This is a genomic window from Micromonospora sp. NPDC049102 (genome assembly GCF_043197485.1).
In the GTDB taxonomy this organism is placed as follows: Bacteria; Actinomycetota; Actinomycetes; order Mycobacteriales; family Micromonosporaceae; genus Micromonospora.
Genome location: NZ_JBICTE010000024.1, coordinates 56307 through 103555 on the forward strand (window position 1 = coordinate 56307; position 47249 = coordinate 103555).

49 protein-coding genes, 1 tRNA gene, 2 pseudogenes and 1 riboswitch (1 of these 53 only partly in view) are annotated in these 47249 nt (G+C 71.9%); of the genes and pseudogenes, 28 read left to right on the forward strand and 24 right to left on the reverse strand.

What is annotated here, in order from left to right; translation table 11 throughout:
* Together ACGFH9_RS21790 and ACGFH9_RS21795 are read right to left on the reverse strand one after the other, a co-directional pair.
* A pseudogene (locus ACGFH9_RS21790) lies at positions 1-925 on the reverse strand (ATP-dependent helicase); its annotated part reaches 21 nt to the left of the window's first position; the annotation flags it as partial.
* Between the two features lie 154 nt (positions 926-1079).
* Positions 1080-1601 carry a DinB family protein gene (locus ACGFH9_RS21795; RefSeq protein ID WP_393222124.1) on the reverse strand — a complete coding sequence of 174 codons (522 nt, stop codon included), beginning with the start codon at positions 1599-1601 and terminating at the stop codon, positions 1080-1082.
* A gap of 83 nt (positions 1602-1684) precedes the next feature.
* On the opposite strand from ACGFH9_RS21795, the gene ACGFH9_RS21800 reads away from it, so the two are divergent.
* A complete protein-coding gene (locus tag ACGFH9_RS21800; protein ID WP_393222127.1) occupies positions 1685-1891 on the forward strand; it encodes a hypothetical protein in 207 nt (68 codons plus the stop codon).
* A gap of 7 nt (positions 1892-1898) precedes the next feature.
* Here ACGFH9_RS21800 and ACGFH9_RS21805 read toward each other — a convergent pair whose 3' ends face one another.
* Together ACGFH9_RS21805 and ACGFH9_RS21810 are read right to left on the reverse strand one after the other, a co-directional pair.
* Positions 1899-3041, reverse strand: a complete 1143-nt coding sequence (locus tag ACGFH9_RS21805) for a polysaccharide pyruvyl transferase family protein (RefSeq protein WP_393222129.1) — start codon at positions 3039-3041, stop codon at positions 1899-1901.
* 63 nt (positions 3042-3104) lie between these two features.
* Positions 3105-3593 carry a GNAT family N-acetyltransferase gene (locus tag ACGFH9_RS21810; RefSeq protein WP_393222131.1) on the reverse strand — a complete coding sequence of 163 codons (489 nt, stop codon included), beginning with the start codon at positions 3591-3593 and terminating at the stop codon, positions 3105-3107.
* A 162-nt stretch (positions 3594-3755) separates the two neighbouring features.
* On the opposite strand from ACGFH9_RS21810, the gene ACGFH9_RS21815 reads away from it, so the two are divergent.
* A complete protein-coding gene (locus ACGFH9_RS21815) occupies positions 3756-4688 on the forward strand; it encodes a phosphotransferase family protein (protein WP_393222134.1) in 933 nt (310 codons plus the stop codon).
* Between the two features lie 11 nt (positions 4689-4699).
* Here the strand turns inward: ACGFH9_RS21815 and ACGFH9_RS21820 are convergent, their stop codons facing one another.
* The gene (locus ACGFH9_RS21820; protein ID WP_393222136.1) at positions 4700-5329 is read right to left on the reverse strand and encodes an HAD-IA family hydrolase; all 630 of its coding nucleotides are present in this window, start codon (positions 5327-5329) and stop codon (positions 4700-4702) included.
* Between the two features lie 654 nt (positions 5330-5983).
* Here ACGFH9_RS21820 and ACGFH9_RS21825 point away from each other — a divergent pair.
* The 3 genes and pseudogenes from ACGFH9_RS21825 to ACGFH9_RS21835 all read left to right on the forward strand — a co-directional run.
* A pseudogene (locus ACGFH9_RS21825) lies at positions 5984-6031 on the forward strand (hypothetical protein); the annotation flags it as partial.
* A gap of 9 nt (positions 6032-6040) precedes the next feature.
* Positions 6041-6391, forward strand: a complete 351-nt coding sequence (locus tag ACGFH9_RS21830; RefSeq protein ID WP_393222231.1) for a hypothetical protein — start codon at positions 6041-6043, stop codon at positions 6389-6391.
* 187 nt (positions 6392-6578) lie between these two features.
* On the forward strand, positions 6579-8024 hold the full coding sequence (locus ACGFH9_RS21835) for an RICIN domain-containing protein (protein WP_393222138.1): 1446 nt from the start codon (positions 6579-6581) through the stop codon (positions 8022-8024).
* A 55-nt stretch (positions 8025-8079) separates the two neighbouring features.
* On the opposite strand, the gene ACGFH9_RS21840 is transcribed toward ACGFH9_RS21835, so the two are convergent.
* A complete protein-coding gene (locus ACGFH9_RS21840; protein ID WP_358002673.1) occupies positions 8080-8253 on the reverse strand; it encodes a hypothetical protein in 174 nt (57 codons plus the stop codon).
* A 657-nt stretch (positions 8254-8910) separates the two neighbouring features.
* On the opposite strand from ACGFH9_RS21840, the gene ACGFH9_RS21845 reads away from it, so the two are divergent.
* Both ACGFH9_RS21845 and ACGFH9_RS21850 read left to right on the forward strand, forming a co-directional pair.
* Entirely contained in the window at positions 8911-9126 is a 216-nt protein-coding gene (locus ACGFH9_RS21845; RefSeq protein WP_393222141.1) for a winged helix-turn-helix domain-containing protein, read from the forward strand.
* Between the two features lie 160 nt (positions 9127-9286).
* Positions 9287-9691, forward strand: a complete 405-nt coding sequence (locus ACGFH9_RS21850) for a hypothetical protein (RefSeq protein ID WP_393222144.1) — start codon at positions 9287-9289, stop codon at positions 9689-9691.
* Between the two features lie 443 nt (positions 9692-10134).
* On the opposite strand, the gene ACGFH9_RS21855 is transcribed toward ACGFH9_RS21850, so the two are convergent.
* The 7 genes from ACGFH9_RS21855 to ACGFH9_RS21885 all read right to left on the reverse strand — a co-directional run bounded on the left by ACGFH9_RS21855 (position 10135) and on the right by ACGFH9_RS21885 (position 15659).
* Positions 10135-10206: transfer RNA gene (locus ACGFH9_RS21855), tRNA-Val, on the reverse strand.
* Positions 10207-10286: 80 nt separating this feature from the next.
* Positions 10287-10751: a peroxiredoxin gene (locus tag ACGFH9_RS21860; RefSeq protein ID WP_393222147.1), complete on the reverse strand. Its 465-nt coding sequence runs from the start codon at positions 10749-10751 to the stop codon at positions 10287-10289.
* A 91-nt stretch (positions 10752-10842) separates the two neighbouring features.
* The gene (locus tag ACGFH9_RS21865) at positions 10843-11280 is read right to left on the reverse strand and encodes a DUF3052 domain-containing protein (RefSeq protein WP_030330240.1); all 438 of its coding nucleotides are present in this window, start codon (positions 11278-11280) and stop codon (positions 10843-10845) included.
* A 112-nt stretch (positions 11281-11392) separates the two neighbouring features.
* Positions 11393-13825, reverse strand: coding sequence for a thiamine pyrophosphate-dependent enzyme (locus tag ACGFH9_RS21870; protein WP_393222150.1), 2433 nt, complete (start codon positions 13823-13825; stop codon positions 11393-11395).
* A 51-nt stretch (positions 13826-13876) separates the two neighbouring features.
* Positions 13877-14290: a MarR family winged helix-turn-helix transcriptional regulator gene (locus tag ACGFH9_RS21875; protein WP_393222226.1), complete on the reverse strand. Its 414-nt coding sequence runs from the start codon at positions 14288-14290 to the stop codon at positions 13877-13879.
* 527 nt (positions 14291-14817) lie between these two features.
* Positions 14818-15222, reverse strand: coding sequence for a YjbQ family protein (locus ACGFH9_RS21880; protein WP_355241288.1), 405 nt, complete (start codon positions 15220-15222; stop codon positions 14818-14820).
* Positions 15223-15248: 26 nt separating this feature from the next.
* Positions 15249-15659, reverse strand: a complete 411-nt coding sequence (locus tag ACGFH9_RS21885) for a hypothetical protein (RefSeq protein ID WP_393222152.1) — start codon at positions 15657-15659, stop codon at positions 15249-15251.
* Positions 15660-15833: 174 nt separating this feature from the next.
* Between ACGFH9_RS21885 and aceE the strand changes: the two genes are divergently transcribed.
* Positions 15834-18572, forward strand: coding sequence for a pyruvate dehydrogenase (acetyl-transferring), homodimeric type (aceE, locus tag ACGFH9_RS21890; protein ID WP_393222155.1), 2739 nt, complete (start codon positions 15834-15836; stop codon positions 18570-18572).
* A gap of 143 nt (positions 18573-18715) precedes the next feature.
* On the opposite strand, the gene ACGFH9_RS21895 is transcribed toward aceE, so the two are convergent.
* Complete coding sequence (locus tag ACGFH9_RS21895; protein ID WP_355241279.1) at positions 18716-19162, reverse strand: SRPBCC family protein; 447 nt, start codon at positions 19160-19162, stop codon at positions 18716-18718.
* A 188-nt stretch (positions 19163-19350) separates the two neighbouring features.
* On the opposite strand from ACGFH9_RS21895, the gene ACGFH9_RS21900 reads away from it, so the two are divergent.
* From ACGFH9_RS21900 to gltX, 3 genes are all read left to right on the forward strand, one after another.
* Entirely contained in the window at positions 19351-20700 is a 1350-nt protein-coding gene (locus ACGFH9_RS21900; RefSeq protein WP_393222159.1) for a GH1 family beta-glucosidase, read from the forward strand.
* Positions 20697-21962, forward strand: a complete 1266-nt coding sequence (locus tag ACGFH9_RS21905) for an MFS transporter (RefSeq protein ID WP_393222162.1) — start codon at positions 20697-20699, stop codon at positions 21960-21962. The genes ACGFH9_RS21900 and ACGFH9_RS21905 overlap by 4 nt, the downstream gene beginning before the upstream one ends.
* Before the next feature lie 440 nt (positions 21963-22402).
* The gene (gltX, locus tag ACGFH9_RS21910) at positions 22403-23812 is read left to right on the forward strand and encodes a glutamate--tRNA ligase (protein ID WP_393222164.1); all 1410 of its coding nucleotides are present in this window, start codon (positions 22403-22405) and stop codon (positions 23810-23812) included.
* Between the two features lie 164 nt (positions 23813-23976).
* On the opposite strand, the gene ACGFH9_RS21915 is transcribed toward gltX, so the two are convergent.
* Complete coding sequence (locus tag ACGFH9_RS21915; RefSeq protein ID WP_393222167.1) at positions 23977-24594, reverse strand: copper resistance protein CopC; 618 nt, start codon at positions 24592-24594, stop codon at positions 23977-23979.
* A 238-nt stretch (positions 24595-24832) separates the two neighbouring features.
* Here ACGFH9_RS21915 and ACGFH9_RS21920 point away from each other — a divergent pair, with 238 nt between their 5' ends.
* A complete protein-coding gene (locus tag ACGFH9_RS21920) occupies positions 24833-25483 on the forward strand; it encodes a hypothetical protein (protein ID WP_393222170.1) in 651 nt (216 codons plus the stop codon).
* 8 nt (positions 25484-25491) lie between these two features.
* Here the strand turns inward: ACGFH9_RS21920 and ACGFH9_RS21925 are convergent, their stop codons facing one another.
* Positions 25492-25815, reverse strand: a complete 324-nt coding sequence (locus ACGFH9_RS21925; protein ID WP_355241262.1) for a hypothetical protein — start codon at positions 25813-25815, stop codon at positions 25492-25494.
* A 104-nt stretch (positions 25816-25919) separates the two neighbouring features.
* On the reverse strand, positions 25920-26459 hold the full coding sequence (locus tag ACGFH9_RS21930; protein WP_393222173.1) for a hypothetical protein: 540 nt from the start codon (positions 26457-26459) through the stop codon (positions 25920-25922).
* Positions 26460-26743: 284 nt separating this feature from the next.
* On the opposite strand from ACGFH9_RS21930, the gene ACGFH9_RS21935 reads away from it, so the two are divergent.
* The 5 genes from ACGFH9_RS21935 (at position 26744) to fabF (ending at position 31610) form a co-directional block, all read left to right on the forward strand.
* Complete coding sequence (locus ACGFH9_RS21935) at positions 26744-28078, forward strand: helix-turn-helix domain-containing protein (protein WP_355619716.1); 1335 nt, start codon at positions 26744-26746, stop codon at positions 28076-28078.
* Between the two features lie 78 nt (positions 28079-28156).
* Complete coding sequence (locus tag ACGFH9_RS21940; RefSeq protein ID WP_355241251.1) at positions 28157-29113, forward strand: ACP S-malonyltransferase; 957 nt, start codon at positions 28157-28159, stop codon at positions 29111-29113.
* On the forward strand, positions 29110-30054 hold the full coding sequence (locus ACGFH9_RS21945) for a beta-ketoacyl-ACP synthase III (RefSeq protein ID WP_355241248.1): 945 nt from the start codon (positions 29110-29112) through the stop codon (positions 30052-30054). Before ACGFH9_RS21940 ends, ACGFH9_RS21945 begins: the two co-directional genes overlap by 4 nt.
* An 87-nt stretch (positions 30055-30141) precedes the next feature.
* Positions 30142-30381, forward strand: coding sequence for an acyl carrier protein (locus ACGFH9_RS21950; protein ID WP_007463517.1), 240 nt, complete (start codon positions 30142-30144; stop codon positions 30379-30381).
* A 2-nt stretch (positions 30382-30383) separates the two neighbouring features.
* Positions 30384-31610 carry a beta-ketoacyl-ACP synthase II gene (fabF, locus tag ACGFH9_RS21955; RefSeq protein WP_393222177.1) on the forward strand — a complete coding sequence of 409 codons (1227 nt, stop codon included), beginning with the start codon at positions 30384-30386 and terminating at the stop codon, positions 31608-31610.
* Between the two features lie 75 nt (positions 31611-31685).
* On the opposite strand, the gene ACGFH9_RS21960 is transcribed toward fabF, so the two are convergent.
* Positions 31686-31823, reverse strand: coding sequence for a hypothetical protein (locus tag ACGFH9_RS21960; RefSeq protein ID WP_393222233.1), 138 nt, complete (start codon positions 31821-31823; stop codon positions 31686-31688).
* Between the two features lie 43 nt (positions 31824-31866).
* On the opposite strand from ACGFH9_RS21960, the gene ACGFH9_RS21965 reads away from it, so the two are divergent.
* Both ACGFH9_RS21965 and ACGFH9_RS21970 read left to right on the forward strand, forming a co-directional pair.
* Positions 31867-32163 carry a MarR family winged helix-turn-helix transcriptional regulator gene (locus ACGFH9_RS21965; protein WP_393222229.1) on the forward strand — a complete coding sequence of 99 codons (297 nt, stop codon included), beginning with the start codon at positions 31867-31869 and terminating at the stop codon, positions 32161-32163.
* A gap of 268 nt (positions 32164-32431) precedes the next feature.
* Positions 32432-32725 carry a DUF1330 domain-containing protein gene (locus ACGFH9_RS21970; protein WP_355241234.1) on the forward strand — a complete coding sequence of 98 codons (294 nt, stop codon included), beginning with the start codon at positions 32432-32434 and terminating at the stop codon, positions 32723-32725.
* A 23-nt stretch (positions 32726-32748) separates the two neighbouring features.
* On the opposite strand, the gene ACGFH9_RS21975 is transcribed toward ACGFH9_RS21970, so the two are convergent.
* Together ACGFH9_RS21975 and ACGFH9_RS21980 are read right to left on the reverse strand one after the other, a co-directional pair.
* Positions 32749-34479, reverse strand: coding sequence for a glycoside hydrolase family 3 protein (locus tag ACGFH9_RS21975; protein WP_393222181.1), 1731 nt, complete (start codon positions 34477-34479; stop codon positions 32749-32751).
* Positions 34480-34574: 95 nt separating this feature from the next.
* Positions 34575-35066 carry a DUF3145 domain-containing protein gene (locus ACGFH9_RS21980; RefSeq protein ID WP_007463525.1) on the reverse strand — a complete coding sequence of 164 codons (492 nt, stop codon included), beginning with the start codon at positions 35064-35066 and terminating at the stop codon, positions 34575-34577.
* Positions 35067-35373: 307 nt separating this feature from the next.
* On the opposite strand from ACGFH9_RS21980, the gene ACGFH9_RS21985 reads away from it, so the two are divergent.
* Positions 35374-35703 carry a hypothetical protein gene (locus ACGFH9_RS21985; protein WP_266244844.1) on the forward strand — a complete coding sequence of 110 codons (330 nt, stop codon included), beginning with the start codon at positions 35374-35376 and terminating at the stop codon, positions 35701-35703.
* A gap of 97 nt (positions 35704-35800) precedes the next feature.
* On the opposite strand, the gene ACGFH9_RS21990 is transcribed toward ACGFH9_RS21985, so the two are convergent.
* A complete protein-coding gene (locus ACGFH9_RS21990; protein ID WP_393222185.1) occupies positions 35801-36421 on the reverse strand; it encodes a carbonic anhydrase in 621 nt (206 codons plus the stop codon).
* 147 nt (positions 36422-36568) lie between these two features.
* On the opposite strand from ACGFH9_RS21990, the gene ACGFH9_RS21995 reads away from it, so the two are divergent.
* From ACGFH9_RS21995 to ACGFH9_RS22005, 3 genes are all read left to right on the forward strand, one after another.
* Positions 36569-37546 carry an alpha/beta fold hydrolase gene (locus tag ACGFH9_RS21995; RefSeq protein WP_393222188.1) on the forward strand — a complete coding sequence of 326 codons (978 nt, stop codon included), beginning with the start codon at positions 36569-36571 and terminating at the stop codon, positions 37544-37546.
* 107 nt (positions 37547-37653) lie between these two features.
* Positions 37654-39771 carry a HelD family protein gene (locus ACGFH9_RS22000; RefSeq protein ID WP_393222191.1) on the forward strand — a complete coding sequence of 706 codons (2118 nt, stop codon included), beginning with the start codon at positions 37654-37656 and terminating at the stop codon, positions 39769-39771.
* 107 nt (positions 39772-39878) lie between these two features.
* Positions 39879-40796 (forward strand): cation diffusion facilitator family transporter, encoded by a 918-nt coding sequence (locus tag ACGFH9_RS22005; protein ID WP_393222194.1) that lies wholly within the window; start codon positions 39879-39881, stop codon positions 40794-40796.
* A 107-nt stretch (positions 40797-40903) separates the two neighbouring features.
* Here the strand turns inward: ACGFH9_RS22005 and ACGFH9_RS22010 are convergent, their stop codons facing one another.
* The gene (locus ACGFH9_RS22010) at positions 40904-42742 is read right to left on the reverse strand and encodes a GDSL-type esterase/lipase family protein (protein WP_393222196.1); all 1839 of its coding nucleotides are present in this window, start codon (positions 42740-42742) and stop codon (positions 40904-40906) included.
* A gap of 243 nt (positions 42743-42985) precedes the next feature.
* A riboswitch (cyclic di-AMP (ydaO/yuaA leader) is annotated at positions 42986-43116 on the forward strand.
* A gap of 5 nt (positions 43117-43121) precedes the next feature.
* On the opposite strand from ACGFH9_RS22010, the gene ACGFH9_RS22015 reads away from it, so the two are divergent.
* Positions 43122-44189, forward strand: a complete 1068-nt coding sequence (locus tag ACGFH9_RS22015) for a coiled-coil domain-containing protein (protein WP_393222199.1) — start codon at positions 43122-43124, stop codon at positions 44187-44189.
* Between the two features lie 90 nt (positions 44190-44279).
* Positions 44280-44834: a hypothetical protein gene (locus tag ACGFH9_RS22020; protein WP_393222202.1), complete on the forward strand. Its 555-nt coding sequence runs from the start codon at positions 44280-44282 to the stop codon at positions 44832-44834.
* A gap of 46 nt (positions 44835-44880) precedes the next feature.
* Here ACGFH9_RS22020 and ACGFH9_RS22025 read toward each other — a convergent pair whose 3' ends face one another.
* Positions 44881-45333 carry an SRPBCC family protein gene (locus ACGFH9_RS22025; protein ID WP_355619649.1) on the reverse strand — a complete coding sequence of 151 codons (453 nt, stop codon included), beginning with the start codon at positions 45331-45333 and terminating at the stop codon, positions 44881-44883.
* A gap of 126 nt (positions 45334-45459) precedes the next feature.
* On the opposite strand from ACGFH9_RS22025, the gene ACGFH9_RS22030 reads away from it, so the two are divergent.
* Positions 45460-45636: a hypothetical protein gene (locus ACGFH9_RS22030; protein ID WP_393222205.1), complete on the forward strand. Its 177-nt coding sequence runs from the start codon at positions 45460-45462 to the stop codon at positions 45634-45636.
* Positions 45637-45651: 15 nt separating this feature from the next.
* On the opposite strand, the gene ACGFH9_RS22035 is transcribed toward ACGFH9_RS22030, so the two are convergent.
* Positions 45652-46014 carry an STAS domain-containing protein gene (locus ACGFH9_RS22035; protein ID WP_355241202.1) on the reverse strand — a complete coding sequence of 121 codons (363 nt, stop codon included), beginning with the start codon at positions 46012-46014 and terminating at the stop codon, positions 45652-45654.
* Positions 46015-46401: 387 nt separating this feature from the next.
* On the opposite strand from ACGFH9_RS22035, the gene ACGFH9_RS22040 reads away from it, so the two are divergent.
* Together ACGFH9_RS22040 and ACGFH9_RS22045 are read left to right on the forward strand one after the other, a co-directional pair.
* On the forward strand, positions 46402-46545 hold the full coding sequence (locus ACGFH9_RS22040) for a hypothetical protein (RefSeq protein WP_355241199.1): 144 nt from the start codon (positions 46402-46404) through the stop codon (positions 46543-46545).
* Between the two features lie 136 nt (positions 46546-46681).
* Positions 46682-47089 carry a hypothetical protein gene (locus tag ACGFH9_RS22045; protein WP_393222208.1) on the forward strand — a complete coding sequence of 136 codons (408 nt, stop codon included), beginning with the start codon at positions 46682-46684 and terminating at the stop codon, positions 47087-47089.
* The last annotated feature ends 160 nt before the right edge of the window (positions 47090-47249 follow it).

Here is a 47249-nt window from a genome sequence, read left to right on the forward strand (position 1 = left end):
GCCGGAAACTGGCCCGCACGGCCCCACCGGCCGCGTCACGCTGCCACTCGTCCAGCTCGATACGCAGGAGGTCCAGCGCCGCCCGGTCGAGGGTGAAGTCGCGGCGGGGCCCGGCCAGCGCGGCCAGCCAGGCCGGCGCGGGTCCACCCGGACGCAGTCCCCGGGCCAGGGTGGTGCTCGCGAGGGCGGCCCGCGCGGCGGCGTCGGTGAGCGCGTCGAGCGCGTCCGCCACGAGCGCGGCGACGGTCAGCTCACCGTCGGCGGCATCGTCAACCGCTCGGGCTGCCGGGGGCAGGGCCAACGCCAGCGAGCGCGCCCAGGCGGCGTCGGTGCCGGTGAGCAGCGGCCGCCACACCGCTCGCGCCACCATCTGGGCCCGCTCATCGACCCGGCGGGCCATGCCGGCACCGGCACGGCCGACAGCGGCCGGGACGGCACCGGCCAGGGCGGTCGTGTCGGTCGTAGCGTGGACGCCCGGCAGGACGCGGCCCCGGGCCACCAGGTCGGCGGCGAAGTCGGCCAGTTCGGCGAGGTGCCGCAGGGTCGCCCCGGGCACCACCGGGAGTTCGTCCAGGGAGCGGAGCAGGGGCAGGGCGTCGTCTGGGGCGTACACCAGGGTGGGCACCTGCCACGCGGCGAGGGTGAGCCGGCCGCGGGCCGGCGGTGCGACGGTGGTCCGGATCAGCTCGGGCGAGTCGGTCGGCGCGCCCGCCCGGGTGGGCAGGGTGAGCAGCGCGGTGGCCGGGCTGGCCGGCTCGGCGGCGTCGGCGAGGGCCGCGACCAGGTCGGCGTGCCCGGCGGCGAAGGGGTGCGGCCGCTTCCGGGGTGGCCGGCCGGAGCGCGCGACGGGTACCGGCGCGGTGCTGTCCTCGGCCCACACGGCGAGCCTGGAGCCGGGCAGCCACAGCCCGTGGATGACCAGCACGTACTCCCCCTCGTCGCCGCCCCGGCCCAGGATAGGCGGCCCCGCGCGACAAGCCCGCGCCGATCTTGCGGTTTCTGTCGTCGACCTGCGTGGTAATGCCCGTTGCGTCGGGACAGAATGTGCAAGATCGACGAGTCGAGGGTTACCGCCAGGCTCAGAGCGCGCCGGTCGACCCGTCGGTCAGCTCCCGCAGGATGTCGGCGTGGCCGGCGTGCCGGGCGGTCTCCTCGATCAGGTGGACCAGGATCCAGCGCACCGACACCTCACCGAGCTGCGGGTGTGGCACCACGTGGTCGAGGTCGAAACGCGCGGCGACCGCGCGCGATCTGTCGCAGGCCCGCTGGTACGCCTCGACGAGCCCGTCGACCGTGTCCTGATCGTCGAGGGTGAAGCTCGCGACCGCGTCCTCCTCCGAGTGGAGGTAGACGTCGCCGGGCTCGGGCGCCAGCAGCACCGGAAACCAGTTCCGCTCGACACGCGTCAGGTGCTTGACCAGCCCGGCGAGTGTCGTCGCGGAGGGCACCAGCCGGCGGGCCGCCTCGGCGTCGGACAGGCCGCGCAGCTTGCGCAGCACGACACCACGGTGGAAGTCGAGGAACGACTCCAGGATGGCGCGCTCGTCCCCGACGCGGGCGAGCACGGGTCCGAGCGTCGGATCGATGGTCTGCTCAGTCATGTCGCCGACCCTAGCCGCGGCGGAACCCTCGCGCTGCCCCCGATCCCGCTGCGAGCCGGCCGCACGGCGGGCAGGATGGGCGCATGGCTTCCTCCGTGCAGATTCCTCTCGTCGGCGGCACGGCGGACGGGCAGACCGTCACCGTCGAACTGGACACCAACGGCCGCCCGCCGCTCACCCACCACCATCTCGGACCCGGTGGACTGGCCGAGGCGCAGATCTACGAGTTGGAGTCCGCCCGCGAGGAGGCCCGCGAGTGGCGCTACCGGTGGACCGGCCCGGCGGTGTGACCGCGGGTCAGGCGCGGGTGAGGGTCCGGTTGCGCAGCCGGTCCAACACGCCGCGGGTGACCTCGGAGGTGCCGCGGGCCTGCTCACAGACCTCCGCGACCCGGCGGGCCGTGGCCTCGGCGCGCTCCGCACGTTCGTCCCAGAGGCGGTCGACCTCGGCCAGCAGCGGCCCCTCCACCTCCCGTTCCACACCGCGCAGCGCCGGTACGCCGAGCCGTTGGGCCAGGTCGAAGACCTTTCCGGCGTACGGCAGCGGCAGGAACGGCGTACCCACCATCGCCGCGAAGATCAGGAAGTGCAGGCGCATGCCGACGGCGAGGTCGAAGTGGCGCATCAAGCCGAGCACCTGCTCCGGCGAGTAGGTGCCGTGCAGGATTCGCCCCCGCTCGGCGGCGACCATGTGCGACAGCACCCCGTGCGAGTGCCGGATGTCGTCGCGTTCCATCGGCACGAACAGGACGTACGCGTCGATGCGGTGCACCAGGAAGTCACCGATCTGGGCGAGCAGCCGGTGGTAGCCGTCGACGTCGAGGCGTTCCGCGGCCCGTCCCGGCTCCCGGACGCTGATCCCGACCAGCCTCTTGCCGGCCGGCACCCCCTCCTCGGTGAGCAGGTGCGCCGGGAAGTCGGCCGGCTCCAGGAGGAACGCCGGGTCGGCGGTGACCGTGATCGGGTTGAGCAGTCCGGCTTCCTCCAGGACCATCCGGGACTCCTGGTCCCGGACGGTCACCTGGGTCGCGCCGGCGAGGGTCTCGCGGACCATGCCCGTGTCGACCGCGTCGCTGAGCGGCCCGACCCCCACCGCGTACGTGATGAGGGGCAGGCCGCGTTCCTGGGCGACCCGGACGACCCGCAGGTAGCGGCGGGCCTCCCGGTCGTAGAGGATGCCGCCGCCGCCCAGGATGAGCAGGTCGAGCTGAGCCAGCACCAACGCCGAGTCGGTGCGGCTGACGCCCTCCCACGGCACCGCCTCCACGTCCGGGTGGGCGGCCCGGGTGTGTTCCGGGTGGCGGGAGAAAACGATGATCCGCGCGTTCGGTTCCTGCGTGCGTAGATCGGTGAGCAGGCCGGTGAGGATCGCCTCGTCGCCGAGGTTCCGGCCGCCGTACGAGCCGAGCACACCGATGGTCAGTCCGGCGCCATGCGTCATCCGTCGCTCCTCCCCAGGTGCGGTCCGCGCGGGTTTCCCGCTGGGCAGGTGAACAGTCCCGGTTCAGCTCGGTGGGTCGATCCGCTTCGCCATCTGCTGCGACGTGACCTCGAAGCCCAGGCTCCGGTAGAGCCCGATCGCGACGGTGTTCGTGCCGAAGACGTTCAACCCCAGCTCGGGTACGCCCAGACTGGCCAGTTCCGCCTCGATGAGCTGGATCATCCGGCGCGCGTACCCACGCCCTCGGTGCGCCGGATCCACCTCGATGTTGTGAATCCACGCCTGCGTCGAGCCGAGCACGCCCGTCGCGCCGGGCAGGGTCACCCAGATCCATCCGACCTCGGTGTCGTCGACCCGCGCCACCCGCAGCAGGACCCCCTCGCTGGCCGCACCGGCGGGCAGTCCTTCCCGCAGTTGCTGCGCCGACCGCTCCCGGGCCGCCTCCGGGGTCATGCCCCGATGCGCGACCAGGTCCTCGGCGTACCCCACCTCCAGCGGTTCCCACAGCCGGGCCAGTTCCTGCTCGGTCATCGGCGTCAATGTCAACTCCACCGGGGGCCTCCCCTTCGATTCCTGATCCGGCACGTAGTGCAGCAGAACCACGCGGGACGTCGCCAGCGGAATACCCGCCACGGGGCCTCGACCCGCCCGATCGGCTGGGAGGTCCCGGGAAATGGGTTGTTCGTCGGGCCGGGCCGGGCGCACCGTGGCCGGATGCAGGGGACAGCGACGCGGATCGGCTGGGGTGATCTACCGGCGGCGGTCAGATCCGCCGTGGAGGGCATCATCGGTGATCGGGTGGTCGAGGCGGTGTCCCAGTCGGGCGGCTACTCGCCGGGCACCGCCGACCGGGTCCGCACCGCGACCGGCCGGCGGGCGTTCGTGAAGGCGGTCAGCCCGGCACAGAACCCCGACAGCCCGGTCATGCACCGCGCCGAGGCCCGCACCGCCGGCGCGCTTCCGGCGACCGCGCCGACGCCCCGCCTGCTGGGCTGCCACGACGACGGCGAGTGGGTGGCGCTGGTCTTCTCCGACGTGGACGGGCGACACCCGACGGTCCCGTGGCGGGCCGACGAGCTGAGCCGTGTGCTGACGACGCTGGAGACGATGGCCGCCGCGCTCACCCCGAGCCCCGTCGCACACGTCCCTTCCGCCGCCGAACTGCTGGCCGGAGACTTCGCGGGTTGGCACCGGATCGCCGCCGACCCGCCGCCACGACTCGACCCGTGGGCTCGGGCGCACCTCGACGAACTGCGGGCCGCCGCCGACGAGGGCGTCGCCGCGCTGGGCGGGGACACGCTCTGCCACGTGGACGTACGGGCCGACAACCTGCTGCTCGACGCGTCCGGCGCGGTGACCGTCGTCGACTGGCCGTGGGCGTGCCGGGGGCCGGCCTGGCTGGACACCGCGTTGCTGCTGGTCAACGTACGGCTGCACGGCGGGCACGACACCGAGGCGATGCTGCGCCGGCTGCCGCTCACCGCCGACGTCGACCCGGCCGCGCTCACCGGGGTGTACGCCGGGCTGGCCGCTTTCTTCGCCGACAGCGCCCGCCGTCCGCCGCCGCCCGGCATCCCCGCCATACGGGCGTTCCAGCAGGCCCAGGCCGATGCCCTGCTTCCCTGGCTGGCTGCCCGCCTCGGCTGACGCCGGGCCGGTCAGGGTGCGGTGGGTGCCGACTCCAGGTGGCGCGCCAACTGCCCCAGGTCGTCGAGGCGCAGGTCGCCGTCGAGCCCCTTGAGGGCAGCGGTCATCGCGCCGGCCGCGCGTCCGGCCTGCAACCCGACCTCGGCGTCCTCGACGACCAGGCAGCGCACCGGTGGCACGGCGAGCAGCGCGGCGGCGCGTAGGTAGCCCTCAGGGGCCGGCTTGCCCGCGCGCACGTCCTCGACGGTGACCAGGACGGGCGCGGTGATGCCGGCGGCACCGAGCCGGGCCTCGGCCAGCCGGACGTCGGCACTGGTCACCACCGCCCAGGGCAACCCCAACCGGGCCAACGTCGACAGCAGCTCGAGCGCGCCCGGGGTGGCCGTCACGTCGGACAGGTCGTCGTACTGCAACGCCAACTGCCGTGCCGCCGCCACGGCGACCGCGGCGTCGTCGAGCGCGGGAAGGAGCCGCCTGATCGTCTGGTCGGCGGGTCTGCCGTGCGCGATCGCGAGTGCCGCCGCCGGCTCGACGGCGTACTCGGACGCCCAGCGCTCCCAGGCCCGCTCGACGGCGGCGTCGGAGTCGACAAGGGTGCCGTCCATGTCGAGGAGCACCGCGCCGATGCTGGACAGATCCACGTGACCACCCCCTGTTCCCGCCCGAGCATAGGGGGCGTCCCGTCAGCCCTCGCGGTCGACGGCGGGACGCGCGGCGTCGACGTGAGCTGGTGGGCGAGCTGCCGGCGGGTGCTGCGGGCGGCGATCAGCCCGGTCAGGGCGGCGGCGGCCTACGTGGACAGTGAGGTGATCAGCGCGATGGCGACCGTGCCCTGCACGCGCCCATTGTGTCGGTGGGTGGCCTCTGGACGACATCCGGCGGCCGCCGTCGGCGAGCAACTCCGCGACGGTGGCCCGGGAGCGGGCCAGGCTGCGCATCCTTTCGGAGTCAGCGTCGGGTGCGGTTGCGGCGTACGGCCCAGACTCCACCGGCGACAGCCACCGCCAGCGGCAGCAGACAACAGATACTCAGGACCGCAAGGTGCCACGGTTTGATCGCGCCCATAGCCGCGAAGGCTATCCGGTGCGGTCAACTGCCGATTGCGCACCGAGGGCAGCAGTCCCGGCCGCCGACGAGCGGGAGGCCGTCGATCAGGTACGCGGTGGTTCCGCGCCGAAGCAGTGGCGGCAACGGGTCGACTACGAGACGGTACGGGCCTGCGCCGAGACGATGGTGCCCCGCACGGTCGCGATCGACGACGCCATACGTGACCACGGGACCGGCTCGTCGAGACGTTGGCAGCCGCAGGGCATCGCCCCGACGAACCGACAACGTGGATCTGGGAGGGCGTCGTGCCGTACCTGACGGCTGCCGAGGTGTCCACGACGGTCGCCGCGCTCGCCGTCTGCTCGGCGCCGACGAGCCGCCTCGTGGTCAACTTCCAGCTTCCCGGGACGTCGCTGACGCTGGGTCGGCTCGTCGCACGGTTGCTGATGGCGTCCACCGGGCGGCGCAGCTTCTGGGCGACCGAGCCGTGGCGCTCGACCTGGACACCGGCCGCCGTGACCGCGTTGCTCACCCGACACGGCTTCACCGTCACCGGCGACCACGACCTGCTCGACACGGCGCGAGCACTCGGCCTGCCGATCCGGCGGGCCACGTCACTCGCGCACAGCCGGGTGCTGGTCGCCGAACGCGCCTGACACCGCGACCCAGCTCCGTCCGCCCGCCCCCACTGGTCTGCCACGACGGCACCAGCCGGCGGGTGACGCGGTCGATAACAATCGATGTACATTGATGCATGATTTGGTCCGGACGATCGCGCCGGAGTCCAGGGTGTCGCTCCGCTGCCGGCGGCGGTCGCCGCCCGTCCACGGAAGGACGAACGTCGTGAGACGCAACAGACTGCTTTCATCCCTGGTGGCAGCGCTCACCCTGGTCGGAACGGCGATCGTGGCGGTCACCACCATGGCCGCCGCCCCGGCCCTGGCCGCGCCGGTCACGATCCAGAACGGTACGCAGTTCACCGACACCACCGGCAACCTGCTGCACGCGCACGGTGGTGGGGTGCTCAAGGTCGGCGACTACTACTACTGGTTCGGTGAGAACCGCAACGCCAACAACACGTTCCGGGCGGTCTCCGTCTACCGCTCCACCAACCTGCGCGACTGGGAGTTCCGCAACAACGTGCTGACCCAGTCGTCGGCGGCGGAACTGCAGTCGGCCAACATCGAGCGGCCGAAGGTCATCTACAACGCCAGCACCAACCGGTACGTGATGTGGATGCACAAGGAGAACGGCAGTGACTACGGCGAGGCCAGGGCCGCCGTCGCCTCCTCGGCCACCGTGGACGGCACCTACACGTACCACGGCAGCTTCCGGCCGCTGGGCAACATGTCGAGGGACATCACGCTCTACAACGACGGCGGTACCGCCTACATGATCTCCGCCGGCGACGAGAACCGCGACCTGCTCATCTACCGCCTCACCGCCGACTACCTCTCCGTGGCCACGCTGGTAGGCAACTTCTGGAACGACGGCAACCGCGAGGCGCCGGCCCTGTTCAAGCGCGGCAGCACCTACTTCCTGCTCACCTCGGGCCTGACCGGTTGGAGCCCGAACCAGGCCAGGTACGCCACGGCGTCCAGCATTTCCGGCCCGTGGAGCGGCATGACCAACGTCGGGGACTCGACCACCTTCCGCTCCCAGTCGGCCTTCGTGCTCCCCATCCAGGGCACGTCGACGACGAGCTACCTCTACCTCGGCGACCGCTGGGCCGGCGCCTGGGGCGGGCCGGTCAACGATTCCCAGTACGTGTGGTTGCCGATCGCGTTCCCCTCCGCGACGACCATGAGCCTGACCTGGTATCCCACCATCACCATTGACGCCGCAGCGGGCACCGTCACCGGAGAGGCGCCGCTCTCCTACCGCATCACCAACCGCAACAGCGGCAAGGTGGTCGACGTGCTGGACCATGCCGTCACCGACAACGCCGAAGTGAGGCAATGGTCCTGGAACGGCGGCGCGAACCAGAAGTGGGAGTTCCGCGACACCGGCGACGGCTTCTTCCGGATCGTCAACCAGAACAGCGGCAAATGCCTCGACGTCGCCAACGCCTCCACCGCCAACAACGCCAACGTCGTCCAGTACACCTGCGGCGGGGGCACCAACCAGCAGTGGCAGTGGGTCGCCACCGGCAACTACTACCAGCTGCGCGCCCGACACAGCGGCAAGTGCCTGGACGTGGTGAGCAGCGGCACGGCAGATGGCACCGACATCACCCAGTACACCTGCGGAACCGGCACCAACCAGCAGTGGACCCGCACCCAGTCCTGACATCGCCGTTCGCGGAGGCTCGGTTCGGCTGGCCGGTTGCTGCACTTCGCTGCCGTCAGACGAGGCGCTGGATGCGGACCTTGGGGCGCTCGTTCCGGAGGTGGCTGTGCTTGTGTTGGCGGACCTGTTCGTCCCAGACCTCCTGGTCGTAGTCCGGGTCCGGTGGGATCCACTTGTGCGAGCCGTCGCTGTAGTGGAACTTCTCGTCGCCAGGCCGCAGGATGCTCATCGAGTCCACCCGAGGAAGCGGTAGTGAAGGTGGCTGGCGGGAACGTGGGCCAAGTCCTGGGTGGCGTCGACGAGATGGGCGGCCAGGTAGAGAGCCAGCAATACCGGAGCTCGGTCGTATTCGGCTTGCAGCTCTCGGCGCCGAGTCTGGCATGGCCACTCCCCCGCACAGCCGCCGCACGTCCAGTCGGGCTTGATCGGGTGGTGACCGGTCACTGCGTGCCGCCCTGATCGGGCCAGTGGCCGCGGCTGATCGGTATGCGGTGGCGGCTTCGGCATGGCAGCTCGCCGCCGCAGCGGCAGATATGCCGCCAATGCCGCCAGGACCAGACGGTCCGGTGACGGCGAGCCAGAGTCAACGCAACCGCCAAGACGTACTCGTCGTATGAGACTCGCTTCACCAGCTCGCCACTCCCGCTCGCGCGGTGGTCTGCCGTGGTGCCCAAGTCGAAGGACGCACTGCCGCCTCCTCGTGCCGCAGCAATCTGGAGGCGTGGATGCCCGAGCCCGGGGGACGCGCCGGACATCCACGCCAGCGAGGACGGCCCACAGCGCCAACCGAGGGAATCGACCTCTTCCGAAATCTCCCACAGGTACCGTTGGGTAGTCAAGGGCTGACGTAGGTGGTCTACTCGTGTTGCCAACCGAGGAGAGCCACGTGCCACCGCGTTACCGCTACGAACAGATCGCCGACGATCTCGCCGCACGCATCGCGTCTGGCGAGTTCCAGCCCGGCTCCAAGCTGCCCAGTCGGCGGGAGCTGATCGAGCACTACGGGGTTACCGAGCCGGTGATCGACCGCGCCATGCAGGTATTGCGGATCAAGGGTATGACTGAGACCCTGCCCGGCGTGGGAGTCTTTGTCGCGGAATAGCGAGGGCTGTGAACTGCCGAAGCCGGCCCTACCCACACGCCAAACTTGCTGCCGTGCAGCAGGCGTCAGTCCACGAACGTCCGTGGACGTCCGCAGTCGCTCGATAATCACTCAGCCCGTACTGGGGCTGGAACTGCCCCGCCCCCTGAGGGAGGTCGAGATGCCATCGAACTTCACCGACCTTGCCGACTACCTCCGCGATTTCAAGCCCGGCGGCTACCCGGTAGCCCGGGTCAAGGAGATGGTCTGCCTCCGGTGCGCGGGCAGGACCTTCGCCGTCGGGACGGTCACCTGGTCGAACGACGAGACGAGGTCCATCGCGTTCGAGGTAGACGGGGCACCGCAGGGCCCTCTCGATGGCGACACGATCTACTCGGTGATCGCCGAAAGCTGGCACGACGTGAGTGGGACACTGCACCACGACGGCACCTATCCAGCCTGCCTGGCCGGCGAAAAGGACGAGCCCGACTCGATGGACCAGCGCCGTGTCGAGCTTGAGGTCCTACACCGAGACACGGGCGCGCAGCCACAGCACATCGCCGTCCACGTCCATTGCCTCGATTAGGGACATGAGCCCGGGTGCCCCGCAGCGCTCTGCCGCACGTCGTCCAAGCCATCGCCCGGCACGCCGACGTAGAGCTCGCGCTGAAGGTATAGGCCGTGTGTCAAGGTCCTCGGTCGAGCAGAGGGGCGGACGGCGGACACCACGATGAGGGTGATGCCTGTGAGTCATCTTGATGACCCACAGGCATCACGCTCAATGGAGGGGGCGGCTCCGATCCGGCCGGACCACGGGCCCGCGAGCGACGGTTCACCAGCGGCCGAAACGGCCGGTCCTCTCGGCCTCCGCAGGCCGGCCAGGGGCTTTGACACACGGCCTAGTCGCATGCCAACCTCCAAGCGGTGCGCCAGGCGCTGGGCAACCTCGACGGAGGCGGCTTTCGTAGGCCCCGTTGCCGTCATCGCCCCAGAAAATGATCTTCTCGGCGCGCTTCGGCTGGTGAAGGGTGGGCGCGGCAGGTTTCGAACCTGCGACCCCTCGCTTGTAAGGCGAGTGCTCTCCCACTGAGCTACGCGCCCCGGAACGCCCCGTGTGCGGCGGGCCGGTGGCTGGCAAGCCTACCTGCTCGCCGCCGCCCCGACCGCACGCGTACCCCCCCTCAGATGGTCGCGTCGGCGATGGCCGTGCGCCAGCCCTGCTGGTCGCGGGCCTCGCCGGGGCCGTTCATCTCGGCGAAGCGGACCACGCCGGCCTTGTCGATGACGAACGTGCCCCGGTTGGCGATGCCGGCCACGTCGTTGAAGACCCCGTACGCCTGGGCGACGCCACCGTGCGGCCAGAAATCGGCCAGCAGCGGGAACTGGTAGCCCTCCCGGTCGGCCCAGATCTTGTGGCTGTAGACCGAGTCGACGCTGACCGTCAGCACCTGGACGTCGTCGTTGGCGTACTCCCCGAGGTTGTCCCGCACCTCGGCCAGCTCGCCCTGGCAGGTGCCGGTGAACGCCAGCGGGTAGAAGACCAGCAGCACGGCGCGCCTGCCGCGGAAGTCCGAGAGCCGGACCTCCTGGTTGTTCTGGTCCTTGAGCACGAAGTCCGGCGCCTGGGCGCCCACCTCGATGGGCATGCGGCCCTCCTCGGGTCGACTGGGGGGACGGGGTCAGCCCGGCGCGCCCGACGGCGGACCGCCGGGACGCGAGGGGGCGAGAACGGGTTACTTACTTCTTGGCCTTGGCCCCTCGGCGTAGCACCAGACGGGCACCGCTCCAGTCCCGGCCGGCGTTGACGGTCGAAGTCTGCTGGAGGCCGGCGGTGGGCGCGGACTCCGCGACCTCACTCGGCTCGACGTGCCCCTCGCGCCCCGCCTTGGGGGTGAGGAGCCACACGACCCCGTTGTCGGCCAGCGGGCCGAGGGCGTCGACGAGCAGCTCGAAGAGGTCACCGTCACCGTCGCGGTACCACACGAGCACCGCGTCGACCACCTCGTCGGTGTCCTCGTCGACCAGATCTCCACAGCGGTCGGTCAGGGCGTCCCGGAGATCCTGGTCGACGTCGTCGTCGTACCCCATCTCCATGACGACCATCCCCGGTTCGATGCCGAACCGGTCCGCCAGGCTGCGTACCCCGTCGGCGGCCTGACCAGCGGTCGCGCTCACTGTCGCGTGCCTCCTCATCTCGTCCCTGCTCGCGGCGTCGGACCGACGCCGTCAGGCAAAGTCCACACAGTTGTGCGTCTGCGCGCAAGTGGCGCACCGGGTGGAACGGAATTTACCGTGCCAGCAGCGTACGGGCACCGTCGGTAATGGCTTCCGGGGAGACCAGAACATGACGTGCCGCCGGACCTAATGGTACAAACGAGTCAACTCCGGCTACCCGCCGCGCTGCACCGACATATCCGGCGTCGACCAGCGCGGCGATCACGCCCTCGCCGACCCCGCCCGACCGGCGTGTCTCGTCCACCACCAGCACCCTGCCGGTCGCCGAGGACTCGCGGATGATGTCGGCCACCGGCAGGGGCGCCAGCCAGCGCAGGTCCACCACGCGGGTGCCCACGCCCTCCTCGGCGAGCACGGCCGCGGCCCGCAGCGACATCCGCACCCCGTTACCGAAGGTGATGATGGTCAGGTCGTCCGCCGAGCCGATCCGGTAGACCCGGGCCCGGCCGATCGGCACGTGCCCGGCCACCCACGAGCCCGGCTCGGGATAGCCGGCCAGCCACTCTCCGTCGCCATCGGCGTACAGGTCGCGGGTGTGGTACAGCGCGATCGGCTCCAGGAACACGCAGACGCTGCCGTCCACCGCCGCGCTCGCCAGACAGGTCCGCAGCATGGGCGCGGCGTCGTCCGGCCGCGCCGGCACCGCGATCACCAGACCGGGCACATCCCGGAGTACGGCCACCGAGTTGTCGTTGTGGAAGTGCCCGCCGAACCCCTGCTGGTACGCCAACCCGGCCACCCGCACCACCATCGGGTTGCGAAATGCGCCCCGCGAGAAGAACTGCATGGTGGCGGCCTCGCCGCGGAGCTGGTCCTCGGCGTTGTGCAGGTACGCCAGGTACTGGATCTCCGGCACCGGCAGCATCCCGGCCAGCCCGGCGCCCAGGCCCAAACCCAGCACCGACGTCTCGTCGAGCAGCGTGTCGAAGACCCGGGCCGCCCCGAACCGGTCGCGCAGGCCCTTCGTCACGCCGTACACGCCGCCCTTCGCGGCCACGTCCTCGCCGAAGACCGCCATCTGCGGGTGGTCGAGCAGCCCGTCCGCGAGCGCCGCGTTGATGCTCTGCGCCAGGGTCATCGGCCCGCTCAGCTCCGGCGGCTTGCCCCCGAACGCCTCCTCGCGGGCCGCCGCGCCCGGCCCGCTGGCCCGAGCCGCCGCGTCGGCCACGGCCCGCGCCACGCGTACCGGGCGGCGGGGCGCCAGCGCCGACACCACGTCGGCGGCGGAGGCCAGTTTCGGCTCGCCCAGCACCTCCTCGGCGAGCCGGCGTACCTGCCAGCCCGTCTCGTCGTACCGGGCCAGCAGCTCCTCGGCGGTCGCCACGCCGGCGTCGACGAGCAGCCGCGCGGTGGCGGCCACCGGGTCCCGGTCCAGGTCCTCGGCCAGCTCGGCCGGGCTGCGGTACGCCGACTCCGCATCGGCCCCGGCGTGGCCCATGAGCCGGATCGTGCGCAGGTGCAGCACGGCGGGCCGCCGGTACCGACGTACCCAGGCGGCAGCCTCCTGCGTTACCGCGTACGTCCCCACGGGATCGGCACCGTCCGCGCTGAAGTAGCGGATGCCCGGCTTGGCGCGCAGCGTCGCCTCCACCCAGCCCTCCGGCGAGCGGACGCTGATGCCCAGCCCGTTGTCCTCGCAGACGAAGAGCACCGGGATGCGCAGGCCGGCATGGTCGTACCAGCCCGCGGTGTTCAGGGCGGCGGTGGCGCTGGCGTGGTTGACCGACGCGTCGCCGAACGAGCAGACCACGATGGCATCCGGCGGCCAGGGGACGTGCGCCGCGCCGGCGCCGCTACCGACACGCACTCCGGCCCCGGTACGCCGCCCGGCGGTGTCCAGCCGGCGCAGCCGCTCCACGGCCAGCCCCATCCCGACCGCGCGGGGCAGGTGCGAGGCGATGGTGGAGGTGGTCGGCACCACGGCCAGATCGGCACGGCCGAACACCTTGTGCCGGCCGCCGGCGATCGGCTCCTCGCTGGACGCGACCATCCCCCGCAACACGTCCCGGGCCGCCTCCGCGTACGGCACGAAGCCACCGACGGCTGCCTCGGGGCCGCCCGGCTCGGGTTCGGAGTCCGGGCCCGGGGCGTCGGCGGCCGGGGACGTCGGGGCGTCGGCGGGGGGTGTCGGGGAGTCGGCGGCGACCTGGGCGGCGCGGACGCAGTAGAAGGCACCGGAGCGGTAGTGCAGCAGCGCCGGGTCGGTGGGGCGCAGCGCAGCCGCGACGGCGGCGTTGCCCTCGTGTCCGGACGAGCCGATCGTGTAGAAACCCTCCCCGAAGCTGCGCAGCCAGCGCCCGGCCAGGTCGAGTTGCCGGCTGGTCACCTGCGCGTCGAACAGATCGAGCAGTCGGGCACCGGTCAGCGGGGCGTCGTCGGTGACCGGATCGGCGAGGTCACGCCGTTGCGCTGGAGCGGGCAGCGCCGCCAGCGTCTCCCGGAACCGGTCGTCGAGATCTTGCGGGGTGGTCACGTCCGACAGCATTACCGACGCAGGCCATCGTCGCCCAGTGGGACACGGCCGGCGCAGGTCGACTCACTGCGGGTCGCAGGGCTCCGGAAAACCGCCGTCGGACGCCTTCCACACCAGGTCACGCAGGGTGGACAGCTCCTCGTCGCTCAACGCGGCGAGGAGTCGGGAGTCGGACATCACCTCGGACACCCGGTCCCGCACGACGCGCCCGTCACCGGTCACCACGAGCGTCTTCTGTCGGCGGTCAGCCGGGGCGGTCCGGCGCTCGACCAGGCCGGCCTGCTCCAGCTTGTCGACGAGCGCCGTCACGTTCGACCGGTCACAGCCCAGCCGGTCGGCGAGGTCCCGTGCCGGCATCGGACGGTCTGGGTCCAGCTCGTGCAACGCCCGGGCCGCCGCCGGGGTGAGCCCCAACTCGACGAACGCGCTGCCCTGCCGATGCCGCAGGGAAGCCGTCAGGTGGGCCATCCGACCCATCGCGTCGGCGGCCAGCCCGGCCCGGTTCCCCTGTCGGCCCGCCGCAGAGCCCCCCTCCGGTGCCACCACCACATGGTACGCGTCACCCGAACCACCCAGCTCAGCGATGAGGCCGCACCGCGTCAGCCTGCCGGGCCTCGTCAGCCTGCCGGGCCGTGCCTGCCTGCCGCGCCCGCCTGCCGGCCGGGCCGTGCCCGCCGGGCTCGGTCGGGCGATGTCGGATGAGGGCTCGCGTCGGGCGCGGCCGCAACGGCCGCCGGGCGGTCAAGATCCGCGCAACTTCGCGAAAGTGCTGCCTCGGTGCGCCCGGAGGCAGCAGTTTCGGGTCAGTTGCGCGGATCTTGGGGCGGGACGGTGGCCTGTGCCGCGGCATGCCGTCCATGATCGCGCTGGAACCAAGTAGTGGCCTCCCCGGCCGCGCGACACCACTGGATCCAGGATCGAGCACGATCTTGGCGGGGCGGGGCGGGGCGGGGCGGGGCGGGGCGGGGCGGGACGCGGGCGAGGCGGGGCGCGGGCGTCAGGCGTCAGGCGGGCAGGAACGAGAAGCGGACCTGGCGGGTGGGGTTGTCGCCGTTGGTGTCGACCAGGCAGACGGACTGCCAGGTGCCCAGGGCCAGTCGACCGGAGAGCACCGGCAGCGTGGCGTACGGCGGGACGAAGGCCGGCAGAACGTGGTCCCGGCCGTGCCCGGGTGAGCCGTGCCGGTGTCGCCAGCGGTTGTCGGTCGGCAGCAGCGCGTCGATGGCGGTGAGCAGGTCGTCGTCGGAGCCCGACCCGGTTTCGATGATCGCCAGCCCAGCCGTGGCGTGCGGCACGAAGACGTGCAGCAGGCCGTCGCCCTCGCCGGAGACGAAGCTCTGTGCCTCGGCGGTGATGTCCCGGACGGTCGGCCTGGACCCGGTCTGGACGGTGATCACGTCACTGCGCATACGTCGCATTCTGCCGCAACGTGCGATCAGGAGCCGCCGCCACCGCCACCGGAGTCCCCACCGCCGCCGGAGAAGCCACCCCCGGAGTCGCCGCCGCCGAAGAAGCCGCCGCCGGAGTCGCCGCTCCCGCCATCGGAGCCGCTCCCGCCATCATCGGAGCGGTCCCCGCCGCCCGGCTCGCCGTAGTACATCAGGGGCACGCTGGTGTCGGCGTGCCGTCGGCGCGGACCGGGCACACGACGAGGCCCCCGTCGGGGCGCGGATGCGCGCAGTCCAGCGCGTAGCTGCACCGCGCCGAGCGCCATCGCTCCGGCGCCGAGAATCGTGATCGGCAGCACAGCGGTGCCCCCGGCAAGGAGCACCGGCAAGGAGAGAAGCGCCCCGAGTGCGCCAACCGAGAGGATCACGCCGCAGCTCACCACCCGCAGCCGGTTCATATTCGGCACCGTAGCGAGCCCGGGCAAGCGGTCAGCGGGGCCGCCGTAGCGCTAAGCTACCGACGGGTACCTGTGTTCAGCATCGCGTCCGGGGGACCTGGACGTGACGACGGGTGCCACCAGGGGGCAGGATGGCGCTAGAGACCTATCCCACACACAACCGAGGGAACGCCTGTGGCTACGGAACGCAAGCGCCCGGTGATCAGCGACGGCCTACCGAGCCAGCTTCCGGACATCGACCCTGAAGAGACAAGCGAATGGGTTGAGTCGCTTGACGGTGTCATCGACGAGCGGGGAGCGAAACGCGCCCGCTACGTCATGCTGCGCCTGCTGGAGCGGGCCCGTGAGCGCCAGGTCGGGGTTCCGCCCCTGACCACCACCGACTACATCAACACCATCACCCCCGAACGCGAGCCGTGGTTCCCGGGCGACGAGCACGTCGAGCGGCGCATCCGGGCGTACGTGCGGTGGAACGCCGCGATGCTGGTGCACCGGGCGCAGCGCCCGGAGATCGGCGTCGGTGGGCACATCTCCACCTTCGCCAGCTCGGCGTCGCTCTACGAGGTGGGCTTCAACCACTTCTTCCGGGGCAAGAACCACCCGGGCGGCGGCGACCAGATCTTCTACCAGGGCCACGCCTCGCCCGGCATGTACGCGCGGGCGTTCCTGGAGGGGCGGCTCAACGAGCACGAGCTCGACGGGTTCCGCCAGGAGCTGTCACATCCGGGTGGCGGCCTCCCGTCGTACCCGCACCCGCGGCTGATGCCGGACTTCTGGGAGTTCCCCACCGTCTCGATGGGTCTCGGCGGTCTGAACGCGATCTACCAGGCCCGGTTCAACCGGTATCTGCAGCACCGCGGCATCAAGGACACCTCGCAGCAGCACGTGTGGGCGTTCCTCGGCGACGGCGAGATGGACGAGCCGGAGACGCTGGGCGCGATCGGCGTGGCCGCCCGCGAGGAGCTGGACAACCTCACCTTCGTGATCAACTGCAACCTGCAGCGGCTGGACGGTCCCGTCCGGGGCAACGGCAAGGTCATGCAGGAGCTGGAGTCGTTCTTCCGGGGGGCCGGCTGGAACGTCATCAAGGTGGTCTGGGGCCGTGAGTGGGATCCACTGCTCGCCGCGGACACCGACGGCGCGCTGGTCAACCTCATGAACACCACGACCGACGGTGACTACCAGACGTACAAGGCGGAGTCCGGCGCGTACGTGCGGGAGCACTTCTTCGGCCGGGACGCCCGCACCCGCAAGATGGTCGAGCCGCTGAGCGACGACGAGATCTGGAACCTCAAGCGGGGTGGGCACGACTACCGCAAGCTCTACGCGGCCTACAAGGCGGCCACCGAGCACACGGGTCAGCCGACGGTCATCCTGGCGAAGACGATCAAGGGCTGGACGCTCGGCTCGCACTTCGAGGGCCGTAACGCGACCCACCAGATGAAGAAGCTGACGCTGGAGGACCTGAAGACCTTCCGCGACCGCCTCTACCTGGACATCCCGGACAAGGCGCTGGAGGACAACCCCTACCTGCCGCCGTACTACCACCCGGGTGAGAAGTCCGAGGAGCTGGCGTACCTGAAGGAGCGTCGCGAGCAGCTCGGCGGGTACCTGCCGTCGCGGCGGACGAGCACCAAGCGGCTGACCATCCCCGGTCCGGAGCGGTTCGCCGACGTCAAGCGCGGCTCGGGCAAGCAGAAGGTGGCCACCACGATGGCCTTCGTCCGCCTGCTCAAGGACCTCATGAAGGACAAGGAGTTCGGCAAGCGCTGGGTGCCGATCATCCCGGACGAGGCGCGTACGTTCGGTCTCGACTCGATCTTCCCGACCGCGAAGATCTACTCGCCGCACGGCCAGCGGTACACCTCGGTCGACCGGGAGCTGTTCCTGTCGTACAAGGAGTCGACCTCGGGGCAGATCCTGCACGAGGGCATCAACGAGGCGGGTTCGGTCGCCTCGTTCACGGCCGCGGGCTCGGCGTACGCCACCCACGACGAGCCGATGATCCCGATGTACATCTTCTACTCGATGTTCGGGTTCCAGCGGACCGCCGACGGGCTGTGGGCCGCGGCCGACCAGATGGCGCGGGGCTTCCTGCTCGGCGCGACCGCCGGTCGGACCACGCTGAACGGTGAGGGTCTCCAGCACGAGGACGGCCACTCCATGCTGATCGCCGCCACCAACCCGGCGGTGGTCGCGTACGACCCGGCGTTCTCCTTCGAGATCGCGCACATCATGGAGCACGGCCTGCACCGCATGTACGGGGACGCGCAGGAGAACGTCTTCTACTACCTGACGGTCTACAACGAGCCGATCCTGCAGCCGGCGGAGCCGGAGGGCGTGGACGTCGAGGGCCTGATCAAGGGCATCTACCGCTACTCGCCCGCACCGCAGGTCGACGGTCCGAAGGCCAACGTCCTCGCCTCCGGCACGGGCATGCAGTGGGCGCTCAGGGCCCAGCAGTTGCTCGCCCAGGACTGGGGGGTGGCCGCCGACGTCTGGTCGGTGACCTCCTGGACCGAGCTGCGCCGCGACGCGGTGGAGACCGAGGAGTACAACCTGCTCAACCCGGGCGCCGAGGCCAAGGTGCCGTACATCGCGCAGAAGCTGGCCGACGCGGACGGTCCGAAGGTCGCGGTCAGCGACTGGATGCGTGCCGTACCGGACCTGATCGCCCGCTGGGTCCCCGGCGACTACACGTCGCTCGGCACCGACGGCTTCGGGATGTCGGACACCCGGCACGCGCTGCGCCGGCACTTCCACGTCGACGCCGAGTCGATCGTGGTCGCCACGCTGCGGCAGCTCGCCCGCAGTGGCGCGGTCGAGGCCACCGTGCCGGCCGAGGCCGCCAAGAAGTACGCGATCTACGACGTCAACGCCGCCCCGGTGGGCGAGACCGGCGGCGACAGCTAAACCGGCACGACGAAAGGAGGGCCCGGCGCACCCGCGCCGGGCCCTCCTTCTGGTACGTCCCACCCCGGCGGCGGGGGTCCGGGGTCCCTGGCGGGGATCCGGACCACCGCCGTCGCGGGTGACGCCGGGAGGACGCTGCGGGGTCAGCCGACGGCGGCCAGGTCGGTGAGCCGGGCCAGCGAGTCCTCCAGGTCGGCGCCGACCCGGCGCAGGCCCAGGCGCAGCAGGGCCGCCTTGACGGGTCCCGCGGGCCAGCGGACCACGATGAGCCGCACGACGGTCCCGCCCTCCTCCTCATCCGGGGTGAGCTGGACGTAGATCTCGGTGCGCGCCTCCGCACGAGCACCGGCGCCCCTGGCCCGCTCCCGCCAGCCGATCAGTGTCGGCTCCTGATAGGCGATCACCTCGGCCTCATGCGCCGAGCCGCGCCCCGCCTGGACCAGTTGTCGCCGCCCGAAGCCCTCCCCCGAGAGCACCTCGGCCGCGCGAACCCCCGCCAGCCAGGCCGGCAACTGCTCGGCCCGCTGCACGACGTCCCAGACCACTTCCATCGGCGCCGCCACGTGCGCACTACGTTCCACGAGGATCATTTCCGTCTTTCCTCCAGTGAGGACATCCCACGATATCGGCACTCTATGCGTCAAATCGGACTTACCTGGACGGGTTCGGAAAAAGACACGCCGATCAACCATTGCGGATTACGCCAGGCGGGCCTATGGCGCATTCATCGACAGCGCCCTAGAGTCCCGAACACGTTTCAGGTTGACCGGGAGGGCGCATGTCGACCGCACCGATGCCCGAGTTCCCCGACGGCTTCCGCTGGGGCGTCTCCACCTCGGCCCACCAGATCGAGGGCGCCGTCACGGCCGACGGACGCGGCCCGTCCATCTGGGACACCTTCGCGCTCTCCCCCGGCCGGATCAGCGACGGCAGCAGCGGCGCGGTCGCCTGCGACCACTACCACCGGTACGCCGAGGACGTGGCGCTGCTGGACGGTCTGGGCGTCGGGGCGTACCGGTTCTCGATCGCCTGGCCCCGGGTGCGACCCGACGGCAGCGGTGCGACGAACGCCGCCGGTCTGGACTTCTACGACCGGCTGGTCGACGCCCTGCTGGCCGCCGGCATCGACCCGGTGGCCACCCTGTACCACTGGGACCTGCCGCAACCCCTGGAGGACGCCGGCGGCTGGCTGCACCGCGACACCGCCGCCCGCTTCGCCGAGTACGCCGAACTGACCGCCGCCCGCCTCGGTGACCGCGTCCGGCTGTGGATCACGCTCAACGAGCCGTTCATCCACATGAGCCTCGGCTACGGAATGGGCCAGCACGCCCCCGGCCGGGCAATGCTCTTCGACGCCTTTCCCGTCGCCCACCACCAACTGCTCGGCCACGGACTCGCGGTGCAGGCGCTGCGGACGCACACCACCAGCCAGGTCGCGATCGCCAACAACTACTCGCCGGTGCGGGTGGTCGGTGACAGCGACGCCGACCGGGCCGCCGGGGCCGCGTACGAGGCGCTGCACAACCGCCTCTTCACCGACCCGCTGCTCGGGCGCGGCTACCCGGACCTGCCCGGCCTCGACCCGGGCGTCGTCCGCCCCGACGACCTCGACACGATCGCCGCGCCCATCGACGTGCTCGGGGTCAACTACTACAATCCCACCGGTGTACGGGCGGCCGAGGAGGGCTCGCCCCTCCCGTTCGACCTGGTGCCGCTGGACGGCTACCCGCGTACCGCCTTCGACTGGCCGGTCGCCCCCGACGGGCTGCACGAGCTGCTCGGCTGGCTACGCGACACGTACGGCGACGCACTGCCACCCATCGAGATCACCGAGGGCGGCTGCGCGTACGACGACGAGCCGGACGCGCACGGGCAGGTGGCGGACCCGGAGCGGATCGCGTACCTCGACGGGCACCTGCGGGCGGTCCGGGCCGCCATCGACGACGGGGTGGACGTACGCGGGTACTTCGTCTGGTCGCTGCTGGACAACTGGGAGTGGGCCGAGGGGTTCACCAAGCGCTTCGGGCTGGTGCACGTCGACTACGCCACCCAGAGGCGTACGCCGAAATCGTCGTACACCTGGCTGCGGGACGTGATCGCGGGCAGCGCGCCGGGGTCGGCGCGGTGACCACCCTCGACCCGCTGCCGGCGGCGCTCGCCGAGCCGACAGTGCCGGTGCGGCGCGGCTGGATCGGTCTGGTCTTCGCGGCCAACCTGGGCGTGTGGATGGCGTTCTTCACCCCGATCCAGGTGCTGCTGCCGCAGCAGATCGAGCGGATCGCGCCCGGCGACAAGGAGACCATGCTGGCCGTGGTCACCGGCCTGGGCGCGTTGGCGGCGGTGCTGGCGAACCCCCTGGCGGGCGCGCTCTCCGACCGGACCTGCCTGCGGATCGGAGGCCGCGAGTTCGGTCGACGGCACGTCTGGACCGCCGGCGGCGCGGTGCTCGGCGCTGCGGCGCTGGTGCTGCTGGCCCAGCAGCGCACCATCCTGGGGGTCGCCGTCGGCTGGGTCGCCGCGCAGGTGTGCTTCAACGCGATGCTGGCCAGCCTCACCGCCGCCATCCCGGACCGGGTGCCGGTGACGCAGCGCGGCAGCGTCTCGGGCTGGGTGGGCATCCCGCAGGCGCTCGGGCTGGTCCTCGGCGCGGTGCTGGTCACCGCCGTCGTCACCGGGAACGCCGCCGGCTACCTGGCCATCGCCGTGGCGATCCTGCTGCTGTCGCTGCCGTTCGCGCTGCTCACACCCGACGATCGGCTGCCCCGCGCGCACCGCCCGGCACTGCGGGCGCGGGCGCTGTTCGCCTCGATGTGGATCAGCCCGCGCCGGCACCCGGACTTCGCCTGGGCGTGGATCACCCGGTTCCTGGTCCAGCTCGGCAACGCGCTGGGCACCCTCTACCTGCTGTACTTCCTCACCGACGGGGTCCACTACCCCGACCCCGAGGGCGGCCTGCTGGTGCTGATCCTGCTCTACACGCTGGGCATGATGCTGACCGCCGTGGTCTCCGGCCGGCTGTCGGACCGCTCCGGAAGGCGCAAGGTCTATGTGATCGTCTCCGGCCTGATCATGGCGGTGGCGGCGCTGCTGCTCGCCGTCGCGCCGGTGTGGCCGATGGCGATCGTCGCCGCGCTGCTGCTCGGGGCGGGCTACGGCGTCTACCTCTCGGTCGACGCCGCGTTGATCACCCAGGTGCTGCCCCGGGCCACCGACCGGGCCAAGGACCTCGGCGTGATCAACATCGCCAATTCAGCGCCGCAGGTGCTCGGGCCGGCCCTCTCCGCGCCGCTCGTCGTCCACCTGGGCGGCTACCCGACGCTGTACGCGGTCACCGCCGTGGTCACCGTGGTGGGCAGCGCCCTGGTGGTCAAGATCCGCTCAGTCGCTTAGGGCGTGTGTCAGAGCCCTCGGTCGAGCCGAGGCGGAGTCCAGCCGGCGGTCCGGCAGGGCGGAGATCGGCTCGGATACCGGTGTTGTATCGGGGCCGATCTCCAACGCGGCCGGCCGTCGGCTGGGCCCGCCGCAGGCCGGCCAGGGGCTTGCCACACGCCCTAGGCCGTGTGTCAAGGTCCTCGGTCGAGCAGAGGGACGGACGGCGGACACCACGATGAGGGTGATGCCTGTGAGTCATCTTGATGACCCACAGGCATCACGCTCAATGGAGCGGGCGGCTCCGATCCGGCCGGACCACGGCCCCGCGAGCGACGGTTCACCAGCGGCCGAAACGGCCGGTCCTCTCGGCCTCCGCAGGCCGGCCAGGGGCTTTGACACACGCCCTAGTCGGGGGGCCGTGGCCGAAAGCGGTCGCGGGCCGCCGTAGGCTGGAGGACGTGACGGTACGTGTGCGCTTCGCCCCCTCCCCGACCGGTATGTTCCACGTCGGCGGCGCCCGCTCGGCGCTGCAGAACTGGATCTACGCCAAGCAGCAGGGCGGGGTGTTCGTGCTGCGCATCGAGGACACCGACGCGGCCCGCAACAAGCCCGAATGGACCGAGGGCATCCTCTCCGCGCTGGACTGGATCGGCATCTCCCGGGGCAGCTACGAGGGGCCGTACTTCCAGTCGGCGAACGCCGGCGAGCACCGCGCCTCCGCCACCCGCCTCTACGAGTCGGGCCGCGCCTACTACTGCGACTGCACCCGCGAGGACGTGCAGGCCCGCACCGGCTCGCAGTACCAGGGCTACGACGGCTACCACCGCGACCTCGGCCTCGGCCCGGGTCCGGGGCACGCGCTGCGCTTCCGTACGCCGGACGAGGGCAGCACGGTGGTCGTCGACCTGATCCGCGGCGAGCCCACCTTCGAGAACAAGCTCATCGAGGACTTCGTCATCGCCCGCGGCGACGGCTCGCCGGTGTTCCTGCTGGCCAACGTCGTGGACGACATGACGATGGGCATCACCCACGTGATCCGCGCCGAGGAGCACCTGCCCAACACGCCCAAGCAGCAGCTGCTCTGGGACGCCCTCGGCGTCAAGCCGCCGATCTGGGCGCACGTGCCCGTGGTGGTCAACGAGAAGCGGCAGAAGCTCTCCAAGCGCCGTGACAAGGTCGCCCTGGAGGCGTACCGCGACGAGGGCTACCTCGCGGGCGCGATGCGCAACTACCTCATGCTGCTCGGCTGGGCGCCGTCGGGCGACCGGGAGATCGTCCCCTGGTCGGTCGTCGAGGACGAGTTCCGGCTGGAGGAGGTCAACCCCTCCCCCGCGTTCTTCGACGAGAAGAAGCTGCGCGCCTTCAACGGCGAGTACATCCGCGCGCTGCCCGTCACCGAGTTCATCGACGCCTGCCAGCCGTGGCTGACCGGCACCGGGACGATCGCGCCGCCGCCGTGGCAGCCGGAGGAGTTCGACGCCGACGCGTTCGCCGCCGTGGCGCCGCTGGCCCAGACCCGGATCGCGGTGCTCAGCGAGATCGTGCCGAACGTCGACTTCCTCTTCCTGGCCTCGCCCACGATCGACGAGGCCGCCTGGACCAAGACGATGAAGGACGGCTCGGGCGAGTTGCTGGACGCCGCCGTCGCGGCTTTCGAGGCGCTCGAGTCCTGGGACGCCGAGTCGCTGAAGTCGACGCTGGAGGCGGTCGGCGCCGAGCGCGGCCTCAAGCTCGGCAAGACGCAGGCGCCGGTCCGCGTCGCGGTAACCGGCCGCACCGTGGGCCTGCCGCTCTTCGAGTCCCTCGAGGTGCTGGGCCGCGACCGCACCCTGACCAGAATGCGCGCAGCCCGCCTCCGCCTGGCCTAAACCCCGCCCCGCGCGCCCGCGCTGATCTTGCAGTTTCGGTTGTCGATATGAGCGGAATACGCGGTATGTCGCCACAGAAACTGCAAGATCGACGGGGCCAGGGCGCGGGCGAGGGCGGGCCGAGGGCGGGGCGCGGGCGCGGGCGAGGGCGCGGGCGGGTTGGCCTAGGGGGTTTTGCTTCTGCGGCGGCGGAGCAGCAGCAGGGCACCGGTCAGGGCGGCCAGTAGTGCCAGGGCGCCCAGCGTCCAGAGCCACCAGTTGCCGTTGGAGTCGGACTGCTCGCCGGCGACCGGTACGGCAGACAGCGTGCCGGCTGACGGCGACAGGGGCCCGGCGGGGGACGTCGTGGGCGAGCCGGCCGGGGGCCCCGACGAACCGGTGCCGACGGCCGAGGGACTGGCTGTCGGGTCGGCGGCCGTGCCGGTGGTGAGGGTGAACCGCACTTCGCCCTTGATCGGGTGGCCGTCGCTCGACGGGAGCTGGTACCCGACGATGTAGAGCCCCGCCGCACCGGGCTCGAACGGCACACGCACGCGGGTGCCGTCGAAGGTCGGCCGCCCTCCGGCGACCACATTGTCCGGTCCGGTTATTGTGATCTTCGTCGTAGTGGGTGACGGCTTGGCCAGGAAACGCAGCTCGATCCGGGCCGGCGCGGTTTCCACCCGGGCGCCGTCGCGCGGATTGCTGCCGGTCAGCGAGTTGTGCGCGGCGGCCGGTGTCGCCGGGACCAGTAACGACACACCGAACGCCACGCCGAGCACCACTGGCACGACGCGTGCCATCCGTGTAACCCTGCCCCCCATGAACCCCTCCGTAAGGGTACGATCCGCCCGCTGATCAAACAGCTCCTCATTAGTCGAGCAGAGATCGCAGATAGTTCCAAATACTGTTCCACACGCTGCAATCCATCGACGTTCTGCGGAGTCTGTAGGAGTGGGACCGACCACGTCGGTGCCGTCAACGGCCGACCGACCCGGACGTCACGGCGAAGCCATCCATCGAACGGGGCGAGGAGGCGGGATGGTCCGACAATTGAGGCGCCGGGTCGCCGTGCTGGCGGCCACGCTGGCGGCGGCACTGCTGACGCTGGGCGCCACCGGCCCGGCCAGCGCGGCGCCCAACCCGGCGCCAGCCGGCGTGGACATCAGCGGCGAAGGGCTCACCGAGCCGCTGCGGTTACGGGCCGAGACCCAGCCCTCGCACGTCCTCGCGGTCATCGACCAGGTCAACTTCTTCGGTCGTACCGGCATGCCGACGGGGCCCAAGGCAGCCGACCTCGGTCCGAAGTACACGGTCGTGGTGCTGGCCGGGGAGACCCCGAAACAGGCCTACGACCTCTACCCGAAGGCGGCTGGCGGCCCGCGTGTCTACCGCCCGGCCAAGCAGCCGGACGGCCGCCGGACGAACAGCGGCTGGTTCCTCGGTCGGCTCAGCATGTCCGAGACGCTGCGCACCGCCGGGGTGCCGCTGGAGCGGCAGTTCGACACGGTCAGCGGCGGTGTGGGCGGCGGCGAACGGGTGCTGCCGGAAGACACCATGGACCCGGTCCGGGACATCGACGAGGCGCTGGGCGAGTTGCAGCGGCTGCTGCTGCTCAACGTCGGGGTGATGTTGACCATCACGGTCGGCCTCGCCGGGATCGCCCTGCTGATCCGCCGCCGGACCCGCTGACCCGAGGGTCAGCACCAGCGGCGCGGCGGGCGCTCCCGTCGGGTGGCCCGTTGGCGGGGCCGCACCGGGCCGTGTCGATGGGCACCGGCCCAGCCAGGCAGTTCACTGAGGCAACCAGCGACGACGTCGGACTCCGGCTCACCCAGAGCGGCCAGCTCACCGGCCCGCTGGCGCGGGATCTCCTCGTCCGGTCGCCCGGTGGGCGCCTCGGTCGGGTGCGCCGCCGCCGGGCCGACCGCCCGGCGAGGCTTGCCAGCCACCTGCGGGTCGTGGTGGCCCAGCCGACAGGGCTCGCCCTGGGCGCAGCCGTGCTCGGCCTCCCCGTGCGCCATCCCCGGTCTCCTCACGCTCGCACTCACGCGCAGGTGCTTCCCCCGTACGTGCCCTGCCACCGTACTGGCCGGGACCGACGGGGTGTGCACGGCGTACCCCGGGGTCAGCGCTTCGGGCGGCCGGGGAACAGGGTCGCCCAGACCGGGAAGGCGACCAGCCAGATGAGGATCACGGTGGTCAGGCTGCGGATCCAGTTGCCCAGTTCACGGGTCCTCTCCACGTCGTTCACCCAGAGGATGGCCGCACCGAGCAGGCCGCACGCGACGGCCCAGCCGAGGAGTCCCTTGGCCCACTCCCGCCACTCGTGACGAGCACGGGCCCAGCCGTCGCGGGGAGACCTGACGGGCGGCGGCCCGCCGGCGAACCGGTGGGCGAAGCGCTGGTCCGCCCACCGCACCATCGAGTGCCCGAAGGCCACCGAGAAGCCGAGGTAGACGGCGGCGAGGCCGTGGCCGAAGTCGGCGGTGGCGCCGCGCCGCAGGTCGATCACCGACGCGGCGAGCAGCGCCAGATCGACAAACGGTACGCAGAGCAGCAGCACCCCGCCGAGCCGTGGCCGGCGCAGCGGATAACGGGCGACCAGCCCGGCACCGAGCAGCACCCAGAACGCGATCTCACAAGCGATGATCACCGCTACCACCATGGCGGCCTCCCCCGTCGTCGCCACCAGCGTCGTCTACCGGCGAGGCGCGGGCCTCGACACCGGGGACGAGATCGGGGTCCTCCCTTCGACGGACCAGCCGTCCGGGGCCGCGCTCGACGTACCCCTTTCGGCGCATGTCGGAGCGACCGGGCTCCTCCTCCGGTCGGAGTCGAGAGCACCACCAAGACCCACGTGAGCCGGATTCTGGCGAAGCTGGACCTGCGCAGCCGGGTGCAGGCCACGATCCTGGCCCAGGAGCTGGGCCTGCCCGCGCCGCCGCAGCCCTGAGCTGCGGCGGTCCGCTGACCGGTGCCGCCGTTCGTGGCCTGCTCACGGCATGTCAGGCTAGAGCGGTGAGCACGGCCGAGGGTGGGGAACTGGCGGCCACGCTGCGTCGGATCGAGCGTTCGGCGGGAGCGCTGGCCACCGCCAGCGTGGCCCGGATGGACGAGACGCTGCCGTGGTTCCGTGCCCTGCCGGCCGACCAGCGCTCCTGGGTGATGCTGGTGGCCCAGGCGGGCGCCCGGTCGCTGGTGCAGTGGCTGCGCGAGGGTGGCGGCACGGCGGACAGCACGCAGGAGGTCTCCGACGACGTGTTCGACGCGGCGCCGCAGGCGCTGGCCCGGTCGATCACCCTTCAGCAGACCGTGGCACTGATCAAGGTGACCATCGACGTCGTCGAGGAGCAGGTGTCGCAGCTCGCCGCCGAGGGCGAGGAACAGTTGCTGCGCGAGGCGGTGCTGCGCTTCTCCCGGGAGATCGCGTTCGCCGCCGCCCGGGTGTACGCGCGGGCCGCCGAGTCGCGCGGCGCGTGGGACGCCCGGTTGCAGGCCCTGCTGGTCGACGCGTTGCTGCGGGGCGACTCACCGGACGTCCTGGCGAGCCGGGCCGCCGCGCTGGGTTGGGCGGACGCGCCGCCGGTCGCGGTGGCGGTCGGGCACTCCCCCGGCGGGGAGGTCTCCGCTGTGCTGCACGTGGTGTACCGGCTGGCGCGGCGGATCGGCGTCGAGGTGATCGGCGGGGTGCACGGCGACCGGTTGGTGATCGTGCTGGGCGGCGCGGCGGACCCGTTGAGCGCCACCGGCAAGCTGCTGGACGCGTTCGGTGACGGCCCGGTGGTGGTCGGTCCGGCCGTACCCAGTCTGGACGAGGCGACGGAGTCGGCGCGGTCCGCGCTGTCCGGCTTCCGGGCGGCGCCGGCGTGGCCGGCCGCCCCCCGCCCGGTGGCGGCTGCCGATCTGTTGCCGGAGCGGGCCCTAGCGGGCGACGCGGAGGCCCGTCGCCGGCTGCGCCACGACGTGTACGCGACACTGGTACGCGCCGGTGGCGAGCTGTTGGAGACCCTGGACGCCTTCCTGGCCGCCGGTGGCACCCTGGAGAGCGCGGCACGGGCGCTGTTCGTCCACCCGAACACGGTGCGGTACCGGTTGCGCCGTATCGCCGAGGTGACCGGCTTCTCGCCGCTGTCGCCGCGGGACGCGTTCGCCCTTCAGGTGGCGTTGACCGTGGGTCGGCTGGATCCGGTGGTCCCGGTGGCCTCGTCGGTCCCGACCCAGACATTGACCCCGGCCACCCGGAAATCCACCCAAACCAGTGATGATCCCCGCCGATCTTTGTAAGAAACCTCCAAAGGTTCTAGTGCGGTTTGGTCGGCCTCGGCACAGCGCTACCCACGCGTATCCGGGAGAGTCATAGGCGTGCTCGCCGTACTTAGTCCCGGCCAGGGTTCGCAGAAGCCCGGCTTTCTCACTCCCTGGCTCGACCTGACCGGCACCGAAGCGCGACTGCGCTGGTGGTCGGCGCTGGCGGGCGTGGATCTGGTGCACCTGGGCACCGCCGCCGACGCCGACGAGATCAAGGACACTGCCCGTACCCAGCCGCTGCTGGTCGCGGCGGCGCTGCTCGCCGCCGAGCACCTGCCGCTGGACGACGTGGCGCTCACCGTCGGGCACAGCGTCGGCGAGCTGGGAGCCGCCGCGGTCGCCGGGGTGCTGTCGGCCGAGGCCGCGATCACCCTCGCCGGGATTCGCGGCCGGGAGATGGCCGCCGCGTGCGCGTTGGAGCCGACCGGGATGGCGGCCGTGCTCGGCGGCGACCCGGACGAGGTGCTGGCCGCGATCGACGCCAACGGACTACACCCGGCCAACCGCAACGGCGCGGGCCAGATCGTCGCCGCCGGCGCGCTGGACGGGCTGGACGCGTTCGCCGCCGCGCCACCGGCGAAGACCCGCGTCATCCGACTCCAGGTGGCCGGCGCCTTCCACACCCCGTACATGGCTCCGGCCGAGACCGCGCTGGGCACCGTCGCCGCCGGGATCGCCCCCGTCGACCCGGCCCGGGTCCTGCTGTCGAACCTCGACGGCACCGCCGTCACCGACGGCGACGAGCTGGTGCGGCGGCTGGTCCGCCAGGTCACCGCCCCGGTGCGCTGGGACCTGTGCATGCGGGCCCTGGCCGAGCACGGAGTGACCGGCGTGATCGAGCTGCCGCCGGCCGGCACCCTCGCCGGTCTGGTCAAGCGCGAGCTCAGGGGCGACGGCGCGCCGGAGATCGTCACCCTCAACACCCCGGACGACCTGCCGGCCGCACGGGACCTGATCGCCCGCCACGGCACTGCGGGCCAACCGCTCGCCCCCATCGGAGGACACTCATGACCGGCAGTCGCATCGTCTCGATGGGGCACTACCAGCCATCCCGGGTGGTGACCAACGACGACATCGCCCAGCTCGTGGACACCAACGACGAGTGGATCCGCGACCGGGTGGGCATCGCTACCCGGCGGATCGCCGACAGCGAGACGGTGGCCGACATGGCCGCCGCGGCCGCCGGCAAGGCCCTGGCCAACTCCGGGCTCAGCGCCGCCGACATCGACCTGGTCGTGGTCGCCACGTGCTCCTCCATCGACCGGAGCCCCAACGTGGCCTGCCGGGTCGCCGCCAAGCTGGGCATCGGCGCCCCGGGCGCGTTCGACGTCAACACCGCCTGCTCGGGCTTCGCGTACGCGCTGGGCACCGTCGACCACGCCATCCGGGCCGGTGCGTCGCGCAACGCGATCGTCATCGGTGCGGAGAAGCTGTCCGACTTCACCGACTGGACCGACCGCTCCACCTGCATCATCTTCGCGGACGGGGCCGGTGCCGCGGTGGTCTCCGCCACCGCCGACGACGAGCCGGCCGGAATCGGCCCGGTGGTCTGGGGCTCGGTGCCGGACAAGAGCGACGCGGTACGCATCGAGGGCTGGCGCCCGTACATCCAGCAGGAGGGGCAGGCGGTCTTCCGCTGGGCCACCACCGCGCTGGCGCCGCTCGCGCTCCAGGCGTGCGAGCGGGCCGGGGTCGACCCGTCGGAGCTGGCCGCGTTCGTGCCGCACCAGGCCAATTCCCGGATCATCGACGGCATCGCCAAGCGGCTCAACATCCCCAACGCGATCATCGCGAAGGACATCGTCGAGTCGGGCAACACCTCGGCGGCGAGCGTGCCGCTGGCCCTGTCCAAGCTCGTCGAGCGGCGGGAGGTGCCCTCGGGCGCACCGGTCCTGCTGTTCGGCTTCGGCGGTGGCCTGACCTACGCCGGTCAGGTCGTCCGCTGCCCCTGAAGCCCCCTTGAGGCGCGTACGCGCTGAAGGAGCGGCGGTCGGCGAGGCCGGCCGCCGGAGAACCCCCTATGAGAGGAACCAACCGCAATGACCCGTGACGAGATCACCACCGGCCTCGCCGAGATCCTCGAAGAGGTTGCCGGGGTGAACCCGGACGACGTGGCCGAGGGGAAGTCCTTCACCGACGACCTCGATGTCGACTCGCTCTCCATGGTGGAGGTCGTGGTGGCCGCCGAGGAGAAGTTCGGCGTCAAGATCCCGGACAACGAGGTCCAGAACCTCAAGACCGTCGGGGACGCCGTCAGCTTCATTGAGGCGCAGTCCTGATCATGAGTCGTCCTGACGTCGTCGTCACCGGGCTCGGCGCGACGACCCCGCTTGGCGGGGACGTCGCGTCGACCTGGGACGCCATGCTCGCCGGCCGCTCCGGGGTGAGTGCTCTCACCCAGGAGTGGGCCGCGCAACTGCCGGTCCGGATCGCCGCCCAACTGGCCGTGGAGCCGTCCGAGGTGCTGGACCGGGTCCGCCTGCGCCGGCTGGACCGCTCCGAGGCGATCGCGCTCATCGCGGCGCAGCAGGCCTGGGCGGACGCCGGTCTGGCGGATGCCGGCCTGGACGGGGAACGCCTGGCGGTCAGCGTCGGCTCCGGTATCGGCGGCGCCACCACCCTGCTCGCCCAGGACGACATCCTGGAGGCGTCCGGGCCGCGGCGGGTCTCCCCGCACACGATCCCGATGCTGATGCCCAACGGTCCGGCCGCCTGGGTCGGGTTGGAGCTGGGCGCCAAGGCCGGCGTGCACACGGTGGCCAGCGCCTGCGCGACCGGCGCGGAGGCGATCGCACTCGGCCTGGACATCATCCGCGCCGGCCGGGCCGACGTGGTGGTGGCCGGCGGCACCGAGGCGGTCATCCACCCGCTGCCGATCGCCGGGTTCAGCTCGATGCGGGCCATGTCGACCCGTAACGACGACCCGGAACGCGCCTCCCGTCCGTGGGACACCGGCCGCGACGGCTTCGTCCTCGGTGAGGGCGCGGGCATCGTGGTGCTGGAGCGGGCCGACCACGCCGCGGCACGGGGCGCCCGGGTGTACGCACGCCTCGCGGGCGCCGGCATCACCTCCGACGCGTACGACATCGTGCAGCCGCACGCCGAGGGTGAGGGCGCCATCCGGGCCATCGCCAGGGCCATCGCGGACGCGGACATCGCGAAGCAGGACATCGTGCACGTCAACGCGCACGCCACGTCGACCCCGGTCGGCGACATGCTGGAGATCGGCGCGCTGCACAAGGCGCTCGGCGACCACCCGGTGCTGGCGGCGACGAAGTCGATGACCGGCCACCTGCTCGGCGCTGCCGGCGCGTTGGAGTCGATCGCCACGATCCTGGCCATCCGTGACGGCGTCGTGCCTCCGACGATCAACCTGGACGACCCGGAGCCCGGGCTGAGCCTGGAGGTCGCCGCGCACAAGCCACGCCACATGGAGATCCCCGCCGCGCTGAACAACGCGTTCGGTTTCGGCGGCCACAACGTGGCTCTGGTCTTCGCCCGGCCGTGAGACAGCGGCCGTGAGACGGCCGATCCGCAGGTCAGCGAAAGGGGCCCCGCACGCGAGGGGGCCCTTTTCGTGTGCTCAGCCCCGGTTGCGGGGGTGCTGTCGGGCGGTGCGCTCGTTGCCGTGGCGGTAGTTGCCCGTCCAGCGGGCCATCACGAGCTGCGGGTCGTCGTCGACCTCGGCGAGGAACTCCGCCGCTCGGGCGTCCGCCGCCACCCTGGCCACCCTGGACCGGACCGGCCCACGGCGCATCACCGATCTGGCCGCGGTCGAGGGCATCACCCAGCCCGCGATGACGACCCTGGTCCGGGTGATGGAGGTGTCCGGCCTGGTCGAGCGGCGGGGCGACGCGTCCGACAGGCGGGTCACGTTGGTGTGTCTGACCAAGGCCGGCGCCGCCTATGTCCGGACGCGACGCCAGGCGGGCGTCCACGCGTTCGAGCGGTTGATCGGCGAGCTGACCGGCGACGAGGTCGAGGCGCTGGTGGCGGCCCTTCCGGCGCTGACGCATCTGGCCGAGCTCGAGAACCAGGACCGCGAGGGGCCGCAGCAGTGACCGGGCAGCCGGCCGACGAGGTCGCGGTGGAGGCGTTTCCGCAGACGCGTTCCGAGGCGCGGCTGCGCTGGTCCCCGCTCTGCTGTTCATCGCTCTGGTCGTGGCGGCGGTCGCCAGCCTCGGGACGCCACTCATCACCAGCGTGGCGACGTCGTTGCACGTCTCGCTCGGCAGCGCGCAGTAAACGCTGACCGTCGCGCTGCTCAGCGGTGCCGTCGCCACGCCGGTCCTGGGCCGGCTCGGAGCCGGCCCAGGACCGGCGGGCCACGTGCCCAAGGGCTACTGGGTCAGCGCCTACCGCACCATCTCCGACCCCGACAAGCTGGCCGCCTACAACGAGCTGGCCGCTGCGGCCGTCGCGGCCGGGGGCGGGCGGGTCCTCGTCCGTGGCGGTCGGGTCGCCGCGTACGACGCCGGGATCGCCGAGCGCACCGTCCTGATCGAATTCGACAGCTTCGAGCAGGCCGTCGCGGCGCACGACAGCGCGGCCTACCAGGAGGCGCTGGCCGTCCTCTCCGACGGTGTCGAGCGCGACTTCCGCATCGTCGAGGGCAGCGACTGACCGACGTCCGGCGTGCCCGTGTGTCAGCTCGTGCAGGTGGTGGCGGGCAGGCCGGACACGGCCACCGGTGACCGGCCGCCCGGGCGGGCCTTGCCGGCCAGCACGGCGGCGAGCGCGGTCATCGATGCCCGGCTGGAGGAGTACGTCGCCAGCAGCGTCGGCGACTTGGCTTTGGCCAGCACGTACGGGGTGTCCATGGCGACGGTGACCGCCGCGGCAGCGCTCAGGTCCTTCTCGCCGTCCCCGTAGCCGACCAGGTGCACCACCGTCCCGCCGCTGGGCTTCACGGTCACGCCGGCCGCCGTCAGCGCGGCGGTGAGCGCGGCCCGGGTGCCGTCCCGCCCTCCGGAGGAGGTGACGGTGACGGGCCCGCGTACCGCGCCGCCGCAGGCACCGCGCAGCACGGTGACCGCTCCGGCGGCCAGCGCGTCCGCCGCCGCCCGGTGGGCCGGGGTGTTGAGCGTGGACATCGGCTCGGTCGGGACCGCCGCCAGCCGGAACTTCATGGTCAACACCCGGGTGACCGCGTCGACGAGCCGGGCCCGGGGCAGTGACCCGTCACGAAGGGCAGCGAGCAGCCCGTCGTACGCCTGGCCGACGTTCGGGGTCATGAGGATCAGGTCGTTGCCGGCCTTCAACGCCCGGACGGCGGCCTCGCCAGGCGCCCACCGCTTTGCCGGCGGCATGTTCATCCCGTCGGTGATCACCACGCCCTTGAAGCCGAGCTGACCGCGCAGGACGTCGGTGAGCAGCTTGTGCGAGAAGGTCGCCGGGGTGCCTGGGTCGATGGCCCGCGCGTCGAGGTGGCCGGACATCACGGCCATCGCGCCGGCCTCGAACCCGGCGCTGAACGGCGGCCACGCGCCACTCTGCAACGCCGCTGCGGACTGGGTGAGCACCGGCAGGTCCTTGTGCGAGTCGTCCGCGCTGTGGCCGTGCCCCGGGAAGTGCTTCAGGGTCGCCGCGACGCCGCTGGCCTGTAGACCCCGGACCGCGCCGCCCACCTGCGCGGCGGCGATCTTCGGGTCGGCGCCGAACGACCGCGAGCCGATGACCGTGCTGCGGGTGGCCAGCACGTCGGCCACCGGGGCGAAGTCGATGTTGATGCCCATCGCGGCGAGTTCGGCGCCGGCGGCCCGCCAGGCGGCCTCGGTCAGCTTCGGGTCGCCGGCCGCGCCAGCGGCGAGGGCGCTGGGCAGGATGGTGACCCCGTCGGTGACGCGGGTGACCACGCCGTACTCCTGGTCGGTGCCGATCAGGAAGGGCGCCGGGCCGGCGGCCAGCCGCCCGGCTGCGCCGCGCAGCCCGGTGGTCAGGTCGTGGACCTGCTTCGGGTTCTCAACGTTCGTGGTCTCCTGGTTGCCCTTGGTGGGGTCGTCGGCGCTGAAGCCGACCAGGATCAACCCGCCGAGGCGGTACTTGGCGATCATCTCCGCGGGGGTGTCGACACCGGCGAGCGCCTGGTTGCCGGCCGCCGAGCCGGTCGAGACCTTCGTGGCGGAGTCGCCATAGGCGTACGGCATCAGCACCTGCCCGACCAGGTCCTCGTCGGAGAGCGTCGCGACCAGCGCGGCGGCCCGGGCGGCCGGGTCGTCGGTGGGGGGCGAGGCGGGGGCGCTCGGAGTCGCCGAGACGCCGGTCGGGCCGGGCGTCGGGGCGGGGTCCGGGGTGCCCGAGCAGCCGGACACGAGCAGGGCGGTCAGGGCGGCGACGGCGACGGCGGTGTGTCGCGGGCGAATCGGCACGTCGCCCATCCCACCAGTTCCCCCTTATCGGGGCAACTTGACCTTACCGGTCGCCGCCGTGGGGGTGCCGGGATGCCGAGGTGGACAGCGTGGAAGGACCCACCTCAGCCGACCCGGGTGAGCAACGTCACCGGCGCGCCGTCCCCGGCGTACCGGTAGGGCTCCAGGTCAGCATCCCATGCCGTGCCGAGCGCCTTGTCGAGGGCGTGCGACAACGCCTCCGGGGCCCGGGCGGAGGCCATCAGGGCCCGTAGCCGGTCCTCACCGAGCTGGATGTCACCGGCCGCGCCGACGGTGGCCCGGAACAGACCCCGGGCAGGCACGTACATGAAGCGCTCACCGTCGGCGCCGGGACTCGGCTCCTCGGTGACCTCGAAACGGATCATGGGCCACTGCCGGAGGGCAGCAGCCAGCTCGGCGCCCGTCCCCGGACGGCCGGTCCACCCGCACTCGGCCCGGCGAGCGCCGGGGTCGACGGGCTGAGCCGTCCACTGCAGGTTGACCGGCGCGGCTAGGACGCGCGCGATCGCCCACTCGACGTGCGAGCACACGGCGAGCGGGGTCGAGTGGACGTATACGACGCCACGCGTTGGCACGGTGACCTCCCGGAGAGCGAGGTGCGTCTTCCCCTACGACCTCGTTCACCCGAGTGGTTGCTGCAACACATGATGACTCGTGTGACGGATGGTGCGCCAGGGAATCGGAAAAAACGCCTCCCGGAATAGCCGGACGGGTGGTCTCCGTTGCCTCTCAGGACACCGCGACGACCAGCCTGATGTCGTGGTCCTGTACAGTTCCATCGGCGGCTTCTGCCGCGTTACACCTTTGCGGGTCGACCCCGTGTCACCCGCACACAGCCCCCGGACGTCCAGTCCTCCCGTACGTCTTGCAAGGAGTACCTCCGTGGCGAGCAACACCTCTAAGACCGCGCGCGCGTCCGTCCGGGCCGGCCAGGCTGGCCAGGGTGGCGCCCTCAGCGTGCTGGGCGAGTTCAAGTACCTCATCCCGCTCAACGGCGGCAAGCACGCCTACGTGCGTAACCTGACCAACGGCAAGACCGCGCACCTGCGCACCGACTCCGACGCCTTCGTCGAGGAGATCCGGGTGCTGGCCGCCGCCGGCCACGCCGCCAAGATCCGGGCGGAGATCAACAACCTGGCCACCGTTCACCCGAACGACGGCTGGGAGGCCACCGAGAAGCGTCTGGTCGCGGCCGGCGTCTTCGAGGGCTGAGCCCCTCCCCCACCACAGCACCAGCAGACCGCCCGCCGGGAGTTCCCGGCGGGCGGTTTCGCGTGCGGGTCCCAGCGTCCGGGTCCCAGGGCAGGCCCTAGGCCGGGTCGAGCAGGGCGACCTCGCCGGTGCTCAGGTCGTACAGGCCGCCGACCACAGCCACCCGGCCGGCGGCCACCGGCCCGGCCAACAGGTCGTCCTCGCGCAGTGTGTGGACCGTACGGCGGACGTGCCGGCGGATCGACAGCTGATGCACCGCCGGATCGTCGAGCCCCACCTCGGTGACCGCCGGAGCGATCTCGTCGACCAGGTGGGCCAGCGAGCCGCCGGGCCGCTCCCCCGTACGCAGCGCGTCCACCGCAGCGCCCACCGCCCCGCAGCGCTCGTGGCCGAGCACCAGCACCAGCGGTACGCCCAACTGGCCGACCACGTACTCGATGGAGCCGCGCACCGCGCGGTCGAGCACGTGCCCACCGGTGCGGATCACGCAGATCGCGCCGAAGGTCTGGTCGAAGATCGCTTCCAGCGGCACGCGCGAGTCGATGCAGCCGAGGACCACCGCGTACGGCTGCTGGTCGCCGGAGGCGGCGGCCGCGGCGGTGACGTCGTGGCCGTGCACGGGTTGGCCGCTGACGAACCGCCGGTTGCCGGAGAGCAGTTCGGCGAGCGCGGCGCGAGGCGTGCCGCCGGCCTGCCGCCCCTGCCCCGCCACCCTCATGCCGTTCAGCTTGGCGCGCCGCCGACGACCGCGGGTGGCGTCGGGAATTTCGCTCCGGCGCGATTGGCGTGGCGTCGTGACGGGTAGCCCGTGTTACCGCCGGGTACCCCGGTGCCGGTGATGCCTGGGCGGCCCTGGGAGGTGGCGATGCCGGAGCGGTTCGAGGTCGGTATGCCCGACGGCGTACGACTGCACGTCGAGACCACCGGGCCGGTGGACGCCCCGGTCACGGCCGTCCTGCTGCACGGCTGGACGTTGGACGGGCGGAGTTGGCACCGGCAGCTCGCCGCGCTCACGTCGTCGTTCGGCGACGCGGTGCGGGTGGTCACCTACGATGCGCGGGGCCACGGCCGGTCGAGCTGCATGCCGCTGCTCACGGCCACCCTGGCCCAGCTCGGTGACGACCTGGCCGCCGTCCTCGACGCGGTCGCGCCAAGTGGCCGGGTGGTCCTGGTGGGGCACTCGATGGGTGGCATGACGATCATGGAGTACGCGCACCGCCACCGGGCGCACTTCGCCGCCCGTACGGCGGGCCTGGTCTTCGTCTCCACCACCGCCGAGGGGCACACGCACACCGTGTACGGGCTCTCGCCGCGCATCGCCCGGCTGATCCGGCTCGCCGAGACGACAGGCGCCGGCGTACTGGCCCGGTGCGGTTCGTGGCGGGCGCCCCGGGCGCTGCTGAACGCGCTGCAACCGAGCATCCGGTGGATGCTCTTCGGCGACCGTTGCGACCCGTCCGACATCCGCCTGGTCACCTCGGCGGTGGCCCGCGCCTCGCTGCGTTCGATCGGCGGTTTCCGGGCCTCGATCGGCGCCCAGCACCGGCTGGACACGCTCACCGCCCTCGGCCACCTGCCGGCCGCCGCCCTGGTGGGTGACCGGGACCGGCTGACCCCGCCGCCGTGCGCCGAGTCGATCGCCGCCGCCCTGCCGGCGACCGAGCTGACCGTCTGCCCGGGCGCGGGGCACATGCTGATGTTGGAACGTCCGGACGAGGTGAACGCCGCGCTGACCGGGGTCCTGGGTCAGGTGGTGGCCCGGTCGGGGCCACACGGACGCGACGCGAGTGCCACGCCGTCGCCGCGCGGGCTCGACGCGGGCGCCGTCGCTGCGGGTCGCTGAGCACGTCCGCGCACCTCGGGCGCGGCGGGCCGGGCCGGGGGCCGTACCCTTCTGCGGTTGGCCCGCGCGGTTCTCGCCGCTTGCCGGCGACATCTAAGGAGCGTGCGTTGACCGACCAGACCGCCCTGGAGCAGGAGATCGCCGTCGAACAACGGCACCTCGACCGGGTGTACGCCCGACTGGCCGAGCTGCGGCAGTCGGCGGTGCGCGCAGAGCGGGACGGCTACCGGATGGCGCGGGTGGGCACGTTCGGCGCGCTGGTCGAGCGCGACGCGATGGTCTTCCACGCCGCACGGCGGCGGCACACCCTGGACGCCGAGCACGAGGGGCTGGTCTTCGGCCGCCTGGACCTGCGCGACCGGCAGGTGCTGCACGTCGGGCGGCTCGGCATCCGCGACGACGATGCCACCACGCTCGTCGTCGACTGGCGGGCGCCGGCCGCCTCCGCGTTCTACCAGGCCACCCCCGCGCAGCCGCTGGGCGTGGTGCGCCGCCGCACGATCCAGTCCCAGCGTGAGCGGGTCACCCGGATCGAGGACGACCTGCTGGACCCGGACGCCGCCGAGGAGGGGATGACGGTGGTGGGTGACGGCGCGCTGCTGGCCACCCTCTCCCGGGCCACCGGCCGGGGCATGCGTGACATCGTGGCGACCATCCAGCGTGAGCAGGACGAGGCGATCCGGTCGCCCGGCTCCGGTGTGACGATCGTCGCGGGCGGCCCGGGCACCGGCAAGACGGCTGTCGCCCTGCACCGGGCGGCTTTCCTGCTCTACTCCGACCGCAGCCGGTACGCCGGCGGCGGCATCCTGGTGGTCGGGCCGTCGACCGTCTTCGTCGAGTACATCGCCTCGGTGCTGCCGTCCCTCGGCGAGGAGACGGCGACCCTGCACTCGCTGGGCACCCTGTTTCCGGGGATGACGGCCACCCGCACCGATCCGCCCGAGGTGGCGGCCGTGAAGGGCTCGCTGCGGATGCGCCGGGTCCTGGAGCGGGCGGCCCGCGACGCGGCGCCGGGAGCACCGGGTGAGCTGCGGCTGCTCTACCGGGGAGGGCTGCTGCGGCTGGACCGCCGGGAGCTGGACGCCATCCGGGACCGTGCGCTGCACCGGGGCGCCCGGCGCAACGAGGTCCGTCGCGCCGGCTTCGACGGCGTCTTCGCCGCGCTGTGGGCGCAGGCACGTCGGCTGAACATCGGCCGGCTGCCCGAGCAGCGGGCCTTCGAGGGCGAGATCGCCGAGCGGCCGGAGTTCCGGGAGTTCCTCAAGGCGTGGTGGCCACGCCTGCACCCCCGACACGTTCTCGGCTGGCTGGCCCGACCGGATCGGCTGCGCCGGTACGCCGGCGGGATCCTCTCCGGCGCGGAGATCCGGCTGCTCGGCACGGCGTACCAGAGTCTGGAGACCGCGGGCCTGACCATCGCGGACGTGGCGCTGCTCGACGAGCTGGACGCGCTGCTCGGTAAGCCGGTGAAGCCGGCGCGGGCCCGGCGCGACCCGTTCCAGCTCGCGGGCGGCGTCCGTGAGCTGAGCACCGCCGCCGACCGCCAGCAGGCGGCGCGGGCGGCGGCCCGGGAGCGGCCGGAGGACTACCGCGAGTACGCACACGTGGTGGTCGACGAGGCGCAGGACGTCTCGCCGATGCAGTGGCGGATGATCGGCCGGCGGGGACGCCTGGCCTCGTGGACGGTGGTGGGAGATCCGGCGCAGACCGCGTGGACCGGCGACCCCGAGGAGCTGACCCGGGCCCGCGACCAGGCGCTGGGCCGGCGCGCGCGGCACGAGTTCACGCTCACCACCAACTACCGCAACTCGTCCGAGATCTTCGCGGTGGCCGCGGCGGAGATCCGTCGGCTCTATCCGGACCTGTCCCTGCCGAGCGCCGTCCGCTCCACCGGGGTCGACCCGGTCGAGCTGGTGGTGCCGCCCGCCGGGCTCGAGGCCGCGGTGGTGGAGGCGGCCACCGGCCTGCTGGCCGAGGTCGACGGCACGGTCGGCGTGATCACGCCGGTCACCCGCCGCGACGAGGTCGCCGGCTGGCTCGGCGCGCTCGCCGCGACGCGCCTCCAGGTGGTGACCAGCCTGGAGGCCAAGGGCATGGAGTACGACGGGGTCGTGCTGGTCGCTCCGAGCGAGATCCGGGCCGATCCGGGCTCCGGTGTGCGCACGCTCTACGTGGCGCTCTCCCGTGCCACCCAGCGGCTCACCACCGTCGACCCGACCGCCTGAGTGTCGCATTGGCGGTGTCCGTGGGCGGGCCCGTCCCTACACTTGCACACATAGCGATGTGAGCATACATTTGACCCGGTCCCGGGCGGCGTCGGAGGGTGGGTTTCGTGGGAGCAGGTCATGACCACCACCACGGGTCGGTCGCCAACGCCGCCCACCAGCATCGGGGACGGCTCTGGGCCGCCTTCGGACTGCTCGCCGCCCTGATGGTCATCGAGGCCGTCGCCGCCTTCCACAGCGGCTCACTGGCCCTGCTCTCCGACGCCGGGCACATGTTCACCGACGTGCTCGGCATCGGGATGGCGCTCGCCGCGATCACCGCCACCCGACGGGCCACCGGCGATCCGCAACGCACGTTCGGGCTCTACCGCCTCGAAGTGCTCGCCGCCCTGGCCAACGCCGTCCTGCTCTCCGGCGTCGCGGTCTACGTGGTGATCGAGGCGATCGGCCGGTTCGGGAACCCGCACGAGGTGCTGAGCGGCCCGATGCTCGTGGTGGCCGTCCTCGGACTGCTCGCGAACGTGATCGCGTTCGCGCTGCTGCGCACCGGCGCGCGGGAGAGCATCAACCTGCAGGGCGCCTACCTGGAGGTACTGGGCGACCTGCTCGGCTCCATCGGCGTGATCGGTGCGGCCCTGCTCATCGCGGTCACCGACTGGTGGTGGGCCGACCCGCTGGTCGCGGTCGCCATCGGGGTGTTCATCCTGCCGCGCACCTGGCGGCTCGGGCGCGCCGCCGTCCGCATCCTGGTGCAGGCAGCCCCGGAACACCTCCAGGTCACCGCCGTGCACGACCGACTGGCCGCGGTGCCCGGCGTGGTCGAGGTGCACGACCTGCACGTCTGGACGCTCACCTCCGGCATGGAGGTGGCCTCCGCGCACCTGACCATGGCGCCCGGCGCGGAGGTCGGCGCGGTGCTCACCGCGGCGCGTACCGCCCTGCGGGACGACTTCCGCATCGAGCACGCCACGTTGCAGATCGAGCCCGGGGCAGCCCCGGGCGTCTGCGGCTCCGTCGAGTGGTGAGGTCGTCCACGGTCAGCCACGACAGGGCAGCGCCGGGGTCACCGCCCCGCGCGAGGCAGGGACGGTGACCCCGGCGATGCCGCCCCACCAAGAGGGCGGTGGCGCGGTCAGGAACGCGTACCGACAGCGGCGGCGAAGATGTGCAGGGTGGGCGTCCCCGCCTGGACGGGAGCGACGCCCGCAGCCGGCAACTTCACCCGGGCGACGGTCTTGCCCGAAGCCAACGGCACGGTGACACCGAACACCCCGCTCGGGCCGTCGTACCGCGTGTTGCCCTGCCGGTTCTGGTAGGCGGCAGCGGCCACCAACGTGGTGGGCGCGGCGGGTGTCGCGGTCACGAACCAGTCCGGCGACGTCAGGGTGAACGCCTGCGTCGTGCCGTCGGTGTACGTGATCGTGCCGGTGCCGGAGGCCTGGCCGTGAGCCGCCGCGAAGAGGAACGCGAGAGTGTTACCGGAACCGGACACCGTGACGGTCTGGCCGGTGGCGATGACGTTGTCCAGCTGGCCGGTACCGGCGCTCGACGGCCACGTGAGCTTGACACCGTTGAGGGTGACAGTCCCACCGCGGGCCAGCTTGGCAGTCGCCAGAGCCTCGGCGGAGAAGCTCGCGCCGCCGCCGTCGAAGTCCGCCGGGTTGGTGTCGGCATCGGCGGAGACCGCCACGTTGTTGACCGCCTGGGCCAGGGTGAGCGGCGTCGGAACCGGCGCGCCGGCACCGAACAGGGTGAGCGGGATGCTGTTCGCCATCGCCTCCATACCCAGGTCGTTGGGGTGCAGGTGGTCGCCCGAGTCCATGTCCGACCGGAACTTCGTCGGTGCGGACGGGTCGTGGGTGGCGGCGTCGAAGTCGACGTACGCGTCGCAACCGGAACCCGAGCTACGGACGAAGGTGTTGTACGCGCTGCGCGCGGTCTCGTCGGACGCGGTCCAGGACCAGTGACCCTCGAACGGGGTCAGCGTGGCGCAGTAGAAGGCGACGCCGGCGCCGTGAGCCTTGGCGATGAGCTGCCGGAGTCCGTTGATCAGTTGGGTGCCGGTCGGCGCGCCGTTGGCCAGATCATTGATCGGGTTGTCCGCGAAGATCACGGACCGTACGCCCGAGCGACCGAGAACGTCCCGGTCGAAGCGGTCCAGCGCGCTCGGCCCGGTCCCGACACCCAGGAGCTGGTTGCCCGCGATGCCCTCGTTGAGCACACCCACGGTGCGGCCGGACGCGTTGAGGCGGGCCGCCAGCAGGTTCGGGTACCGGTGGTTGGTGTTGTAGGACGAGCTGTGCCCCTCGGTGATCGACGCGCCCAGGGTGACCACCGCGCCCGTCGCGGCACTGTTGATCACCTCCAGGTCGGAGACGATGAAGTAGCTGGAGAACTGCTGGATCACCGACAGTGACTGGGCACCGACGACGTTGCCGTTGGCCATGTACTGGTCGGAGAAGGCGAACTGCTTGCTGGAGACGTTCTCGGCCCTGGTGGGCGCGTAGAAGCTGATCGCCACGTCGGACTCGGCGAGCACCTGGAAGGACACCGGGTCGCTGACCGCCTCGCCGCCGGCCGGGATGGTCACCGACGACTGCCCGCCGAAGGTCACCGCCTTGTCCGTGGACAACACGATCGACGAGCCGGAGGACCGACGCGCCACGTGGAAGTCCCGCAGCGTCAGCGCCTTGGTGTTGAACACGTTGGACAGCCGAAGCCGGGCCTGTGTGCCACCGATGCTCGTGCGCACGATCTGGCGGGTCGTGGTCTGCGCGGGGAAGACCCCACCGGCATTCTCGTACGCCGTCGACCAGGTACCGGTCCACCCGTCGGCTGCGGTTGCGGTTGGTGCCGTGGTCCCGGCGGACGCCGCCGCGCCGGCCGTACCGGGCTGAATGACGGCGGCCGCGACGAGCACGGCAACCGTCGAGACAACCAATGATCTGCGAAGCTTCACTACTAGATCCATCCTGATAAGTCGATTGGCATTTCAGCCCAAACAAAAAAACCCTATCGGCAGCGCGCACAGTACAGGAGGTCCCCGAAACGGGACGCCCGCCCCAGCACCCATGAGCCACGAGAGGGACCCCGAGGCAGACGATCGACCGATGGTGGCGACGGAGACACCTTCCGTCACATTGACTACAACCAGCCCCAGGGATACCGGTAAGCTCGGTCCCGGCCTCCACCCGGCGGCGCCTCCCGGCGCCGGTGGTGGCCGCCGCCTAATCGCCCGACAGGCGAACCGGGGAACCATGTTCCTGGGGTGCATCCGCGTCAGCGGTAGGGATCTTCCGTCCCGAACCCGTCAGCTAACCCGGTCGGCGGCTGACGGAAGGACATGCGTAGTGGCACCAGCACGACCACCCGCCGCCCGACTCGCGGCCCTGATCGTCATGACGGTCACTCTCGGCATCGCGCTCCCGGTGGGCGCCGCCACCGCCGCTCCCCCCGGTGGCCTGAGGGCCGCCGCAGCGCCCGACAGCGACGAGGAGGGCGGCACACCCGCGCTGCGGGCCCAACTCGATGCGGCCAGCAAGGGCTACCTGGACGCGAAGCGCGCCCTGGACACCTCAGTGCAGCGGCAACAGCAACTCGCGGTCAAGCTGAAGACCACCGAGGCCGAGATGACCGTCCGCACCGGCAAGGTCGGCGAGATCGCCGGCGTCGCGTACCGCACCGGCCGCCTCGGCACCGTCTCGGCCCTGCTGAACAGCAACACTCCCGAGGGCTTCATGGACCGGGCGGCCGCGCTGGACGTGGTGGCCGCCAACGAGGACCGGGTGCTGCGCGACCTGCACACCACCAGGGACGAGGCGAACCGCACCCGCGTCGCCCTCGACGGCGAGATCCGTGAACAGCGCAAGCAGGTCGAGGTGATGGCCAAGCGCAAGGAGCAGGCCGAGCGGGCCCTGACCGTCGCCACCACGAAGGCGCGCACCACCGCCGCCGACACCAGCTCCAACCGCGGCACCTCCACCGCCAACGCCCAGCCCGCCCCGCGCAACTCCGACGGCTCCTGGCCGTCCGAGTCGTGCAGCATCGACGACCCCACCCCGGCCAGCGGCTGCATCACCCCCCGCACCCTGCACGCGCTCAACCAGGCCAAGGCCGCCGGCTTCACCCACTACGTCTCCTGTCACCGCTCCGGCGGCTCCGGTGAGCATCCCAAGGGCCGGGCCTGCGACTTCGCCGCGGCGAAGGGCGGATTCGGCGGGGACGCCAGCGGTGCCGACAAGACGTACGGCAACAACCTGGCCGCGTACTTCATCCGCAACGCCGACCGGCTCGCGGTGCTGTACGTGATCTGGTACCGCCAGATCTGGCTGCCCAGCAGCGGCTGGAAGTCGTACAGCGGGGCGGGTGGCGACCCCTCCAGCGACCACACCAACCACGTACACCTGTCGGTGTACTGACCGGGACCGTCCGGCGTACGTCAGCGGGCGTACCCCGGACGTCGTCGGCGGTCGGACGACGACCACGGGTCGGGCCGGGAGCATTCGCCTATGCCGAGAATCGCGCCCGCCACCCGCAAGGCAATGCTCACCCTGCACCTGGTCACGTCCCTCGGCTGGCTGGGGACCGACCTGGTGCTGCTCACTCTCGGCATCGCGGCACAACGCGGCGCCGATCCGAACGTGGTCTACCCGGTCGCCAGGCTCGTCGGCACCGCACTCTTCGCGCCGCTGAGCGTGCTCGTCTGGCTCGTCGGCGTCGCCAGCGCCCTGCTCACTCCCTGGGGTCTGCTGCGCTACCGGTGGGTGCTGGTCAAGCTCGTGATCACGACGGTGATGGTCGGACTGGTGCTGTTCCTGCTCACCCCGAACCTGCGGGAGGCTGGCGCGCTGGGCGCCGCCCTACCCGCCCGTGGCCGCGCCGACCTGGTGATCGCGCCGGCGGTGTCGACCACCCTCATGATCATCGCGACGGTGCTCTCCACGTACAAACCCTGGGGACGCCTACCCCGGCGCGGCGCGGCGCAGGTGCGGCCCGCACGGGGCGCGGCGCAGCTGCGGCCCGCCGGCGGCGCGGCGTCGGGTCAGGCAACAACCAGGAAGTAGTGGCCTCGAGCCGCTCCGGGGCCACTACTTCCTGGATCGAGCGCGATCATGCCGCGTGCGTGTCGAGGACCGTGGCGAGGCGTGCCGCCAGCGCGAGGTGGGCGGCCCGGGCCTGGCGGAAGGCGTACCGGAACAGGGGTGTCGGCGCACGCAGGGTGATGTCGACGTCGATGCGGATCAGCCCGTCCGAGTCGGCACGCAGCCGGGTGTGGTTGCGCACGGTGGTGGCCGGCCACTGGCGGGCCACGGTGACGATCTCGTCGAGTTCACTGACCAGCACGTCCGCCTGGTAGGTGGTGCGAAAGCGCAGCGGGCCGGCCGCCAGCCTGTCGTTGATCGTGTAGCTGGCGCGGGCGCCCGGACGAGGCGCCACCTCGCGGACCCGGATGATCAGGGGATGCAGCTCACCCTGACGCGTCAGGTCGCTCAACAACGCCGCCGCCTCGGCACGTGTGCAGCGGGCCTGGACGGTGTAGCTGAAGGTATCGCTGCTGAGCACACCGTCTCCCGACGTCGCTGGTCGCACGATGGTCCCGTACCCCCGCCCGGCTGGCAACCGGACGGACACCGTGCGTTGCCCCGGTATCCGCACAGCGTTCCCACCACGGTCGGCTGATGGGGACGCGTGGTCCGCGTTTGCGACAGCGGCGGGTACGTGCACGACGGGCGGGACGACTCCCGGCAGGAGGTCGTGGACGTGCCCGATGAGCGCCTGAGTCGCCACGAGGTCTACAACCTGGCGCTCGGTGCGGTGACCGAGGTGACCGACGTGGACCTGACCGGTCTGGACGAGCAGTCCTGACGGTGGTGGCCGCGCTCAGGCGCCGGGAAGCACCTCGCGGGTGGCGGCTCCGGCGAAGTAGGGCTCCGGCGCGCCGAAGAGGCCGAGCAGGCCGGTCACCCAGAGCTGACGGTGCACGAACCGACTCGGCTCGGTGACGACCAGCTTGACGCCGCTGACCTCGGCGGTCTGGAAGCCGGCGACCATGGCGCTGATGCCCACGGAGTCGATGAAGGTGACCAGCCTCATGTTCAGCTCGATGCGGAGCGGCCGACTCTTGGCCAGCACCTCCGCAATCGCCTCACGAACCTCGTACGCTGTGTCGACGTCGATCTCACCCCGTGGGGCGATCTCGACGACACCACCGGACAGGACCGACTTCACGATCGACAGGCTCACGCGAGCACCTCCACCCGCCCGTCCCCCGGGCGCCTCATCAGTACGCGGGCCGCGACCGAGAGTATTCCTCCAACGGCCTCGGTCGCCACCCCTCGGGATGAGCAATTCACGGATCCGGGCGCACAAAGTCGCCCATATCCCCACTTTTCGGCATCTGATCATTCAATACTTTTCGTTATCTGATCAGTCGACCATCGGTCGGAACCGACGCGTCGCCGGACCAGGGTAGCGGTCGCGGCGGGGCGAGCCCGACATCCGTCCGCCGCGCACGCCCGCCCCCCTGGGCTCGGCGTGTCGGACAGCCCAGCGCGGTGCGACCCGGCCAGGTAACTTGCCGGCGCTGTCTAGCATCGGCCGGGGCACCCACCGTGACGGAGAGGACCTTCGATGATCAAGCGACTGGCCGGGCTGGCCGGCGTCGGTCTCCTGCTCGCCCTCGTACTGGCCTGCGGTTTCGGCGGCGGAGACGACGATGACGACGACGATGACGACGACTTTGCACGTGGCGTGGCCGCAGTGGCGGTGCGCTGACCCGGCCGCAGGGTGCGCCGGACCGGGTTTGCGCCGGACCAGCCTGGGGCACTGCGGAATCAGCGAACCGTGTCGCGCTGACGGACGCCGAGGTCCGAAGTGGCCGGCGGCTTCGGCACCTGAGGAGGTAACCACGATGTTCGGAACGAACCTGCTGGACCGGCGCAGCAAGCCGGAGCGGATTGCGGACCAGGCGTGGGAGCAACTGCTCTCCGCCGTCAGCTCCGCGGGAGACAGTGTCCTGGACACCGCGCGGTCGGCCCGTCGCAGCAGCGGCGACCTCGCCGACGGCGCCGGTGACCTGGTGGGCTCGGCGGCGGAGGAGGCACGGCGTCGCGCCTCGCGCGCCTTCGACGCGCTCGCCGGCCGCCAGCCGGCGCTGCCGTGGACGCTGCTGATCGGCGCCGCGCTGGTCGGCGCGGCGGTCGGCTGGGCCGTCGGCTCCGCCGCCCGCGCAGCCGGCAGTCGAGACGACCGCGCGGTGGACGACGTCGAGTTCGTCGACGTCGACCGCCCCAACTCCCCCGCCGGCCTGGACGACTAGGCCGTGTGTCAAGGTCCTCGGTCGAGCCGAGGGGCGGACGGCGGACGGCGGACACCACGATGAGCGTGATGCCTGTGAGTCATCTTGATGACCCACAGGCATCACGCTCAATGGAGGGGGCGGCGCCGATCCGGCCGGACCACGGGCCCGCGAGCGACGG

What these genes read in the sequence shown, in the direction of transcription:
- ACGFH9_RS21795 (WP_393222124.1), bottom strand. Translation starts at nt 1,601, where the DNA reads ATGACTGAGCAGACCATCGATCCGACGCTCGGACCCGTGCTCGCCCGC.
- ACGFH9_RS21800 (WP_393222127.1), top strand. Translation starts at nt 1,685, where the DNA reads ATGGCTTCCTCCGTGCAGATTCCTCTCGTCGGCGGCACGGCGGACGGG.
- ACGFH9_RS21805 (WP_393222129.1), bottom strand. Translation starts at nt 3,041, where the DNA reads ATGACGCATGGCGCCGGACTGACCATCGGTGTGCTCGGCTCGTACGGC.
- ACGFH9_RS21815 (WP_393222134.1), top strand. Translation starts at nt 3,756, where the DNA reads ATGCAGGGGACAGCGACGCGGATCGGCTGGGGTGATCTACCGGCGGCG.
- ACGFH9_RS21840 (WP_358002673.1), bottom strand. Translation starts at nt 8,253, where the DNA reads ATGAGCATCCTGCGGCCTGGCGACGAGAAGTTCCACTACAGCGACGGC.
- ACGFH9_RS21850 (WP_393222144.1), top strand. Translation starts at nt 9,287, where the DNA reads ATGCCATCGAACTTCACCGACCTTGCCGACTACCTCCGCGATTTCAAG.
- ACGFH9_RS21860 (WP_393222147.1), bottom strand. Translation starts at nt 10,751, where the DNA reads ATGCCCATCGAGGTGGGCGCCCAGGCGCCGGACTTCGTGCTCAAGGAC.
- ACGFH9_RS21870 (WP_393222150.1), bottom strand. Translation starts at nt 13,825, where the DNA reads ATGCTGTCGGACGTGACCACCCCGCAAGATCTCGACGACCGGTTCCGG.
- ACGFH9_RS21875 (WP_393222226.1), bottom strand. Translation starts at nt 14,290, where the DNA reads ATGGGTCGGATGGCCCACCTGACGGCTTCCCTGCGGCATCGGCAGGGC.
- ACGFH9_RS21880 (WP_355241288.1), bottom strand. Translation starts at nt 15,222, where the DNA reads ATGCGCAGTGACGTGATCACCGTCCAGACCGGGTCCAGGCCGACCGTC.
- ACGFH9_RS21885 (WP_393222152.1), bottom strand. Translation starts at nt 15,659, where the DNA reads ATGAACCGGCTGCGGGTGGTGAGCTGCGGCGTGATCCTCTCGGTTGGC.
- ACGFH9_RS21895 (WP_355241279.1), bottom strand. Translation starts at nt 19,162, where the DNA reads ATGATCCTCGTGGAACGTAGTGCGCACGTGGCGGCGCCGATGGAAGTG.
- ACGFH9_RS21900 (WP_393222159.1), top strand. Translation starts at nt 19,351, where the DNA reads ATGTCGACCGCACCGATGCCCGAGTTCCCCGACGGCTTCCGCTGGGGC.
- ACGFH9_RS21915 (WP_393222167.1), bottom strand. Translation starts at nt 24,594, where the DNA reads ATGGCACGCGTCGTGCCAGTGGTGCTCGGCGTGGCGTTCGGTGTGTCG.
- ACGFH9_RS21920 (WP_393222170.1), top strand. Translation starts at nt 24,833, where the DNA reads ATGGTCCGACAATTGAGGCGCCGGGTCGCCGTGCTGGCGGCCACGCTG.
- ACGFH9_RS21925 (WP_355241262.1), bottom strand. Translation starts at nt 25,815, where the DNA reads ATGGCGCACGGGGAGGCCGAGCACGGCTGCGCCCAGGGCGAGCCCTGT.
- ACGFH9_RS21930 (WP_393222173.1), bottom strand. Translation starts at nt 26,459, where the DNA reads ATGGTGGTAGCGGTGATCATCGCTTGTGAGATCGCGTTCTGGGTGCTG.
- ACGFH9_RS21945 (WP_355241248.1), top strand. Translation starts at nt 29,110, where the DNA reads ATGACCGGCAGTCGCATCGTCTCGATGGGGCACTACCAGCCATCCCGG.
- ACGFH9_RS21950 (WP_007463517.1), top strand. Translation starts at nt 30,142, where the DNA reads ATGACCCGTGACGAGATCACCACCGGCCTCGCCGAGATCCTCGAAGAG.
- fabF (WP_393222177.1), top strand. Translation starts at nt 30,384, where the DNA reads ATGAGTCGTCCTGACGTCGTCGTCACCGGGCTCGGCGCGACGACCCCG.
- ACGFH9_RS21975 (WP_393222181.1), bottom strand. Translation starts at nt 34,479, where the DNA reads ATGGGCGACGTGCCGATTCGCCCGCGACACACCGCCGTCGCCGTCGCC.
- ACGFH9_RS21990 (WP_393222185.1), bottom strand. Translation starts at nt 36,421, where the DNA reads ATGAGGGTGGCGGGGCAGGGGCGGCAGGCCGGCGGCACGCCTCGCGCC.
- ACGFH9_RS21995 (WP_393222188.1), top strand. Translation starts at nt 36,569, where the DNA reads ATGCCGGAGCGGTTCGAGGTCGGTATGCCCGACGGCGTACGACTGCAC.
- ACGFH9_RS22010 (WP_393222196.1), bottom strand. Translation starts at nt 42,742, where the DNA reads ATGGATCTAGTAGTGAAGCTTCGCAGATCATTGGTTGTCTCGACGGTT.
- ACGFH9_RS22020 (WP_393222202.1), top strand. Translation starts at nt 44,280, where the DNA reads ATGCCGAGAATCGCGCCCGCCACCCGCAAGGCAATGCTCACCCTGCAC.
- ACGFH9_RS22040 (WP_355241199.1), top strand. Translation starts at nt 46,402, where the DNA reads ATGATCAAGCGACTGGCCGGGCTGGCCGGCGTCGGTCTCCTGCTCGCC.
- ACGFH9_RS22045 (WP_393222208.1), top strand. Translation starts at nt 46,682, where the DNA reads ATGTTCGGAACGAACCTGCTGGACCGGCGCAGCAAGCCGGAGCGGATT.